At 61.0% G+C, this 57,671-nt stretch carries 44 protein-coding genes and 2 pseudogenes (2 of these 46 running past the window's edge); 9 read left to right on the forward strand and 37 right to left on the reverse strand.

What is annotated here, in order from left to right:
* The 6 genes from ASD52_RS25670 to ASD52_RS25695 all read right to left on the reverse strand — a co-directional run.
* Window positions 1-823: the 5' portion of a polyamine ABC transporter substrate-binding protein gene (locus tag ASD52_RS25670; RefSeq protein ID WP_063963258.1), read on the reverse strand. The gene continues 284 nt to the left of window position 1, outside the view; the window shows 823 of its 1,107 coding nt (coding positions 1-823); its start codon is at window positions 821-823; the stop codon falls past the left edge of the window.
* Window positions 824-1,211: 388 nt separating this feature from the next.
* On the reverse strand, window positions 1,212-2,198 hold the full coding sequence (locus tag ASD52_RS25675) for a carbohydrate kinase family protein (RefSeq protein WP_057217106.1): 987 nt from the start codon (window positions 2,196-2,198) through the stop codon (window positions 1,212-1,214).
* 10 nt (window positions 2,199-2,208) lie between these two features.
* Window positions 2,209-3,411, reverse strand: coding sequence for an aminotransferase class I/II-fold pyridoxal phosphate-dependent enzyme (locus tag ASD52_RS25680; RefSeq protein WP_025430136.1), 1,203 nt, complete (start codon window positions 3,409-3,411; stop codon window positions 2,209-2,211).
* A 47-nt stretch (window positions 3,412-3,458) separates the two neighbouring features.
* Window positions 3,459-4,295, reverse strand: coding sequence for a carbohydrate ABC transporter permease (locus ASD52_RS25685; protein ID WP_025430137.1), 837 nt, complete (start codon window positions 4,293-4,295; stop codon window positions 3,459-3,461).
* A gap of 3 nt (window positions 4,296-4,298) precedes the next feature.
* Window positions 4,299-5,201: a sugar ABC transporter permease gene (locus tag ASD52_RS25690; protein WP_057225810.1), complete on the reverse strand. Its 903-nt coding sequence runs from the start codon at window positions 5,199-5,201 to the stop codon at window positions 4,299-4,301.
* 73 nt (window positions 5,202-5,274) lie between these two features.
* Window positions 5,275-6,528 (reverse strand): extracellular solute-binding protein, encoded by a 1,254-nt coding sequence (locus tag ASD52_RS25695; protein ID WP_156613036.1) that lies wholly within the window; start codon window positions 6,526-6,528, stop codon window positions 5,275-5,277.
* Between the two features lie 148 nt (window positions 6,529-6,676).
* On the opposite strand from ASD52_RS25695, the gene ASD52_RS25700 reads away from it, so the two are divergent.
* The 3 genes from ASD52_RS25700 (at window position 6,677) to ASD52_RS25710 (ending at window position 8,971) form a co-directional block, all read left to right on the forward strand.
* Entirely contained in the window at window positions 6,677-7,534 is an 858-nt protein-coding gene (locus ASD52_RS25700) for a MurR/RpiR family transcriptional regulator (protein ID WP_082523560.1), read from the forward strand.
* 19 nt (window positions 7,535-7,553) lie between these two features.
* Window positions 7,554-8,231 carry a phosphoribosylanthranilate isomerase gene (locus tag ASD52_RS25705; protein WP_057225812.1) on the forward strand — a complete coding sequence of 226 codons (678 nt, stop codon included), beginning with the start codon at window positions 7,554-7,556 and terminating at the stop codon, window positions 8,229-8,231.
* A gap of 506 nt (window positions 8,232-8,737) precedes the next feature.
* Complete coding sequence (locus ASD52_RS25710; protein WP_057217099.1) at window positions 8,738-8,971, forward strand: BrnA antitoxin family protein; 234 nt, start codon at window positions 8,738-8,740, stop codon at window positions 8,969-8,971.
* 192 nt (window positions 8,972-9,163) lie between these two features.
* Here the strand turns inward: ASD52_RS25710 and ASD52_RS25715 are convergent, their stop codons facing one another.
* From ASD52_RS25715 to ASD52_RS25745, 7 genes are all read right to left on the reverse strand, one after another.
* Window positions 9,164-10,330 carry an AI-2E family transporter gene (locus ASD52_RS25715; RefSeq protein ID WP_025430142.1) on the reverse strand — a complete coding sequence of 389 codons (1,167 nt, stop codon included), beginning with the start codon at window positions 10,328-10,330 and terminating at the stop codon, window positions 9,164-9,166.
* A gap of 73 nt (window positions 10,331-10,403) precedes the next feature.
* The gene (locus ASD52_RS25720; protein WP_025430143.1) at window positions 10,404-10,874 is read right to left on the reverse strand and encodes a hypothetical protein; all 471 of its coding nucleotides are present in this window, start codon (window positions 10,872-10,874) and stop codon (window positions 10,404-10,406) included.
* A gap of 99 nt (window positions 10,875-10,973) precedes the next feature.
* On the reverse strand, window positions 10,974-11,813 hold the full coding sequence (gene ppk2 / locus ASD52_RS25725; protein ID WP_057217097.1) for a polyphosphate kinase 2: 840 nt from the start codon (window positions 11,811-11,813) through the stop codon (window positions 10,974-10,976).
* Between the two features lie 671 nt (window positions 11,814-12,484).
* Window positions 12,485-12,895 carry a type II toxin-antitoxin system VapC family toxin gene (locus ASD52_RS25730; protein WP_057217095.1) on the reverse strand — a complete coding sequence of 137 codons (411 nt, stop codon included), beginning with the start codon at window positions 12,893-12,895 and terminating at the stop codon, window positions 12,485-12,487.
* Window positions 12,892-13,125 (reverse strand): AbrB/MazE/SpoVT family DNA-binding domain-containing protein, encoded by a 234-nt coding sequence (locus ASD52_RS25735; protein ID WP_057217093.1) that lies wholly within the window; start codon window positions 13,123-13,125, stop codon window positions 12,892-12,894. The genes ASD52_RS25730 and ASD52_RS25735 overlap by 4 nt, the downstream gene beginning before the upstream one ends.
* A gap of 291 nt (window positions 13,126-13,416) precedes the next feature.
* Window positions 13,417-15,867, reverse strand: coding sequence for an FAD-dependent oxidoreductase (locus ASD52_RS25740; RefSeq protein ID WP_057225814.1), 2,451 nt, complete (start codon window positions 15,865-15,867; stop codon window positions 13,417-13,419).
* Between the two features lie 83 nt (window positions 15,868-15,950).
* The gene (locus ASD52_RS25745) at window positions 15,951-16,733 is read right to left on the reverse strand and encodes a DeoR/GlpR family DNA-binding transcription regulator (RefSeq protein WP_057207335.1); all 783 of its coding nucleotides are present in this window, start codon (window positions 16,731-16,733) and stop codon (window positions 15,951-15,953) included.
* A 213-nt stretch (window positions 16,734-16,946) separates the two neighbouring features.
* Between ASD52_RS25745 and ASD52_RS25750 the strand changes: the two genes are divergently transcribed.
* Window positions 16,947-17,996 (forward strand): GlxA family transcriptional regulator, encoded by a 1,050-nt coding sequence (locus ASD52_RS25750; RefSeq protein WP_057217089.1) that lies wholly within the window; start codon window positions 16,947-16,949, stop codon window positions 17,994-17,996.
* Between the two features lie 78 nt (window positions 17,997-18,074).
* Here ASD52_RS25750 and ASD52_RS25755 read toward each other — a convergent pair whose 3' ends face one another.
* The 3 genes from ASD52_RS25755 to ASD52_RS25765 form a co-directional block, all read right to left on the reverse strand.
* Entirely contained in the window at window positions 18,075-20,081 is a 2,007-nt protein-coding gene (locus tag ASD52_RS25755; protein WP_057217087.1) for a putative 2-aminoethylphosphonate ABC transporter permease subunit, read from the reverse strand.
* A gap of 2 nt (window positions 20,082-20,083) precedes the next feature.
* Complete coding sequence (locus ASD52_RS25760; RefSeq protein ID WP_057226316.1) at window positions 20,084-21,259, reverse strand: putative 2-aminoethylphosphonate ABC transporter ATP-binding protein; 1,176 nt, start codon at window positions 21,257-21,259, stop codon at window positions 20,084-20,086.
* A gap of 168 nt (window positions 21,260-21,427) precedes the next feature.
* Entirely contained in the window at window positions 21,428-22,429 is a 1,002-nt protein-coding gene (locus ASD52_RS25765) for a putative 2-aminoethylphosphonate ABC transporter substrate-binding protein (protein WP_225906241.1), read from the reverse strand.
* Between the two features lie 19 nt (window positions 22,430-22,448).
* Between ASD52_RS25765 and ASD52_RS25770 the strand changes: the two genes are divergently transcribed.
* A complete protein-coding gene (locus ASD52_RS25770; protein WP_057225816.1) occupies window positions 22,449-22,784 on the forward strand; it encodes a hypothetical protein in 336 nt (111 codons plus the stop codon).
* Here ASD52_RS25770 and phnY read toward each other — a convergent pair whose 3' ends face one another.
* From phnY to ASD52_RS25790, 4 genes are all read right to left on the reverse strand, one after another.
* Window positions 22,785-24,239 carry a phosphonoacetaldehyde dehydrogenase gene (phnY, locus tag ASD52_RS25775; protein WP_057220022.1) on the reverse strand — a complete coding sequence of 485 codons (1,455 nt, stop codon included), beginning with the start codon at window positions 24,237-24,239 and terminating at the stop codon, window positions 22,785-22,787.
* Window positions 24,240-24,249: 10 nt separating this feature from the next.
* Window positions 24,250-25,518: a phosphonoacetate hydrolase gene (gene phnA / locus ASD52_RS25780; RefSeq protein ID WP_057226318.1), complete on the reverse strand. Its 1,269-nt coding sequence runs from the start codon at window positions 25,516-25,518 to the stop codon at window positions 24,250-24,252.
* A 21-nt stretch (window positions 25,519-25,539) separates the two neighbouring features.
* Window positions 25,540-26,742: a 2-aminoethylphosphonate--pyruvate transaminase gene (locus ASD52_RS25785; RefSeq protein WP_057217082.1), complete on the reverse strand. Its 1,203-nt coding sequence runs from the start codon at window positions 26,740-26,742 to the stop codon at window positions 25,540-25,542.
* Between the two features lie 101 nt (window positions 26,743-26,843).
* On the reverse strand, window positions 26,844-28,502 hold the full coding sequence (locus ASD52_RS25790) for a Na/Pi cotransporter family protein (protein WP_057225818.1): 1,659 nt from the start codon (window positions 28,500-28,502) through the stop codon (window positions 26,844-26,846).
* A 112-nt stretch (window positions 28,503-28,614) separates the two neighbouring features.
* On the opposite strand from ASD52_RS25790, the gene ASD52_RS25795 reads away from it, so the two are divergent.
* A complete protein-coding gene (locus ASD52_RS25795) occupies window positions 28,615-29,538 on the forward strand; it encodes a LysR substrate-binding domain-containing protein (protein ID WP_025430158.1) in 924 nt (307 codons plus the stop codon).
* Between the two features lie 200 nt (window positions 29,539-29,738).
* Here ASD52_RS25795 and ASD52_RS25800 read toward each other — a convergent pair whose 3' ends face one another.
* The 8 genes from ASD52_RS25800 to ASD52_RS25835 form a co-directional block, all read right to left on the reverse strand.
* Window positions 29,739-29,951 carry a hypothetical protein gene (locus tag ASD52_RS25800; protein ID WP_025430159.1) on the reverse strand — a complete coding sequence of 71 codons (213 nt, stop codon included), beginning with the start codon at window positions 29,949-29,951 and terminating at the stop codon, window positions 29,739-29,741.
* Entirely contained in the window at window positions 29,948-31,096 is a 1,149-nt protein-coding gene (locus ASD52_RS25805; RefSeq protein WP_309141657.1) for a DUF2092 domain-containing protein, read from the reverse strand. The genes ASD52_RS25800 and ASD52_RS25805 overlap by 4 nt, the downstream gene beginning before the upstream one ends.
* A gap of 311 nt (window positions 31,097-31,407) precedes the next feature.
* On the reverse strand, window positions 31,408-33,012 hold the full coding sequence (locus ASD52_RS25810) for a bifunctional aspartate transaminase/aspartate 4-decarboxylase (RefSeq protein ID WP_025430161.1): 1,605 nt from the start codon (window positions 33,010-33,012) through the stop codon (window positions 31,408-31,410).
* A gap of 115 nt (window positions 33,013-33,127) precedes the next feature.
* Entirely contained in the window at window positions 33,128-34,309 is a 1,182-nt protein-coding gene (locus ASD52_RS25815) for a porin (protein ID WP_025430162.1), read from the reverse strand.
* Between the two features lie 133 nt (window positions 34,310-34,442).
* Window positions 34,443-36,134: an aspartate-alanine antiporter gene (aspT, locus tag ASD52_RS25820; protein ID WP_025430163.1), complete on the reverse strand. Its 1,692-nt coding sequence runs from the start codon at window positions 36,132-36,134 to the stop codon at window positions 34,443-34,445.
* Between the two features lie 225 nt (window positions 36,135-36,359).
* Window positions 36,360-39,086, reverse strand: a complete 2,727-nt coding sequence (locus ASD52_RS25825; RefSeq protein WP_025430164.1) for a decarboxylase — start codon at window positions 39,084-39,086, stop codon at window positions 36,360-36,362.
* 240 nt (window positions 39,087-39,326) lie between these two features.
* Complete coding sequence (aspT, locus tag ASD52_RS25830) at window positions 39,327-41,018, reverse strand: aspartate-alanine antiporter (protein WP_025430165.1); 1,692 nt, start codon at window positions 41,016-41,018, stop codon at window positions 39,327-39,329.
* Window positions 41,019-41,341: 323 nt separating this feature from the next.
* A complete protein-coding gene (locus ASD52_RS25835; protein ID WP_025430166.1) occupies window positions 41,342-43,036 on the reverse strand; it encodes a SulP family inorganic anion transporter in 1,695 nt (564 codons plus the stop codon).
* A 471-nt stretch (window positions 43,037-43,507) separates the two neighbouring features.
* Between ASD52_RS25835 and ASD52_RS39615 the strand changes: the two genes are divergently transcribed.
* Entirely contained in the window at window positions 43,508-43,645 is a 138-nt protein-coding gene (locus ASD52_RS39615; RefSeq protein ID WP_156408444.1) for a hypothetical protein, read from the forward strand.
* Window positions 43,646-43,656: 11 nt separating this feature from the next.
* On the opposite strand, the gene ASD52_RS25840 is transcribed toward ASD52_RS39615, so the two are convergent.
* Window positions 43,657-44,691, reverse strand: a complete 1,035-nt coding sequence (locus ASD52_RS25840; RefSeq protein ID WP_309141656.1) for a YihY/virulence factor BrkB family protein — start codon at window positions 44,689-44,691, stop codon at window positions 43,657-43,659.
* A gap of 241 nt (window positions 44,692-44,932) precedes the next feature.
* Between ASD52_RS25840 and ASD52_RS25845 the strand changes: the two genes are divergently transcribed.
* The gene (locus tag ASD52_RS25845) at window positions 44,933-45,337 is read left to right on the forward strand and encodes a GFA family protein (RefSeq protein ID WP_025430168.1); all 405 of its coding nucleotides are present in this window, start codon (window positions 44,933-44,935) and stop codon (window positions 45,335-45,337) included.
* A gap of 45 nt (window positions 45,338-45,382) precedes the next feature.
* Window positions 45,383-46,225: an ammonia-dependent NAD(+) synthetase gene (gene nadE / locus ASD52_RS25850; protein ID WP_239637611.1), complete on the forward strand. Its 843-nt coding sequence runs from the start codon at window positions 45,383-45,385 to the stop codon at window positions 46,223-46,225.
* A 208-nt stretch (window positions 46,226-46,433) separates the two neighbouring features.
* Here the strand turns inward: nadE and cysG are convergent.
* From cysG to ASD52_RS25890, 8 genes and pseudogenes are all read right to left on the reverse strand, one after another.
* Window positions 46,434-47,567, reverse strand: a pseudogene (gene cysG / locus ASD52_RS25855) (siroheme synthase CysG); the annotation flags it as partial.
* Window positions 47,539-50,196 carry a nitrate reductase gene (locus tag ASD52_RS25860; RefSeq protein WP_057225820.1) on the reverse strand — a complete coding sequence of 886 codons (2,658 nt, stop codon included), beginning with the start codon at window positions 50,194-50,196 and terminating at the stop codon, window positions 47,539-47,541. The gene ASD52_RS25860 and the pseudogene cysG, both read right to left, overlap by 29 nt.
* A gap of 2 nt (window positions 50,197-50,198) precedes the next feature.
* Entirely contained in the window at window positions 50,199-50,534 is a 336-nt protein-coding gene (nirD, locus tag ASD52_RS25865; protein ID WP_057225822.1) for a nitrite reductase small subunit NirD, read from the reverse strand.
* A 4-nt stretch (window positions 50,535-50,538) separates the two neighbouring features.
* Window positions 50,539-53,001: a nitrite reductase large subunit NirB gene (gene nirB, locus ASD52_RS25870; protein WP_057225824.1), complete on the reverse strand. Its 2,463-nt coding sequence runs from the start codon at window positions 52,999-53,001 to the stop codon at window positions 50,539-50,541.
* 6 nt (window positions 53,002-53,007) lie between these two features.
* On the reverse strand, window positions 53,008-53,808 hold the full coding sequence (locus tag ASD52_RS25875) for an ABC transporter ATP-binding protein (RefSeq protein WP_057225826.1): 801 nt from the start codon (window positions 53,806-53,808) through the stop codon (window positions 53,008-53,010).
* A gap of 14 nt (window positions 53,809-53,822) precedes the next feature.
* Window positions 53,823-54,716, reverse strand: a complete 894-nt coding sequence (ntrB, locus tag ASD52_RS25880) for a nitrate ABC transporter permease (protein ID WP_057207243.1) — start codon at window positions 54,714-54,716, stop codon at window positions 53,823-53,825.
* Window positions 54,717-54,775: 59 nt separating this feature from the next.
* On the reverse strand, window positions 54,776-56,068 hold the full coding sequence (locus ASD52_RS25885) for a CmpA/NrtA family ABC transporter substrate-binding protein (RefSeq protein ID WP_057225828.1): 1,293 nt from the start codon (window positions 56,066-56,068) through the stop codon (window positions 54,776-54,778).
* Window positions 56,069-56,422: 354 nt separating this feature from the next.
* Window positions 56,423-57,671 (reverse strand): annotated as a pseudogene (locus tag ASD52_RS25890) (CmpA/NrtA family ABC transporter substrate-binding protein) (it continues 33 nt past the right edge of the window).

Here is a 57,671-nt window from a genome sequence, read left to right on the forward strand (position 1 = left end):
AGGAGATGATCGTGCCTTCCTTCGGGATTGAATAATTGACCGCGATGCCGTTGTTGGCTTCCTCGGCGCGCGCTGCAGCAATGCCCGCGTCACCGCTCCACATCATCGCCAGGCACAGCTGGCCGGATGCCATGTCCGCCACCAGTTGGCCGCTCTGCATGTGCCGGATGTAGGGGCGCAACGTCAGGAGCAGGTCCTTGGCCCTGTCAAGATCTTCCTGTTTTGTCGAATAAGGATCGAGCCCGAGATAGTTCAGAGCGATTGGAACCACCTCGTTCGGCGCATCGACGATGCCAATGCCGCAGTCCTGAAACTCTTTCGCCAGTTCCGGCTTGAAGAACATATCGAGGCTGTTTGTCGGGGCGTCGCCGACCCGCTCCTCAACGAGCTTCGGATTGTAGGCAATCCCTGTCGTCAGCCACATGTACGGGACGAGGTACTGATTGCCCGGGTCGTGTTCGGCAACGAGCTTCAGGAGATCCTTGTCCAGATTCTTATAGTTTTTGAGACTGGAAGCATCGATCGGCTTCAGTGCACCCGATTGGATGAGCCGCTCGCCGACAGTCGCGCTTGGAAAGGCAACATCGAAACCGCTTCCCCCTGCCAGCAAGCGTGTCTCCAGGACCTCCAGCGAATCGAAGAAATCGACACGCGCGTCCACGCCGCTACGCTTTGCGAAGTTAGAAACTGTGTCTTCGGCAAAATAGTCGGAGAAGTTATAGATAAACAGCTTCTCATCGGCCCTCGCTCCCCCCTGCCCATAGAGCAAGGCGATCGAAGCGATGGCAACCGAGTGCATCAGCGAACGGCACGAACCAGACATGTTCCCTCCCAAGGCAGAATGGCCTTCGTTTCGGGAAAAACTGCGGGGCCAGGCGCAATGGGTCAACACTCCCTTTGGCTAGGCTGGGCGGCTGTTCGATGCCGCTGCACATGATCTTCAGCTTTAAAAGCCCATGTTTCCAAGGGCTCAGCACGACTATGTCGCGCCGGATCCTGATGCTGTGTAGAGGAACGCAGGGAGTGATTTCAGCCGAAGCACAGATTGCCTGCGGCTCCGATTTGAGCGCGTTGCCGGCGACATTGCGCCAGCGGCGTCATTGGCCGAAGCCGCCAGAAAAGGTGACGGGCAAGGGCGCCTCGTCGAGCGAACAGAGACATACGCCTGCCAGCCCGTTTCGGTGTGAATCCTGCAGGACTTGGGCCGAGAGTTACTGTCGTCCCAATTGTTCGTCGGAGCCCGCTATGCCAGGTCTGTTGCCGTTACTGACGGAGATCAGCTTCATGACTTCCTCCAGCGCGGGCATCGACAACCCTGCTCCCTGCCGGGTCACCGCAACGGCGCCGAACGCATTTGCAAGCCGGCAGCATTCGGATCCAGGCAATCCCGACACGCGCCCGATTATATGTCCTGCCGCGAAGGCATCACCTGCCCCTGTCGTGTCGACCGTAGCGACGGAAAACCACGGCGCGCTTTCAGCCCCGGAGTTTTGGTAGAGAGACGAACCCGTGACATCATGCTTGAGCGCGATCCTTCGCACGCCCTGACGCAACAGGGACTTGATCGCCTCTTCAACAGGAATTTCGGAGCCTTCTCCCGCAAGCGGTGCAAGATCGGCCCTGCCGAGCATGATGGTATCGAGCTTCGGCAGCAGATTGCGCACATGCGGCGCGACCGACAACGCAACACCGGCCGGAATATCCAATGTCACCGGGATCCCGTGCCGCTGCGCAAGCTCGATCGCTCTATAAGCTGCGTCGGATTGCGGGTTTTGCAACAAGGCGTAGCCGGAGAGATGAAAGAGCGCTGCATCCTCGAACGGGGCGTCGACGATCGATGCCGGGGACAGGTGTGCGTTGGCCCCGCGATAGGCAAACATCGTTCGCTCACCGCTCTTGCCGACGGTCACGATGTTCGTTTGCGTGGGCTCAGACGGGTCCCGGCCGATCCACGCCGTCGAAACACCGATGTCCTCGAGCCACGACAGCGCCTGCTCTCCCAAGGCATCTTGCCCCACGCGCCCGATCAGCCGGCAGTCGTGGCCGGCGCGTGACAGCGCGATAGCGGTATTCGTGGCTGAGCCGCCCAGCATGTGCCGCTGGGCCGTTGCGATCGCCTCTCCTCCCTCGAGCGGATACTCGGGGATATCAAGCACGAGGTCGATATTGATATCGCCAAGGAGGACGATCGCTGCCATTGCGCAAACCCTAGAGATCGAGATGCATTTGTTCTATCGCCTGATCTACGTCGGCGATGATGTCGTCAACATGCTCGATACCGACCGAGAAGCGCACCAGGCCATCGACAACGCCCATCGCCTCCCGCTCCTGGCTGGGAATATCGAGAAAGGCCATGGTCGCCGGCATCTGCGTCGTGGTGCGCAGTCCGCCGAGGCTTGCCGCGAACGAACCGAGCTTCAGCCGCTTCAAGAGCCGTACGCCCGAAGCCTCGTCTTCGACGCAGAAGGAGAGCATGGCGCCACCGCCGCGCAACTGCTCGCTCGCCGAGGCATGGTTCGGATGCGAGGGCAGCCCCGGATAGAAGACACGTTTGACCTTGGGATGCGCTTCAAGATGTTTTGCAAGGGCAAGCGCATTGGCGCACTGCTTTTCCAGGCGCAACGCAAGCGTCTGTGCCCCGCGCAGCAACAGCCAGGCATTGAACGGCGACAGCGGCGCGCCAAGCTTGTTGAGCGTATTCCAGCGGACGTCCTCCAGCCAATCCGCAGGCAGGATGTCGGACTTCAGCGTGATCACCCCGCCGACCGCGTCGTTGTGGCCGCCGATGAATTTGGTGGCGCTTTCGACCACGACGTCGACGCCGAATTCGTGAGGCCGGCAAACGGCCGGAGACGCGAAGGTGTTGTCGCAAATGACCACGATGCCGCGCGAATGGGCGAGCTCCACCAGCGCTTTGAGCGGCGGCACCTTCATGGTTGGATTGGCGATCGCCTCGACATAGAGAACTTTGGTCTCATCGGTAAACGCGTTTTCGACCGCTCGGACATCGGTGCAATCGACAAGGCTCACTTTCAGCCCGAAATCGCCAGCGCGGTGATCGAAGAATTCGTGCGTGCTCGAATAGGTGGTGAGATCGGCAACGATGTGGTCGCCCGCTTTCAGGATGCCGAACAGCGCATGCGAGATCGCGGCCATTCCGGAAGCGGTCGCCAGGCATGCCGTGCCGCCTGTTAGCTGGGCGATATGTTCCTCGAACTTGTATTCGGTCGGGTTGCCGCAGCGCGAATAGATGTTCACTTCCTTGCGCGCACCGGCGACGATCTGGTCGTAGATGTCGCCGCCATACTGGAAATTCGCCGACATGTAGATCGGATAGCTGATCGACTGGGAATGCTCTTCGGGCGTGTAGAAGACTGCCCGGCTGGCAAAATCGAGCTCTTTAGGCGACATGAAACTTCTCCTGCATTGGACCCGGACTTGAGCCGGGTCATTAACGGCTATTCCTTGACGGCACCGCCGAGCAAAGCGGCGGTGATCTGGCGTTCGAAAAAGATGAAGAGAACCAGCGGCGCGATGGCGGCGATCAGGATGGCCGCCAGCATCACCGGATAATTGGTGATGTGCTCGCCGACGAAATCCGTGAGGCCCACGGGCAACGTCTTGCGCGCCGGATTGTTGATGAAGACGACCGGAAACAGGAAATCGTTCCAGACCCAGATCATGTTGACGATCGCCGCGGTGAACATCGCCGGGCGCGCGATCGGCAGCGCGACGCGGGCGAAGATGGACCACTCGGAAGCACCATCCATGCGCGCCGCATCGAAGAGTTCGCGCGGCAGCGTGTTGAAAAAGGCCTGCATGATGAAGATCGTGACCGGTACGTTGAAGGCGGCAGTCGGCAGCACGACACCCATATGCGTATCGAGCAGTCCGGCGCCACGAAGCATCACCACCAAGGGCACGAGCGCGACATAGGCGGGGATCGCCATGGCCGCCGTCAGGCTGAGTTCGACGGCAGGCATCCAGCGTGGCCGATAGACTGCCAGCGCGTAACCGGCGAGGGTTGACACCGCCACGGTGAGAACCGTCGCGCCGGCCATGATCAGCAGCGAGTTGACAGCGTAGCCGCCAAGCGCGCCGCCGCTCCAGGCGCCGACATAGGCGTCAAGCGAGAAGCTCGTGGGCAAAGACCAGACCGAGCGCATGAACTCCTTGTTGGTCTTGAAGGTGCTGTAGATCATCCAGATGAACGGGAAGACAACCAGAAGCACATGCAGCGTCAGGAGAACGAGGACCACCGTATTGGTGACTGTCCAGCGGCGAACGGCAGCCATGGCTCAAGTTCTCCCGCCGACGCCGGCTCTTTTCAGATACCGGAAGACGAGCCACGCGCCGACCGCCGTCAGCAGCATCTGCGTGAAGCCGATGGTTGCCGCATAGCCCATCTCGAAACTGCCGAAGCCCATCTTGTAGAGGTAGGTGGAGACCACCTCGCTTGCGTGGTTCGGGCCGCCATTGGTGAGCACAAAGACGAGCGAGAAGGTCTTGAGCGAACCGATGATCGCCAGCAGGGAATTGGCGCGAACCGCGTCGCCGACCATGGGGATGGTGATCGAGAAGAACTTGGTGAAATGGCCGGCCCCATCGATCTCGGCGGCCTCGTAGACGCTTTCGGGCACACTCCTGACCGCCGCCACGAATAGCAGGACATAAAGGCCGAGATAGGTGAAGCTCATCACCACCACTACGGCTGAGAAAGCCGTGCCGGATTCGCCGAGCCAACCGCGCTTCAGGCCATCCAGCCCAAGCGCACCGAATGCCGCGTTCACCAGACCGAAATAGGGATTGTACATGAAGCGCCAGAGCAGCCCGATGCAGATCTCGCTGACCATCACCGGCACGAGATAAAAGAACAGGAATATTCGGCTGAACGCAGGCACGATGCGCACCAGGCAATAGGCGATGCAGAGCGCAAGAAACACCTGAAAGACCATGGCCGAAAGCGCGACGAGAAGGTTGCGGCCAAGCGCCCGCCAGAAGATCGGGTCGCCGGCAAGACGGACGAAATTGCCCGCTCCCTGAAATACCGGCGCAGACGCTCCGTCCCAACTGAAGAGCGAGAGCCAACCGGCATAGACGACGGGATAGGCGACGAAGGCTGCAATGAGCAGGAATGCAGGCGACAGAAACAGGAGCGCCGCTCTGTTGTGGCTGTTGGCAAAGCCCTTGTTGATACTCATCGTTCTTGGGCTCCATGGAGGGCTCGCGCGGCGAGCGGCTTGCCGCGCAAGCTGGTCATGTTGCTGGCGCCAACTACTTGTCGGTCCGCAGCGCATCCTCGAGGCGCTTGGCCGCATCGGCCGGCGGCACCGAGCCGTCAAGCACACCCTGGAGCGACGTGTAGTAGATGTTGGTCGCAGCCGGCGGCATGGCGGCGTCATAGAAGGGATCGAGGTGGCCTGCCTTCGCCATCAGCTTGCCGCTGATATCGAACAGGACAGGTCCTGCGGCTGCCTCGGTCGTTGCGTCCTTCACCGTCACCATCGTCTTTCGAAGCTCGACATACTTCGTCATGACCTGGCTCGACGTCAGGAACTTGAGCAAGGTCACGGCATCGGCCTTGTTTTCCGCCTTCTGCGAAATGCCGAAGGTGGCGGCGACGCCGGCCAGGACGTCGGACTGGTCACCAGCCCCGTCCTTGACTGTCGGGAATGCGAAATAGCCGAGTTCGAAGCCTTCGGGCGCATCGGCGGACGCGCCGATCTGCCAGGTCCCGTTCAGCATCATGGCTGCCTGGCCGTTGAGGAAGAGCATGTTGGCTTCCTGGTCGCCCATGCCGTTGAAGCCGATCGGGAAATAGCCTTTGCTCGAAAGCGCGGCAACATGTTCCAGCGCCTTGGTCGCCTCGTCGCCGAGCGCGGCCTTGGCATCCTTGTTGACGAAGGCGGAAACGACGCCGGATCCCTTGAGACGCATCTCGAGATACTGGAACCAGAACGTCGCCGGCCAGGCATCCTTGTTGCCAAGCGCAAACGGGACAATGCCCGCGCCCTTGATCGTCTCGGCCAATGCCAGAAGCTCATCGTAGCTCGACGGCACCGTCCAGCCGTTTTCCGCAAAAAGCGCCTTGTCGTACCAGAAGACGACGGAGTCGACATCGACGGGAACGGCGTAGGCGTGACCATCCTTGCTTGTCTGCGCGAGGGCGCTTTCGAGGAAACTGTCGCCCCAGCCGTCCTTGGCAAGGTCTGCGTCGAGCGCGTACATCTGCCCGCCATTGACGAAGGCATTCAGAAAGCCGCCGGGCAGCGTGTAGAATACGTCAGGCGGGTTGCCCGACGCCATGGCCGTGTTGAGCTTGGTCTTATAGGCCGACTGTTCGGCCGCAACGACATCCAGCTTGATGTCGGGATGCGCCTTGGCGAATTCGTCCAGGGCGAAATTGATGAAGTCGACCTTGTCCTGTTGGCCCGCATAGGCGTGCCAGAAGGACAGCTCACCGGCCGCGGCCGGAAGGGCGGTCAGCACCATGGCCGCACCAGCAATCAACAAACGCTTCAGTCCCATGACATCCTCCCAGAAGTCCAGCAGCGCATCTTCTCGCGTTGATGTAGTGATGCCACATCATATAAGTCGTGTCTATAGTGACACCACAACATGACTATGCTAGCCTCTTCGCCAAGGCGCACCGCCAACCCGAAAAAAGGCCCCGTCAATGGTCAATGATTTGCGAGGCAACAGCAGCATTCCGGCCAGCATCCGGCTGCGAAGTGTGTTGCCGAAATTGTCAGATTCCGAACGGCGCGTGGCGCTTTGGATGCTCGACAACAGCGACAGCGCAATCCGCCAGTCGATGTCGGCAATCGCCCAGGCGACGGATGTCAGTGATACGACCGTGCTGCGCATGTGCCGCACCGCGGGCTTTGAGGGATTCACCGATCTCAAGCTGGCGATGGCTCAGGAGCCGCGCATCGTTCAAGCCGAAATGTCGTCCGAGCCGCAGACAAGCGACCTGCAGGCCGCAAGCCGATTGTTTCGCGCAATTGGCCAGGCCCTGACCGATACGCTCGGTGTTCTCGATGAAAAGACCCTGGCTGCGGCGATCGATCTGATGGCCGGTGCCAAGCACATTTTGGTCGGCGGCGTGGGCGGGTCCGGCATCGTCGCGCAGGCATTTTATCAACGCTGTATCCGGCTGGGACTGCGATGCGATGCGCCAGTCGATTCCCAACTGCAGATCATGCATGCGGCGCTGACTGGGCCGGGCGATCTCGCCGTCGCCATTTCCTATTCCGGCATTACAAGCGATCCGGTTCTCGTGCTGCAGGAAGCCAAGGCGCGCGGCGCCTCAACGCTCTGCATCACCGGAAATAGCAGCTCGCCGCTAGCGCGACTCGCCGATGTCGTGCTCGTCAGCGTCTCGCATGAGCAGGGCAGCGAGCCGATGGCAGCGCAGATCGCGCAGATGACATTGGTCGATGCGCTCTATGCCGTTTTTGCCGCACGCAATGCCGAGCGGGTTCAACTCACCGAGGAGCGCATGGTCAAGGCGATCCTCCCGAAATCAATCTAGCCAAAACACGAGCAGGGCATTGAAAACACAAATCTATACCATGCAGACAGTTGCCGAGGCCCTGGCTGCGGCGAAAGTCGGCGTCGACTATCTCGGCCTCACGCCTTCGAACCGGGGCTTGCCCGGCGAGATCAGCTTCGCCACTGCGCGCGAGATCGCCGATGCCCTTAAGGGCAAGGCACAACGGGTGGCGCTGTCGGTGGAGAGTGATCTCGAGGCGATCGCCGAGATGGTGGACGCGGTGCAGCCTGATGTGCTGCATCTGTGTGGCGACATCGAGCTCGTGACCCCTGAGCACGTCAAGACGTTGCGCAGGAAGCTGCTGGCAAAATACCCCGACCTGAAGATCCTCCAGGCCATACCGATGACCGGGCCGGAGGCGCTTGATCACGCAGCGCGCTTCGAGCCGTTTGCGGACATCTTCATCCTGGATTCCGTCGCTGCCCATATCGGCGGCATTGGCGCTGCCGGCGTCACCCATGACTGGTCGCTCAGCCGCGAGATCGTAAACCGCAGCAAACGGCCGGTGATCCTGGCGGGCGGCCTCAAGCCGGAGAACGTCGCAGCTGCGATCGAGGCTGTCCGGCCCTGGGCGGTGGACTCACTCACCCATACGAATCGCGCTCTTCCCGAAGGTGGCTTTCGCAAGGACATCGACAAGATTGCGACCTTCGTGGCTGCCGCGAAGCACGCCTGAAATGATACTTTCATCTCGATCTTCCGGTATGGCTTGACGAACCCGAGCACCTCGGCCGCCAGGCAGTTCGGGAGAGACGAGACTTGTCCTACTGCATGTTTCCTTAAATCGTCTTTGATTTAAGGATAAAAACATGCAGCAATTCAAAGTGCTACAGCGACCTTTGCGCGTCTAATAAGACGGGCGGCGCTGTAGCTTTCGCCGGCGTGGTCGTCTTGCAGGTCCACCAGCGCCCGCCGATCCGCCGCTGTCACCGCGCAATAGGGTGACCGGCACCCGATTGTATTGACGAACCTTGTGGGGGAACGCCCTGGCCGGCCGCTGCAATTTCGAACGCTTGGCACGCCGCTGCAGCAAGACCATCGAAACGGACAGAATACGGCGGGTCGCGCGCATATGGGTCTGTTTCAGTGGCGTGCCGGTCTGCCGCCTGTTACTGAAGCAATGTATCGCTTAGTTGAACGAGCGGGACGACAGGACCCCATCGGCCACGAAAGGAAGCGACCATGGCGACGACACCACGAAGACCATCCAATCCAAAAGATGCCGCCGAGGCGCTGTTCAGGCCGGCGAAGAAGGTGGCAGCTCCCGCCGTCGAAAGACCTGCGATCCCGAACACCAAGGAACTCGTATCGCTGAAGATCGACAGCGATGTGCTCGCCCATTTCCAGGCGGACGGGCCCGGCTGGCAGGATCGTATCAACGATACCTTGCGCGCCGCCATGAAACCGTCAGATTGATCGTCGGCGCTGAACGCGGCGTAATTTAGCGCGCCTTGAGCGTCATCGAACCGCAGATCTCTCACTCATCGCTGCGCGCTATTGCTGCCCCCCCGGCGCCTTTGGGAAGGCATCGCCCGTCCGCGAAGGCGCTTCGGGTAGCCGGACGCCCAAATAGCGAGGGGAGCGCGACGGCGCCAACGGCATCATAGGCTAGCCTTGAATACCGGTGTCAGAAACGACTCCGCCGCTTTGCCGGGCCGGGCGCTGATCTGGCTGCGCAGCTATCCTGTCTGAACGGATCCAGACGGCAAGAAGGTCATAAAAGACGCTGAGCACAATCGGGCCCAGAAACAGGCCGATCAATCCATAGGCAAGCGTACCGCCGAGCACCCCGACCAGGATGACGAGCATTGGTGTGGAAAGGCCACGAGCGACCAGAATGGGCTTCATAATGTTGTCGATCAACGCGATCGGAACGAGGAGAAGCGTCATGAGCAAGGCTGACTGGAACTCCATTGTCATCCATCCCCACACGATCAGGGGCAGGAAAACAGGAAACGGCCCGATTTGCACGATACACAGGATCATCACGACAAACGCGATCAACCCGGCTGCGGGCACCGCGAAGAGCTTCAGAACCAACGCGCACAATATCGTCTGAATGAAGGCCACGCCGATGACGCCTCTTGCGACGTTTCGGATCGTGGCGGTTGCAAGACGTACGAACCCTTGCCCTCGCTCTCCGGCGATCCTGTGCGCAAACACATTCAAGAACTCGGAGATCTTCAAGCCAGGGCGAAACAGAAAGCCGGTGACAATCACCGACGCAATGAAACCTACAAATCCCAACCCGATGCTGGCAAGAACGCCGATGGCCTTGCTGCCGGCTTGCAGCAGTGCCGGTTGGAACCGGTTAAGGGCGGCCGCCAGATTGTTTGAAGCAAGACTCCAGGCATTGTAGATCCGCTCTCCGATGATGGGCCAGTTCCGAACGGCCTCTGGCGGCGCCGGCATGATTGCCTCGCTACCCTTGAGCTTTTCGTACACCACTTGCGCGCCGTCGAGCGAACCGAAGATGAGAGCCGACAATGGGCCGATAATGAGGGAAAGGTTCACCAGCGTAATGAGCACGGCCGCGAGCTTTCCGCGACCACCAAGCATTTTTTCAAGCCTGCGATAAAGCGGATACTGCGCGACCGCCAGGATAGCGGCCCATATGCCGATAATGGCAAAGGGTACCACTAGCGTCAGCGACCAATAGGCAAACAGCCCAACGATACCGAACCGGACGAGGTCCGTGATCCGTGTTTCGATTGAGGCCGTCGCCACCGGAGCAGGCGCTAAGCTATTGCTTTTACCAAGTCGATCGTCATCCATGACAGCGCCCTCGCCCCCTCGTAGGACGAACATATGGCAAGGCAGTTAGATCCTGCCCTGCCACCATTTCGAGCTAAGCTATTGGCGCTTCCCAGTTCAGGAAGAAGCCGATATCCCCGGGTATCCCTCCAGGGAACGTGACCACCATTGCCTTCAGCTTGTAGCCTTGAGGTTGCGCGGCAGCTTTAAATCGATCGTACAGTTCCTTGGCCTTGCCCTGCAGCGTCTCGGGCCATTGCGGATCGGCATTGTTGATTGCCCTGCCGTTGTCGGTGCAGAAATCGGAGGGAAACGTGTAGACGAGCGCCTCCATCTTTCCATCTGCAACTGCCCGCATGACCACCTTGCGGATGATTGCCCGCTCCGCTTCGCCGACGTGATCCTTGAAGAATTCATCGGCGAACTTCGCGCGTTCCTCACGCTCCCGATCCCTGATCTTGTCGTCGCGTTCCATTGCGGCGAGCTGTTTTTCGAGCAAGTTCTTGCGCAGATCGGCCGCGGTCGGAATGGCGGCGGGCTGTCCTGTATCTTTTTCCGCACTCATCGCTTTATCTCCAACAGATTGTTCGCTCATCGAGTGGTTCAGGCATCGAACGGGGAATGCAGGCGTCCCAGCACCATCGCTCCGTCGTTGCCTGCATTTCTAGTGACCGGCGGATCCCTGGATATCCGGCACCACATTACGCGGGCTCGTGTCTTCAATAAAGCCCGACGGCCGCTTCTGACGCTTACCGAGCTCGGGTTCTTCGAACTTCACGCGCTCGTAGGGTATCGATTTGAGGATGTGCGAGATGCAGTTGATGCGCGCGCGCTTTTTATTGTCCGAGGGAACAATCCACCAAGGCGCGAGTTGGCTATCCGTCATCCGGATCATCTCGTCATAGGCACGCGTATAATCCCACCAGCGGCGATAGGATTCCAGATCCATTGGGCTCAGTTTCCATTGCCTCAACGGGTCATCGATACGGCGGCGGAAGCGACGCTCTTGCTCATCCTCGCTCACTGTCAGGAAATACTTCAGCAAAGTGACGCCATTCTCGACGATCGCCGCTTCAAACCGCGGCAGCGCCTCGAGAAAGTGTCGCGCCTTCTTTTCCGTACAGAACCCCATGACGCGCTCGACCCCCGGCCTGTTGTACCAGCTGCGGTCGAAGATCACGACTTCCCCGGCGGCAGGCAGATGAGCAATGTAGCGCTGCATGTACATCTGGGACTTCTCCCGGTCCGTGGGTGCAGGCAGGGCGACCACACGGAAGACCCGTGGGCTCACCCACTGGGTTATGCGCTTGATGACGCCCCCCTTGCCGGCGGCATCCCGTCCCTCGAAGATGATGACGATACGTGCTCCTGACTTTTGCACCCAGGACTGCAGATACGACAACTCGACCTGCAACTTTACGAGGCGCTTTTCGTAACGACGCGCCTCTTTCTTCGTTTTTTTTTCACTTTGTGCCTCAATGGGCCTATCGGTTATGTCGTCCATTTCTTTGTCCTCACGTTTCTCCACCCTTCGATTTATTGCCTTGTCGAAAGCACGTCGTTTGCCCGGCTGGACAGGCGCACACGAAGGGATCAGTTCGCGCGCCAATGGAACGCGTCCTGCCCGAAAGCCTTCTTGGCGACCGAATAAGACTTGCTGCGCTCGCCCTTGCCTGTGCGGGTTTCCTCAACGACACGAGTTGAGGGTTCCGCACCCGGTCCGGGGCATCGAATTCGGGACTTGATTGGATACGGGTAAGCTGTGTTTCTAATTCAGCGTCCGTCGGCGTTGTCGCGCAAGCCGCCTCCGAGCCGCCTTCAATGCCAAAATCCATGTTCTTCCTCCCAAAGTCATAAGGAGGGCGCACGAGCCAACACCGCCGGTATGCTCGCCGCGTGTTTGCGCTCGTGCCGCACAACGTCAGGCTACATTATTATCTATGCATATGCGAATGTTTTGCCCGGACCATAATGCCTATCATTAACGATCCACGTCGCTCCAAGCCGGAACACTTTGGCGGCACCTTTGACCGGAAGTTATTACCGTGTCGGACATGGTGATGCGGGAGCCTCTGTGCCAACACGGACCATTCAGAGCGCACCCACGGCATCCAGTTCCAATAATCGCGACGGCTTGCCCGGCGCCCCCATTTTGAAGCGGAGCGCGCCGCGTCTCTACGTCGGCAAATGCGGCGCGATCAACGTCAAAGTGGGGAAATAGGTCCGATAGCGGCCGACATCACGCGTCAGCAACGGCAAGCCGCTGACGGCCGCGTGCGCGCCGATGAAAAAGTCGGGGAGCACGCCGGTCCTCGTCCCACCCGCCTTGCGATATCGGGTAAAGACCTTGCTAGCCAGAAAGAGAGCTTCGCGAGGCACCGATGTCAGTTCCAAGCCGGCCTGGTCGACGAACGCTTCGACATCCTCGATACGGTCGTAGCGAACGGAAAGCTCGGCATAGGCGATGTCGTTGATCCACAGTTTCCCACGAAGACTTGCGTTTTCGAGCTGGGTTATGGACCAATCAGCCCATGTCGGATCGTCGGTGACAACGTCGAGAAGAACATTCGTGTCGACAAGTATCACGGTTCGCCACGCGTAAGTGCCATGATCGCGTCGGTATCCAGCCCTTTACCGGCGTGCCCTCGCAGCTTCGAGAAGCGGCTGGGCTGCTGCTTCTTGGCCGCATGTACGAGCACGACGCTTCCATCCGGGGCGCGCTGGAAATCAACCTTGCTTCCAGGCACGATACCCAAGAGGTCGCGCACTGCCTTCGGGATCGTAACCTGCCCCTTGGCTGTAACTGTCGTGGTCATTGTCGGTACCGTTGTAAGGAATGGTTTCATCAAGGTATTACTTCGCAGCCCGGCTTTCAAGAGGAGCGGCCGCACAGTGTCTGGTTGCGACACACCCCTCAGGCTAAAGGTCGGCCGACGCAATGGGACACAATCTCAGCCCGGTGAGGTGCGTGGATTATCCAGACGCCGAGGCGGTGGCGGGTATAACCGTTCAAGTCGATACGCATTCCGGAGTGCAGCAGCACTGTGCACGGTTTTCAAACAAAATCGCTCGCGGATGATCGGGAAACCGCTCACCCGCGAATATCCTTACGCCTTGACGCGCAAACCCTTTGGATCATAGGCCGGGGACAGATGCGCGGTCACGGAGAACCGGTCACCAGCAAGCTCGACTTCGAATCTCCCGCCCTCCAGGAATTCCTTGTTGACGCCAGAGGAATGTTCGATCAGGCCAAGGGCGACGGAGCGGCCGAGCGTGTGGCCGTAGGCCGCCGAACGGACTTCGCCGACGGGCTTGCCATCGCGAAGAACCAGCTCACCGCCCCATAACATCGGCGACGGATCATCGACGGTGAACTGCACGATGCGCCGCGTGGGCACCCCCTTCTCCTTTGCGGCGATCAACGCGTCACGGCCGAGAAAGCCGTCCGGCTTGTCGAGCGAGAGCGCGAAAGCAAGGCCCGCCTCGTAAGGGTTGACATCCGGCGTCAGCTCGCGGCTCCAGGCGCGATAGCCCTTTTCCAACCGGAGCGCCTCGAGCGCATAGTAGCCGCAATCGCTCAACCCGAAATCACGCCCGACCTCGTGCAGCGCCTCATAGACGCCGACGGCGAACTCCGTCGGCACAATCAGTTCCCAGCCGAGTTCACCGACATAGGTCATGCGGTTGGCATAGGCCGTGGCATAGCCGATATCGATCTCCCGGATCGTCGCGAAGGGAAAGGCGGCATTGGAGAGATCGGCTGATGTCAACCGGGACAGGATATCCCGCGCGCGCGGACCCATGAGCGCCAGAACCGCGTAGGCAGAGGTGACGTCAGTCAGCGTCACATGCGCTTCGGCCGGCAGGTTCTTGCGGATCCAGTCGGCGTCGTGCACCGGCTGCGCCGAACCGGTGATGAGGAGGAAGCGGTCCGCCGCCAGCCGCAGCACGGTCAGGTCGCTTTCATAGCCGCCGCGCACATTAAGGAGCCCGGTATAGACGGAACGACCGATCGCAACGTCGATATCGGCGGCGCAGATGCGGTTGAGTGCTGCTGCAGCATCGCGCCCCTGGACAAGAAGCTTGGCGAAGGAGGTCTGGTCGAAGATGCCGGCCGCCTCGCGCGTTGCTTTCATCTCGCGCTTGACCGCCTCGTGCCAGTTCTGCCGGCCGAAGGCATAGTCCGTGACCGGCTTTTCGCCCTCGGCCGCAAACCAGTTGGCACGCTCCCAGCCCATTTTCGAGCCGAAGCAGGCGCCCTTTGCCGCAAGCCGATCATAGAGGGCTGAGCGGCGGAAAGGTCGCGCCGTGTCCAGCTCGCGATTGGGCCAGGGCATGGCATAGTGCAGCCCGAGCGTCTCCTTGACGCGGTCATGCAGCCAGCGCGGATTGTTGTTGAAGTTTGCAAAGCGACGGATGTCGACCGGCCAGAGGTCCATGGTCGGCGCGCCGTTGACGATCCATTCCGCCAGCGCACGCCCGGCGCCACCGGCGCTCGCAATGCCCATCGAGTTGAAGCCCGCGCCGACGTAGAAGTTCTTCAGTTCCGGCGCCTCGCCGAGCATGAAGTTGTTGTCGGGCGTGAAGCTTTCAGGACCGTTATAGAACTTCTTCACCTCTGATGTCGCCAGTTGCGGCACCCGTTGCAGGGCGCTTTGCATCAGGATTTCGAACTGGTCCCAGTCGTCAGGAAGCAAGGCGAATTCGAAATCATCCGGAATGCCCGCCATGCCCCACGGTTTTGCTTCCGGCTCGAAACCGCCCATGACCAGGCCACCCACCTCTTCCTTGAAGTAGATGTAGCCATCGGGGTCGCGCATGACCGGCAGATCCGGGTGAACGCCTTCAATCCTGCCGGTTACAATGTACATGTGTTCGGCCGAATGCAGCGGCACCGACACGCCGCACATCAGCCCGACCTTGCGCGCCCACTGGCCGGCGCAATTGACGACGATCTCGGCGGCGATCGTCCCTTGATCCGTTTCCACACCGGTAACCGCGCCATCGGCAGTGACAATGCCGGTGACGCGCACACGCTCGATGATGCGCGCGTCCCGATTGCGCGCGCCCTTCGCGAGCGACTGCGTCAGATCGGTCGGATTGGCCTTGCCGTCACCCGGCAGCCAGACGGCGCCCACCAGGTCGTCGATGGCCATCACCGGCCAGAGATCCTGGGCCTCTTTCGGCGAAATCACCTCGATGGCGACGCCCTGCGCGCGGGCTGACGCGGCCGTGCGCTTCAGCACCGTCATACGGTCGGCCGATCGAGCGACGGAAACGGAGCCGCAATTCTTCCAGCCGGTGGCGAGCCCGGTTTCAGCCTCCAGCTCGCTATAGAGCTGCGTCGAATATTTGATCAGGCTGGTCATGTTCGCATGGCTGCGCAGCTGGCCGACAAGGCCGGCTGCGTGCCAGGTGGTGCCGCCGCTCAATTGCCCTTGCTCCAAGAGCACGACGTCCGTCCAGCCGAGCTTGGTGAGGTGATAGGCGACCGAACAGCCGATAATGCCGCCGCCGATGATGACGACCTGTGCCTGCGTTGGAAAATTCTGAGCCATGAAACAGCCTCCCGAAGCCATGGAAGGCCACACCATAACAACGGAAGAGCAAATAACAAGACAATAAGTTACAAAATATTACATTACGTCGCGACAATCAGGCCTGGACCTCGGCGCTCCAGCGCTTCGCAGATCGCCTGCGGCGGTCGCGCATCGACGATTACCCCGGCTGCCAATTCGAAGCGCGGAATGCGCAGCGGCGTCAGCCGGCCGAACTTCGAGCTATCGAGAATGAAGTAGGCCTTCGCTGCCATCGCGATCATGCGCGAGCGCTGCTCGGCACCATTGCGGGTAAAGTCAGTCACCTCACCGTCCGGCGACAATCCGCCGCCGCCGAGGAAAGCCACATCCACCCGGAAATGGCTGATCGCCTCAAGTGCATCGATGCCGACAGCCGCCTCCTCTGCCGGATCGATCTCACCACCAAGCATATGCACCCGCACCAGCGGCTGGCGACACATCTGCAGCGCTATCGAAAGGGAAGTCGTACAAATCGTTAGGTTTTTTCGCTCTGACAGGGCATGGGCCACCGCAAGCGTCGTCGTGCCGGAATCGAGAAACACGACCATGCCGTCGCGCACGAGACCCGCTGCAGCCCTGCCAATCGATGCCTTCGCCGCAGCATTCTCACCACGCCTCTCCGTGAAGGCGGCCTCGGTCGGCTCGAACAGCGTCGCGCCGCCGTGAACGAGATCAAGTTGGCCTCGCTCCGCCAGGTGTTTCAAGTCACGACGGATCGTCTGGCGCGACACATCGAAAAAATCGGCAAGCTCGGTGATGCTGACCGTGCCATCGGCGGCTAGACGGCGGAGGATTTCGCCATGACGGCGGGGAGCAAGGGCACGAGCGCTTTGAGTATCTGACATGCGGATATCTGCGATCATTTTTGGTGTTTTGACAAGACGCGTCGCAAAACGCGTCACCGCAACCCAACTTCGCCTTCATTCTCCCGGTCTGAAGCGCATCAAACCACGGGCCCGCGCATAATCACGCATGAAAGATGTCTATTTATGTTGCATAATGTGACTCTTCTTTGCATCTTGATCTCAAGCACTCATTGACGCAAAGGGAGGCAGGCAGTGCAACAGGCATGCACACAAGGCCGTCGATTTACCTTCTACCTGCTCGACGGCTTCACGCAGCACGCATTCACCTCCGCGCTTGAAGCGCTTCGCCTCGCCAATGATGTCCTGGGCAGGCCTCACTATTGTTGGCGTACCGTGACACGCGACGGCCAGCCTGCGCTGTCAAGCTGCGGCATGCGCTTGATGGCCGACGCAGCGCTCACCTCTGAGCGGGACGGGCTGCAACAACCTGAGCGTCCCCACATGATCGTAGTCTGCGGCGGCCGCGCCATTCCCCCTGCCGACGGAAAGGCCGAAGGCTGGCTGCGGCTGTCCCGGCGGGGAAGCATTGCCATCGCTGGACTCGCAGGCGGCCTCTACAGCCTGGCACGGGCCGGCGTGCTCGATGGGCGTCGCTGCGCCGTGCATTGGGAGCACTTTCCGGACTTCTCCGAACGGTTCTTCACGACGAAAGCCCGCCAGACGGCCTTCGAGATCGACAGCGACCTCTATACCTGCGCCGGCGGCAATGCCCCGTTCGACATGTTCCTGCGCATTGTCGAAGATGATCTCGGACGGGACGTAGCAAATCGCGTTTGCGAGCTGGCTCTATCGGAACGGGTCCGCAGCGCCGGAGAGCGCCAGCGGCTGCCGCTTCAGACCCGCGTCGGCATCGATAACCGTCTGCTGATCGACATCATCGAGCAGATGGAGGCGAACCTCGCCGATCCATTGAAACTTGCCCACATAACTCCCACGACTGGATTGTCGCGCCGTCAGATAGAACGCCTGTTTCGGCGCGAGATGGGGCGCTCCCCCAAGCGCTACTATCTCCAGCTGCGGCTGGAGCGCGCGCACCTGCTTCTCGTCAATTCATCGCTTCCCGTCTTCGAGATCGCCGTGGCATGCGGATTTTCCTCGGCCTCGCATTTCTCCCGGACCTACAGGGAGACCTACGGCTGTACGCCGCAGCGCACGCGCCTGGCAGAACTGGCGCACCGCCGGCCTTCGCGATCGACCTCAGGAGAGCCTGGTCGTGTGCTGCCCGACATGAAGGTCGCCTAGGCGACCGGCGGGGCCTCAGCCCATTGCCAAGGGAGAAGCCCGGCAGCCGAACGCCACCCTGTCCCGACACCGTAAGGCCTACCGCCACGCCTGCGTGCGCGCGAGTAGCCCGCGTGTGACCCCCGCATGGATGAGCTTGGCGACGACATTGGTGTAGAAGATCATCATGCCCATGGCCGCAGCCGGCGCGATGTCGCCGGCATCATCCATGTTGAGCACGGCGACCGACGCAAGCTTGGTGTCGGTTGAATAGAGAAAGACCACGGCGGAAACCGTCGTCATGGCGTTGACGAAGAGATAGATGCCGATGTTGAGGATCGCCGGCAGGCAGACCGGCAAAGTGACCCGGAAGAACAGCCGGTGGAAGGGCTGCTTGAGCGACGCCCCGACGGATTCGAATTCCGGATCCATCTGCTTTAGCGCGGTCAGCGCCGTCAGGTGCGCCACAGTGTAGAAGTGCGTCACCGTGCAGACGACGAGGATCGTCATCGTGCCGTAAATGGAGCTGAGTGGATTGGCCGGGTTGTTGAAGAAGAAGATATAGGCCAGGCCCAGCACCATGCCCGGCACGGCCATCGGCATCATGGCGAGGAAATGAAAGACGCCCCTACCGAAGCGGAACCCGTCGGCCTTCTCGACCATGTAGGCGCCGGCAAAGACGATCACCGAGCCGAAGAATGCCGTCAGCAAGGCGAGCTTGATCGAATTGGCATAGGCCGCCCAACCGCCGCCATCCATCAGGTCGAAGGCGAAATTCTTCGTCGTCAACGTCAAGTCGTAGGGCCAGAACTTCACCAGTGCCGCGATCTGACACATGGCGATCATGCCGAGAATGTACAGGCTGACGAGGCACGAGAAGGCAAAGCAGAAGCCGTCCATGCGGACATTGCGCTTCGGCGCATAGGGCACCGCCCGCGCCGACAGCAGCGCCACCTGGCGCTTCTGCATCCTGCGGTCGACGGCAAAAGCGAGCACCGCCGGCACCAGAAGAATGACCGAGACGACAGCACCCATCTCGAAATTCTGCTGGCCGATCACCTGCTTGTAGATATCGACTGCCAGCATGCCGTATTGCCCGCCGATCACCTTGGGCAGTCCGAAATCGGTGATGACCAAAGTGAAGACGACGAAGGCGGCCGACACGAGGCCATAACGCGCGCCCGGCACCGTCACGGTGGTGAAAGTACGCCATTTGCTGGCCCTGAGCGATGCCGCGGCCTCGTAGTGGCGCGCATCGGCAACGGACAAGGCGGTCAGAATGATGAGGAAGGCATGCGGCAGCGTGAAGAACACCGAGCCGATGACGATGCCGATCGGACCGTAGATGGAATAGCCCAGCAGCCAGTCCTTGAAGACGCCCTGATTGCCGAAGAGATAGACCAGCGCAATGCCGGGCAAAAGCGACGGCACGAGGATCGGTATGGTGAGGATGCCCCGGAACAGCCCCTTGAGCGGCATGCAGCTGCGCGTCAACGCATAGGCGAGCGCAAACGCGATCGAAACCGTCACCACCGTGCTGATCGACGCCATCAGAACCGAGTTGTAGATCGAACGGGCGAGCGCCGGCGTCGAGAAATAGGTCTTGAAGTTTTCGACGCCGATGGTGCTGGCCGGGCGCAACACAACCCGGCGGAAGGTGGCGGAATCATATTCGCGCCACTCGGTGCCCTTCTCCAGCGTGGAGCCGGCGAGAAACGCCGTATCGTCCGTCATCCCACGAATGCGGTAATGGACGGGGCTGCGAAAATTGAACTGCGGGAAGAATTTCGTAGCGGCCAGGCGGCCGTCCGAATTTGTGGCCAGGTCCTTCTCGGTGGCAACGCCGAGTTCCCGGTTGAGCGCATCCGCAGTGACTGCCGTCGCCCAATTCTTCCCCGTCTCGTCGCTCACCTGAAATTCGAAGGCGCTCAGATCGAAGCGGTAGGTTGACATCGACTTCGACAGCATGACGAAAAGCGGCGCGCCCAGTGCGACGATCAGGTAGAGCCCGATGACGGCCATGAAGCCGAGTTTGACGAGGTCGTCGCGCGAGGCCTGCTGGCGCAGTCTTTTGCCCGGTGGGGCGTAGTCGATCGTTATGCTCATTGTCAGATGCCCCTCGGATAGAGCAATAGGCGTTCCCGCGGTATCTCGACCTGGATGACCCCGCCCGTTTCGATCCGCAGCCGGCGCACCGCATTGACCGAGAAATCGGCGACGAGGGGCCGATCTCCGAGCCGCGGCGCGGTCAGCCGCGTCCGCCAGAACATGCCGAGGAACTCCATCTCGTGCACTTCGGCATCGATCAGATTCTGCGGCGTCGCCGGCCGATCGAGCGAATGGACCGCGTGTGCGTCGGCGCCGTGCGGGATGATATCGACAGGGCGGACCACCGCCGTGGTCGGATCCCCGACGGCAAAGCCATCCGTTGGACAACAGAAGGCGGAATTCCCGATCTCGACCTGACCATCCGGCAGGACCTTTGCCTGGAACTGGTTGGTCTCGCCGATGAAGTCGGCAACGAACAGGGTCTTGGGATGACGATAGATTTCGGTCGGCGATCCGACCTGTTCGATGACGCCGTGGTTCATCACGACGATCCGGTCGGCCATGGCGAGCGCTTCTTCCTGATCGTGCGTCACCATGATGGTCGTGACACCGAGCTTCCTTTGCAGCGACTTGATCTCATGGCGCAGATGAACGCGCACCTTGGCGTCGAGGGCAGACAGCGGTTCGTCGAGCAGAAGCAGCCCAGGGGATATGGCGATGGCGCGGGCAAGAGCGATGCGCTGCTGCTGTCCGCCGGAAAGATGGGCGGGATATTTCTTAGCTTGCGCCGAAAGCCCAACCGTTTCAAGCAGTTCGGCAACACGTGCCGCGACGTCCGCCTTCGAGCGGCCGGTGTTTTCCAGGCCGAAGGCAATGTTCTGCTCGATGGTGAGGTTGGGAAAGAGCGCATAGGACTGGAAGACGATGCCGTAGTCGCGCTTCGACGCGGGCAGAACCGAAATGTCGCGGCCATCCTGCCGAATGACGCCGCGTGTCTGCAGATCGAGGCCGGCGATCGCCCGCAAAAGGGTCGTCTTGCCGCAGCCCGACGGGCCGAGGAAACAGACGAATTCACCCTTGCCGATATCGAGCGAGATGTCGCGCAGCGCCGTGAAATCGCCATAGCTCTTCCAGAGATCGCGGATTTCGAGACAGGGGGATGACGGTGTGGTCTCCTGGTCAGAGGCGCGGGGAATGCTCGTGGGTGTCGGTTCAATCGACATGGCATGTCTCATCTGCAAGCTCCGCTGGCTGTCAGGGATTTCTGCAGCGCCGCGCGTCATAAGGGACGCACTAAGGTCACTGTAGCACTTTGAATTGCTGCATGTTTTCATCCTTAAATCGAATGCGACCCAAGGAGAGAATGCGACAGGCGGAGCGCGCATGCGCTCCGCCTGGGCCGATCAGCTCTTCGGTTCCGACTTTGCGTCGTAGCGCTTCTGCCATTCCTTCAGAATGGAGGCGCGATTGTTCGCGGCCCACTCGAAGTCGTTGTCGATCATCTTTGAAGCGATGTCGGTGGGCAGATGCTCGACCGGCTTGGCGACACCCGGATAGGCGACCACGGCATAGCCGGCATTGTACATTTCGTTGGCTTCCTTGGTGACCGACCAGTCGACGAGGGTCTTGGCGGCTTCAAGGTTTGCCGTGCCGGCAATGATCGCCGTCGCCTCGGCTTCCCAGCCCGAGCCCTCGCTCGGGAAGATGATGTCGATCGGCGCGCCGGCGCTCTTGGCCTTGGCGCCGGGGAACTCGAAGGAAACGCCGATGACAGCCTCGCCAGCACCGGCCATCTTGCAGGGCTTCGAGCCGGAATGCGTGTAGGCCGAGATATTCTCATGAAGCTTGTCCATGAAGGACCAGGCCTTCTCCTCACCCCACATCTGCATCCAGCCGGAGACGTCGAGGAAGCCGGTGCCCGACGAGCTCGGGTTCGGCATGACGATGTGGCCCTTGTACTCAGGCTTCGTCAGGTCATCCCAGCTTGCAGGGGCCTTCAGCCCGAGCTTTGCGCCCTCGACCGTGTTGTAGCAGAGGGCCGCAACATAGGCGTCCATTCCCACCCAGCTCGGCGGTGTGTCACCGTCGACGAACTTCTTGTCGAGCGCCTCGACGCCCTTGGGCTGATACGCCTCCAGCATGCCCTCAGTCTTCAGGAGAAGCAGCGATGTGGCAGCAAGTCCCCAGACGACGTCCGCCTGCGGGTTGTCCTTTTCGGCGAGCAGTTTTGCCGTCATGACGCCGGTTGAATCCCGGACCCAGTTGATTGTGATATCGGGATGCGCCTTCTCGAAGGTTGCCTTGTAGCGATCAAGGTCGACAGCTTCGACAGCGGTGTAAACGGTGAGCTCGGTCTGGGCGGAAGCAATGACGGGAAGAGCCACGGACATGGCGCCGGCAAGCATAAAAAACACGTGTCTGTTCATGCTGAAAATCTCCTCTGGAGGCCTGGAAAAATCCGGGAAGCATGGCGGGCAATCTGTCGCTGCCCTTGTCTTGCACGCTTCAGGAGCCATTCTGCGTGGGTGCATTCAATTAGTAAAATTTATTATTCTTATCATTAGCAAAGTAAAATCTATAGGTCTTCTGCCGTCTCACTGGCATCTGCTGCCGATTGATGAAGAAGCGAACGCCTGCATCAGCGAGCGGCAGATGCAGACAATGCGGCTCGCAACAGGCCCCAAGAAAAAGGGAGCTGTCGGTCGACAACTCCCAGAAATGGTGGTCAGGCAGGGGACACCCGGATCACCAGGGCCCTGATCACCAGGGCAGGGAAAACGTCTTGACGTTGGTGAAGCTCTTCATCGCTTCGATCACACCTTCTTTGTAGCCATTGCCGGAATCCTTGATGCCGCCGAAAGGAGACATCTCGATGCGATAACCGGGCACTTCCCAGATGTTCACCGTACCGACCCTGAGACCGGCGATGTATTTCTGCATGCGGCGGAAGTCGTTGGTGCAGACGCCCGACGACAGGCCGAAGGCGGTCGAGTTGGACAGCGCAATCAGGGCATCGTCATCATCGGGTGCCCGCACGATCGGGATGATCGGCGCGAAGGTTTCCTCCATCACGAGTTCGCTCGAATGCGGCACGCGATCGACCACGATCGGCGGCAGCAGGGCGCCGCGGCGGCCGGGATCGTAGAGGATCTCCGCTCCCTCTTCGGCAGCCTTGTGCACGCGACGCTCGAAGGTTTCGGCGGCTCGGGCATGGACGACCGTGCCCAGTTCCGTTGCCCGATCCATCGGGTCACCGAAGCGCAGCTTCTTGGCCCGTTCCAGAACGAGCGGCACGAAGCGGTCGGCCACGCTTTCCTGGCACAGAATACGTTTGACGGCCGTGCAGCGCTGGCCCGAGTTCTTCGTCGCGCCGGCGACCGCCAGGTCCGCCGCCTTTGCCAGGTCGTCATCCGACAGATCATTGAGGATGATCAGCGGGTCGTTGCCGCCGAGTTCGAGGATCTGGCGCTTGTAGTGGGCGTTCGCCGCGATCAGCTTTCCGACTGGCACGCTGCCGGTAAAGGTGATGAGGTCGAAGTTTGGGTTGGTCATCATTTCCATCCCGATATCCGCCGGCCAGCCGGTCACCACCGACAGCATTTCCGGCGGCAATCCGGCCTCATAGAGAATGTCGGCGAAAATGAGCGCCGTCATCGGCGTCAGCTCCGTCGGCTTCAGCACCACGCAGTTGTTGGTGGCAATGGCCGGCGCAACCTTGTGCGCCACCATGTTGAGCGGGTGGTTGAAGGGGGTGATCGCCGAGATGGCGGTCAGCGGCTCGCGCATCGTGAAGATCTTGCGCGCCTTGCCGTGCGGGGTGAGATCGCAGGAGAAGATCTCGCCGTCATCGCGAATGCACATCTGACCCGACAGCGTCAAAACGTCGAAGGCGCGGCCGACCTCGTAGAGCGAGTCCTGCTTCGATATGCCGAGCTCCAGCGTAATGACATCGGAGATCTCCTCCTTGCGGGCGACCAGCATTTCGGCCGCCTTTAGCAAGATGCGCTGGCGCTCGTAGCGTGTCAGCTTCGGCTGGTAGGCCGCCGCGATCTCGAAGGCCCTGCGAGCATGTTCGGCGTTGCCGGCTGGAACGGTGCCGATGACGGCATCGTTCCAGGGATAATGCACCTCGATCAGCCCTTCGGCATCGACGTGTCTGCCGGCGATACGCATCGGCTCATGGCGAATGGCGAATGTCGTTTCCACCTTGGTCATCGTCCGCTCCCTAGTTTGCCGGCTGCGCCGCCGCGACGAGCGCATAGTAGAAGGCGTCGAAGTTGCGCAGCGTGGCCGCGGAAACAAGTTCGGGCAACTTGCGGTTCGAGATGAAGGGCACCTCCTGCTCGGTGAGGCCGCCATGCGAGCGTAGCGGTTCGTTCAGCGCAGCAAGATCGTGGCGATGCTCGCTGGTGCCAAGCGTCTTGTTCTCCGACGAGATGATGACGATATCGCCGATGCGGTCATCCGGCAGTTCGAAACGAATGCAGGCTTCGGGCCGCGAAAGCACGAGGTCGATGCCGTCGATCGCTGCCAGCCGCTCGATGATCTCTTCCTTGTCGGCGCGTTCCGGCAGGTAGGCGGTCGCAAACGAACCAAGCGCACCATGGTGCACGACGTAGGGATCCGTGATCGGCAGGATGACGCGGGCAGCGTCCTTTCCGAGCCACTCGTCGAGTACGTCCTGCACGTAGATGACATCGGGAGAACCATCGGCCTTGTGCTTCGGCTTCATGCCGTGATCGGCCGTCACGATGATCGCCGCACCAAGCGCGTCGAGTTGGGTCAGGTACTTGTCGAACATCTCGTAGAAGGCGTTCGCCGCCGGGACGCCCGGCGCATATTTGTGCTGCACGTAGTCCGTGGTCGTCAGGTACATGACGTCCGGAGCGAATTCCTGCAGCAGTTTCACACCGGCTGCAAAGACGAATTCCGAAAGTTCCGCCGAATAGACCTCCGGCACCGGGCGCCCAAGCCAGGCCGAGGCATTATCGATGCCGTGTTCCGCCTTGGTCGACGTGTCGGACTTTTCGGACGAGAAGCAGACCGCCCTGCCCTCGTCGAACTTGAGGCCGTGACCGAGAAGCGCACGGAGCTTGTCCTTGGCGGTGACGACCGCGACCTTCGCGCCGGCATCGTAGAAGGCCTTGAAGATGGTCGGCGCGCGCAGGAAGCGGGGATCGTTCATCATCACTTCGTTGCCGGTCTGCGGTTCGTAGAGGTAGTTGCCGCAGATGCCGTGAATGGCCGGCGGACGGCCGGTCGCAATGGAGAGGTTGTTGGGGTTGGTGAAGCTCGGGATGACGCTGAGCGCGGTGCGCTCCGTGCCCGTCTGGCGCATGCGGGCAAGTGTCGGCATCAACCCGGCGTTGATGGCCTCGTCGAGATAGGCCGGCTCGCAGCCATCGAGGCAGATGGCGATGGCTGGGACGTTTGGCCAGGGATAGCTGCGCCGGTTCGCGGTGACGGCGACGTTGATCTTGGACATCTGGTTCATCGGGAAAATCCTATCGTTCATTCAGGCGGCGAGACGGCTGCGTTCGGCAAGGGCGATCGCCGGAGGCGCAGCATTGGCGACCCCCATTTCGGTGAGGGATGCGCGCGCGGCCTCGACCACGCGGCGCATCACATGTTCATCCATGCGGCCGATGCAGCCGACGCGGAAGCTGTCGACGACCGTCAGCTTGCCGGGATAGATGATGAACCCCTTCTCCTTCATCAGGTCGTAGAAGCGATCAAAGGCGAAAGCCGGATCGGCAGGGCTGAAGAAGGTAACGATGATCGGCGACAGCCACCGGTCGGCAAGCAGGGTCTCGAAGCCTGCCTCGCGCATGCCGGCGACCATGACGTCGCGGTTGCGGGCATAACGCGCGCCGCGGGCGGAGACTCCGCCTTCCTCGCGATGCAGCCGAAGGGCCTCCAGGAATGCAGCGACGACATGCGTCGGCGGCGTGTAGCGCCACTGACCGGTCTTGTTCATGTAGTCCCATTGCGCGTGCACGTCGAGGCTGAGCGAGTGGCTGCGGCCCTTGGCGGCCTCCAGTTCGCTTTTGCGGGCGATGACGAAGCCGAAGCCAGGCACGCCTTCGATGCATTTGTTGGCTGAGGAAACGATCGCCTCGTAGCGGAAGTCGGCAACGCCGGCCGGTACGGCACCGAAGGCGCTCATCGAGTCGACCAGCAGCTTGCGGCCTCTGGCATAGACGACCTCGGAGATTTCCTTCAGCGGATTGAGGATGCCGGAGCTGGTTTCGCAGTGGACGACGACCACGTGGGTAATGGCCGGATCCGCGTCGAGCGCAGCGGCAACCTCGGGTCCGCGTGGCGGCATGTAATCGCCCTTGTCGATCGTCACGTGGTCGCGGCCGAGATAGGCGAGCGTCTGGGCGATGCGCTTGCCATAGGCGCCGTTCATCAGCACCAGCACCTTGCCGTCGCGGGGAACGAAGCTGCCCAGCATCGCCTCGACCGAGAACGAACCGCTGCCCTGCATCGGAACGCAATCGAACTCGCCCTTGGCATCGCCGGCAATATCGAGAAGCTGGCGACGCAGATCGGCAGTCATCGCACGGAAATCACCGTCCCATGATCCCCAGTCCCTAAGCATAGCCTCCTTGACTTCATAGGCCGTCGTCAGCGGACCGGGCGTCAGCAGATAGGGCTCGCCCAGTCTCGGCGTTTCCAGCGGTGCGATGGTTCTGTCAGAAGCGGTGTTTGGCATTGTCCGTCCTCACGTTGGCGTCTCCGGAACCGACAATGCGGTGGACGGATATATATGTAAAATCGTTCTTTTGTATGAATCTATAAGCTTTACTTATACATCTATGCCGCCGGAACGAGGCGGCTTTCGAGCAGATCCCCGGTCTCGCGAAGACGGGGATAGGCCATCGTCGTGACCAGTGAATTGAGCTCTTTCAGCGCACGCACGATCTCCAGATGCATGTCGCTGGATTGGATGCTGGCAGCAATTCCCTGCCTCAGCCGCTCAAGGTGGCTTTGACTGCTTTCCTGCACCAGCCGGCGCACGTGTTCCTTCTGGCGCACCATCTCGCGGGCAATCACCGGTTCGGGCGAGACCAGCAGATTGGCGGCAAGTTTCACGTTCGAAAACACTGCGTCATGCAGCGCCGTCAGTTCGTGCCAGCCGGCTTGCGAAAAGGCGCCCGCCCCTTCCAGCCGCTCCTCCGCCATGCGCAACAGGCTCTTCGACACCACGTCGCCGGCATATTCCAGATGAATGGCCGCCTCGGTGAGTTCGATGCCGCGCCGGGACTGCTCCTCCGTCAGCACACCTCTATTAACTGCGGCGATAAAGAGCTTGATCTCGCTATGTGCGCGATGGATGTCGCCGTCGATGCGGCGCAGCGCATCGACCGTCTCGGGCGTTGGCGACGCGATTACCCCCATGACCGGTTCGAGTAAACGCGTGATCAGGTTGCCCATATGGAGCACTTCGCGAGCGGCCGCCGCCAAAGCCTGCGCCGGCTTTTCGATCAGAGACCGGTCGAGCGCACTGACATGCGCTGCAAGACCGGCATCTTTTCCCCCAGCGTTGTCAGGCGTGAGAACGCGAACGATGCGCGCCATCAGACCACACGATATGAGACCCAGGAGCACCAGTGCAGCATTGAACAGCACGTGCAGATTGACGAGCTCGGCAGCGACCGTCGTGCCAGGCAGCCACGCAAAAGAGAGCTGCGCGGAAAACAGCGCAAAGACTGCGGCACTGAACAGCGCGCGAAAGACGAGATTGCCAAGCGGCAGCCGCCTGCCTTCCACCGGCAGGCCTCGGGTCAGCCACAGGGCGATCAGCCCACCACCAAGGTTGACGCCAAGGATCAGGGGAATGCCGACATCGAGCGGCAGCAGGCCCTTTGCGGCAAAGGTCAGGATCAAAAGGATGGCCGCGACGCTGGAATGCAGGCCCCAGGTGAAGACCGCAGCCACGATCATGACCGTGAGAGGGTCTTTGCTCAGCATGTCGATCGCTGCCGGCAGCAATGGGCTTTGACCAAGCGGAAGGGTCGCATGGCCGATCATCTGCAGCGACAGGAGCAACAGGCCGATCCCGAGAACCGCACGCCCGGCCTCGACCGGCTTGCGAGCGCACGCCTTGAGATGCAGGAGGCCGCCGGCGGCAATCAGCAATGGCGCCAGCCAGTGCAAATCAAAACTCAAGATCTTGACGACAAGGGCAGAGCCCAGGTCCGCGCCGAGAAGGACCGCCAGCCCGACTTCGAGGCTCAGAGCTCCGCTCACGGCAAAGCTGGCGGCGAGCATCGCAACCGCCGTCGAACTCTGCAGGGCAATTGCAATCAAACAGCCGTAGGCTGCCGCGCGAGGCCCGCCGCCAGCCCCTCCAACGGCACGGGTGACCACGTCGCCGCAGGCAGCTTCGACGCCCTTCTTGACGAGGCTGACGGCATAAAGCAGCAGGACTGTTGCGGCGGTAAGTTCAAGGGCGACAGCCGAAAGATTCATAGGCGCGCTCCGGAAAGGGTTAACTCCGGAAATTATCTTTTGCCCCTTTACATAAATCAAATCGTTCGTTCTGATGGTTCCATAGATAGAATTTATCTGTGGGGATGTTACCGTGCGCTATGTCCAGCTCCGTGCCTTTCACAATGTGGCCATCCACGGCGGCTTCTCGCGGGCAGCAGAGGCGCTCTTCCTGACGCAGCCCGCCGTCTCCGATCAGGTTCGCAAGTTGGAGGAGGAGTATGACGTCCTGCTCTTCAATCGAAACAAGAAGCAGGTGACGCTGACCCAGGCGGGCCAGCAGCTTCTCGAAGTCACCCGGCGCATGTTCGACGTCGAGCAACAGGCACTCGATCTTCTCTCGGAGTCGCGCGCATTAAGGGCTGGAAAGCTGCGGATCGTCGCGGATGCCGCACACCATCTGCTGCACATCCTGGCCGCCTTCCGGCGGGCCTACCCGACCGTGCAGGTTTCGATCGATGCGGGCAACACGGAAACCGTCATCACCAGCCTGCACGCCTATGAAGCGGATATCGGCGTTCTCGGCGAAGTCCCGCAGGCCGGCGACTTCGACGTTCTGAAGCTCAATTCGACGCCGATCGTCGCCTTCGCAAGCCGCGATTATCCTTTGGCGACATGTCAGAGCGCCACCTTCGCAGAGCTTGCAAAACATCCGCTCGTCATGCGCGAGCGAGGTTCCAAGACCCGCCAGAAGCTCGAGGCCATGGCCGCACAATGCGGCGTCACGCTGACGCCGCTGATCGAGGCCGAGGGCCGCGAGGCGGTTCGCGAGATCGTCGCTGCCGGCGGCGGCGTCGGTTTCGTCTCATCCGCCGAGTTCGGCCAGGACACGCGTCTCGTGCCGATCAAGATCGATGCCCCGGAAATGCTGATGGACGAAGCGCTCATCTGCCTGCGCGAACGCAGCAACGGGAAACTTGTCCATGCATTCTATGAAATAGCGCGCAAACTTACACAAAGTGCAGAAGACGTCACGGCAGGCGATGCCAAGCCGTCGGGCGCAGCAACTCGCGCCTGACCGGCGATAGACCGCAGTTTTAGGAGCAACGCCTTCGCAGCGGTTCACCACGCAATTGGAGGCATGCAGAAGACCCGCTCCAGCCTTGACGGCAAAAGTGTCGGAATGTGCTGGAGCCGAGATAGTGCGGGCCGAACAGCATCAACCGTCCGAATTCCTATCCGAAATCGGCCATGCCTGCCGAACGGCCACGCGCTCTTCTAGCAGTTATAAACGCCTGCGGCACAGCGCCGGGTCGTGCGCCGCGCGGCACCGGCCACACTGACCGGCGTCAACGGCCGGCCGACCACGGCAACGGCGTCAGAGGTAAAGGTGGGGATCGCGAGAACTGGCACATCCTTCGCCAGCTCGCCGATGCCAAACAGAACTGCCCAAACAAGGCAGATCATTGCTGCGCGCTTACGGAAGGTCATTTTTTATCTCCTACCTTGAAGTTCTCTGGCAATTCACCCAGGTTGTGCTGGAGGTCGTTCACATCGATCTTTTCGGCATTCGACGCATTCTTGAAGTCGAAATCACCCGGCGCAACGGCCGCCCCGGATTTCCAATCCCTGATCTGGATGCTGTATTCCGGCCCACCCTTCACCTGCCCGGAGGTTATGACCAGGCGGCAGGGATAGGGCTCTGCCCCGTGCGCGATCCAGATCTGGAAATCGACATCGTCTTTGCGGAAGGCGAGAGAATCGCACTCCACGCCATTGACGACGCCGCTTCCCAGATCCTTAGAATCATACACCCCTTGCATCAATTCGTCATATGCACCGGTCATCAACAGGTCGGCGGCCGGCAAAGGCAAGTTGTACTTGTCCTTCAGCTCGTCGATCAGATGATCGACTGTCCCGGGTATTTCGACCTGCGTGTATTTGTTGAGGTTCTTGCCCAGGAGTGTCAGCGTCTTTCCATCGAACAGCGCCTCGCTGTCGACAAAGCCGCCCGAACGGGTCGTGTGTACCTTGTCGGGCCGACTGAGGGTCACTGTCCCCGAGCTTGCCAGTCCGAGTTTCTGATCACTGTTGGTGACGACCTGGAAGGTGGAATCATAGCCGAACGACAGGGCATTCTGAGCCGCCAGGTAGTCGGTCATGGCCTTGAGCAGTTTCTTGGCTTCGGCCGAGTCGGTGACCCGGACGAGCTCGACGCGGCGGTTGAGAGCCCGGCCATCGGCCGTATCGTTGCTGGCAATCGGCTGGGCCTGTCCGACGCCTCCCGTCGTCAGCCTGGCGGCATCGATTCCGCGTTCGACGAGAGCCGCCTTGATGACCTCTGCACGCTCGGCGGAAAGGCGCAGGTTGGTCTCCTCATTACCGCTGGTATCGGTATGGCCGACAATTCTCAGGCCCCATTCAGGGAAGTTCTTGAGCGCCGCAGCGATGTCGTCAAGAAGTCCTTCCGCTCCAGGTCGCAATGTCGCTTCCGACATTGCGAAGCGCAGACCGTGAACGTCGTACTGTTCCCTGGTCTCTAGTGCCTGTTGCATCTCTTCCTTGCTGTATTGCTTGGAAGGCTCCTGCATGTTCTGGGCCAAGGTGGGGGCGGCCGCCAAAAGGGCGACCGTCACGAGCAGTCGTCTGATCAACCCGCGATGCCGCGATGTGATCCCGCCGGCTCTCTGTCCGATACCTTTGTGTTCCTTGTAGTCGAGCATCGTTGTGGATGTGCTTAGCATCGAATGACTCCTTCTCACTGACGTGTGAATTTGACTATCGCGCACTGCTTGCTGGTACGAACAACATCTACCTCTGACGGTAGATACCTCGTCGGACGTCTTGCGCCGCAGCGAGCCGAGGCCGTGACTCGCGCAGCGAGAGCGGTTCGCAGTAATTTGCGAACCGCTGTTGGAAAATCTGCCGGCATGCCGGAAGGGGAGTGTTACTTCCCTTTCAGCGCGTTGAACGTATCCACATAACCGCGCCCGACTGCACGGACCCCGCGGCCGATGTCGTCGTAGACATCGTCTGGAAGATTGGCGAAGGAGACGCGGACGCTCCAGTTCGGCGCATCGAAGCCGCCGCCATTGAGCAGCACGATCGAATGATCCTCCGCCAGCCGGTAGACCAGATCGAGCGGATGCACATTCGCTTTCAGCCAGGCCACCATCTCCTCGCCGACATATTTGCGCAGCCAGAACTCGAAATCGATCGTTCCATAGTAGCCGGCAAAGTTTGCATTCGGCTGCAGGTCGAGCGGCAGTCCCTCGAGCAGCATGTTCACCCGGTCGGTGCAGATCGCCATGCAGGCCTTCTGGTAAACCTTGTCCGTGTCCATCAGTTCGCTGATCGAGAACATGGTCATCATCACCTGTTGCGGTAACGAGAGCCCCGCGGTGTGATTGAGCGCGACGTCGCGGCTATCGGCAACGATGCGATCGATCATCTTGAGCTTGCGCGGTTCGAGCGTGATCGAGCGGTATCGATTGTCCAGCGCCTCCAGTTCCTTGGCCGGGAGCTTGGTCAAGAGATCGTCGAGAATGTTTTTCTCGTTGATGCCGATGACGCCGAGACGCCATCCCGTGCAGCCGAAATACTTCGAATAGGAATAGACGCAGATGGTGTTGTAGGGCAGCTCGCACATAAGCGAGCGGAAGTTCGGCACGAACGTCCCGTAGACGTCATCGGTCAGAAGGATGAGGTCCGGCCGCTTGGTATTGACCAGATCGACCAGCTTTTTCATCGTCTGCGGATCGATTGCCATCGACGTCGGATTGCCCGGATTGACGACGAAGAATGCCTTGATCTTCGGGTCCTCGAGCTTGCGGATCTCCTCGTCGGAATACTGGAAGCGGTGCTCCTGCGTCGCTCTGACATGGACGGCCTTGAACGCATAGTCCTCGAGTTCCGCAATCTCGATATAGGGGGTAAAAATCGGCGTGCCCATCGCGATCGTGTCGCCCTTCTTGAGGATGCGATTGGCGATCAGCGACTTGAAGATGTAGCACATCGCCGCCGTTCCCCCTTCAACGGCGTAGAGATCGAACTTGCCGATCGGCGCATTTGCGCCCATTGCCCACATCAGGTAGCGATGCGCGACTTGCTCGGCATGCACCAGCATCCGGTCCGGGACGGGATAGTTGTCGCCGATTATCGAGTCCGTCAGTTCGAAAACGAAGGCGTCGGCATCGAAACCGAACATCTTGACGCCGTGCTCGACCATCCTCGACAGGAAGTCGGCGCCCGGGTCCTCGGCATGTTTTGCCAGCCACGCGTCGAAGCGCGCCGCGATACCCTTCATCTGGGGCATGCCACCGAGGCCCGCCGCCGGGTTGTCCATGGTCCGCCGGCTTTCGGTCAGGGCGAACTGGCCGAAGAGGAAGAACCCCTCGCGCGGGGTCGTTGCGATCCAGTTTGGATTTCCACGGCCGGCATTGAGCAGAGCATTCGTCGATTTCTGTGCGCTGCGCTTGGCAAGCTTCATGAGGCCGTCCTTGATTTCGAACGGGCTCATCTTCTCGTATTCGCGATAGTCGATGTCTGCCATGAGTCATTCCTCCCTGTGAACTGCAAGGTCCGCCGAAGCGGCCAAGTCGAAACAATAGTGAACGAATGCACGATGATCGTGTGGCACGGCCGGCAGCACGCTGCCGACTGTTGCTTCAGAACTTTATTCTGGCGCCGCCCAGAACAGCGAAGCTATCCTGGAGGTCGGCGGTCTCTTGATCTAAGGAGTAGGTCCGGGCTCCAAGATAGAGTTCCGTCTGCAGATAGTCGAGATTCTGGACAATCTGTGCCCCGAAGGAATCGCTGTTGCTGCCCTTGCCCGCAATGTCCTTGCCGAAATAGGCGTCGACCGAAAACGCGGTTTTGCCGACGTCGAAAATATCAGTCTGATAGCCGACCTTCACGTAGCCATAGTGTCCATCGACCGTTTCCTTGTCGGAATAGGCCGCGGCAAGGGTGAGGCTGAGACCGGTATCGATATGCAAGACGGAAACGGACGCGTCGTAAATCGAGTTGCCGTCGCCTGGCCTCGAAAAGGCAACTGCGGCACCGACCTTGAAGGCATCATAGGTCTCATCGTATCGAACCGCCATGTCCCACACGGTAACGTCGGTTTCTTCGGGCACGACCTGTGTGCCGACCGAACTCGCAAAGCTGAATCCGCCATACGAAGGCGTGTCATATCGGGCGCGGAACTTGCGACCGAGACCATCATAGTTGGTGAACGCGTCCTTGACCTTGACCGTCGAAAGCGTCCCGTCATCGTTGCGGAAAAACGGTCCCCCGGCCATATCAGAAACAAGCGAATAGCCTACCACGCCCGTGCCGGACAGATCGACCTCGGCCGTCGAGTCCGACGCCATGCTGCCCTGGCCGAGCCAGAACTTGCCGTATTCCTTCGAGTCGAGGTAAATTTCCGCCTTGCGCAGCAGGTCAGTCCCCCAATCATAGTGGTCCTTGTTCAACTGGTTGACGTTGGTTGTCGAATAAGGGTTCCATTCCCATTCGAGATTGGCGCCGAACGACCAACCCTTTTCCATGAGGGTGTATGCGCGAAAGCCCGCCCGCGTGGACGAGTTGCCGTTGTCGACCGGAAAGTAGTTATCCGTTGCCCCGCCGTCATCGTAGACCAGCAGGCCCTTGTTGATCTGGCCGTAGAATTCAAAATAGGCATTGTCGTCGCCGACTCGCAGCTTGGGAATCCAGTGTTCCGGAGCCTTGCTGGCCTCCGTGGGCTGCACCGCCGGTTTTACCGCCTCCTGCGCCGACACAGGCTCTGCGGCCGCCAGTGCAGCGATGAGAAGTGCGGGCGGAACAATGTATAGTGTCTGTCGCATCAAAAGCACCTTTCAGATCATTGGCGATTCGCATCGTCGATTCGCATTCAGTATTCGTCTTTTTACTGTGAAAGTCTGTTGCGAATTCTAGCATGCAGCAGCGTCGCCGCTGATTGATTAAACCTGCCTATTTTCATCCCGCGACGATACCGACAATGACCGTTCCCCAAGTCGTGAGCAGGATATGGCCGATGGGGACCGCCGGCGTGTAGCCAAGGACGGCAACGGTGCTTCCCGACCTGTCCTGAACGGCCGCCATGCCGGCTGTCATGGTCTGCGCCCCTGCGAGCCCGCCCAGCAGCAATATCGGGTTCATGCCAAGCACGTAGCGCCCGAAGTACAGACCAACGATCAGCGGTATCATGGTAACGATCATACCGCCGAACAGAAGACCGATACCCGCTTCGGCGATGGCGGAGGCAAACACGGGTCCGGCATGAAGGCCGGTCATCGCGACAAAGGCGGCAAGACCAAGCGAGGTCATGAGCGACACGGCGGCATCCGGTATTCGGCCGAAGAGCGGGAAGCGCGTGCGCAGATGCCCCACCGTTAACCCAGCCAGGAGCGTGCCCACACTGGTGCTGAGCGAAATCCGCATGTCACCGATGGGAAAAGTGACGAGAACGCCGACAAGCCCACCAAGGAATATCGCAAAACCAAGGACCAGGAAGTCTGTCGCCGTCGTCGGCGCGACCACAACGCCAATGCGCTTGGCGGCGCTCGACACGACGGCTTCCGGCCCCACCAGGCGCAGGATATCACCACGCTCCACCGTAATCCCCGGCGCGATAGGAATATCCTGCCCCCCGCGCGTAATGGCGCGCAGGTAGAGGCTGCGTGTCCAGCTTTCCTTAGCGACATCCGCGATGCTTTTCCCCTTGAGATCAGGGCTTGTCAGCAGCACATCGGAAACCGATACCGGGACATCGAGCAGTTCACGGTCCTCGATCTCCTCGGCGCGCGGCCCAAGGACGCTGACCAGCGCCTCCCTCGTCCCGGATACAGCGACGATATCACCGGGGTTGATCACGACCTCCGGGGCCGCCTCGATGATTGCGCCCCTCCGACGCAGGCGCTGAATGAAGAGCCTGTGCTCTGGATACGTCGCCTCGGCGGCGGCTATTGACAGGCCAGCGACTGGCGCGGCGTCCACGATCTGGTAAGCGCGAATTTCGAACCTGTGCCAGGCGGAGGAGACACCGGCCACCTTGCGGGTAATTCCGTACTCCTTCTCCAGTTTCAGCGCCTCGGCAACGAGGTCGATGCCAAGCAGCCTGGGGCCGACGACACTGCAAAACAGAATGACGCCAACCGCGCCGAAGACGTAGCAAACAGCGTCAGCCACAGCGATATGCGCCACAAACCGCGCGCGATCCGCCTCGGGCAGCGGCAACGCATTGATCGCTTCGGTTGCCGTGCCCATAGCCGGGCTTTCGGTGAGGGAGCCGGACAGAAGCCCGGCTGCAAAGCCGGGATCGAGACCAAGGATTTTGGCGACCACGACAGACATGAGCAGCCCGGTCACACAGACGACGACCGCAAGGAGTACGGGCTTCATCCCGTCCCGCTTCAGGGCTTGCAGGAACTGCGGTCCGACCGAGTAGCCGATGCCGAAGAGGAACAAGAGAAAGAGCAGCGATTTCGCCATCCCGGCAATCGGCACATGGGCGAACTGCCCGATCAGGATGCCCGCAAACAGCGAGCCGGTAACGGGTCCGAGGCTGAAGCCACCGAACTTGAGACCGCCGATCAGATATCCAATGCTGATAGCAAGGAATACGGCAAGCTCGGGATATTTGATCAGGAATTGCTCGACCCAAACCATGTCCAGATTAGCTCCCCCCTCGCCCCGATCCGGGGCTACGACGCCTTCACTGCCGACCCCAAACGCTCATGCAAAAAGTTAAGCCATAAAAAAGCGACCACGACGCACCGGGTCGTAATCACCCAGCCAACCGCTGTAGCTGGCTGCCGCTCCGGTCGCCCGTGCGCGCTGGATCGCCACGAGAATGACCAAATCGAAACAATTGAGCGCCGATATATCCCGGCGCTACCGTGCTTTTGATTGACGCTTCGCCTTGGTGGCGACTGCGTCTGGCTTGACCAGCTTCAGTCCGCGCGCCTTCTCGTAGCCATGGATCTCCTTCACATCCAGTTTGCGCATGAAGTCGATCGTCTCCTGCGTCAGTACCTGACCCGGCACCATGATCGGAAATCCGGGCGGATAGGGAATGACGAAGTTGGCGGAGACCATTTCCGGCCCGTCCTTCAGGCGCCGATCGCATTCGGCACCGATGAGCGGCACATATTCGCACACAGACGCGTCATAGGCGTTGAAGAAGGCGGCTCGCATATCGCCCTCCGGCGTCGTTCGCCCTGCATCGCTGCGATACACTTCGTGGAAGTGGCTGAAATTGGGAAGGTCGGGCACATCGGTCATCAGCGACTTTACCCGTGCCGCGAAAGCCGCACGCTCGCCCTCCCCGCCGTCGGCCAGGCGCTTCTCGATGCCACGGCAGATCTCGACCAGAACACGGATTAGATGCGCAATATCGCTGCGGGTATTGTTGATGTTGGACTGTAGCAGCACACTGTTGCGCGACGTCTTGTTCAGCTGGATATCATATTCGTTCGCCAACAATCCCTTGAACTGCGTTCCATCAAAACCAGCCGTCCCGCACACCAGCGTCATGCGCGTGGGATCGAGGTAGAACTCGTCCTCGTTCATCGCCTTGACCGCTGTGGCCCAGGTCGAGCCGGGCGCCAGATAGTCCTTGAATCCTGATTGCCGGTACTCCGCCGGGATCATCTCATCGGCACCAAGAACACGGAAGTATTTCGAAATCAGCGGGTGCTCGTTGATCGCCCGGCGGATCTTGAGCGCGATCTCGATCGCGTTCATCACCAGTCCGTAACCGTCGAGTTCCATCTGCCTGCGTGCAATGTCGAGGCTGGCGATCAACTGCTGGTTCGGACTGGTCGAGGCATGGGTGAATACCGCCTCGTGGAACTGGGCCTCGACGTTGTGAAAATCGACATCCTTGACCAGCAACATTGAGCCCTGCCGGATCGCCGACATTGATTTGTGCGTCGAGTTGGTCTGGTAGACCCGAAGGCGGACAAGGCGCGGATCTGGGATCAGGCGAGCGGCGAGCAGTGCTTCATCGGAGGGATCCTTGCCGAGGTCGGCGCGCTGCTTTTCATAAGCGTCGACCGAGGCCGGATCGCGCAGCCAATCCTCGATATCGGCTGCCGCCCCCATGGCCGTGCGTGGACGCAGGAAGGGCGAAAACCGGGCAAACCCGGACCACGCCTCGTCCCAGAGGAAGATAAGGTCTGGCTTGATGGCTAGGCATTCCTCCATCACCCGCCTGACATTGTACATATGTCCGTCGAAAGTGCAGTTGGTGAGGTCAAGCAGCTTCAGCCGGTCGAGGCGCCCTTCCGCCCGCAAGGCCAGCAGCGCGCGCTTGATGGTGGCGAGCGGCACGGCGCCATACATCGAATACTCCGTCATCGGGAAAGCTTCGACGTAATAGGGCTGTGCGCCGGTCAGGACCATGCCGTAATGGTGCGACTTGTGGCAGTTGCGATCGACAACCGCGATGTCGCCGGGCGCCAGAAGCGCCTGCACCGCCATCTTGTTGGAGGTGGACGTGCCATTCGTCACGAAGAAGACGTGGTCAGCGCCGAAGGCGCGTGCGGCCAACTCCTGAGAGCGCTTGATCGTGCCGGTAGGCTCCAGGAGACTATCAAGGCCGCCTGTCGTCGCGCTACTTTCCGCCAGGAACAGGTTGAGCCCATAGAACTCGCCCATGTCGCGGATCCAGTCCGACTTGAAGACGGACTTGCCGCGGGCGATGGGCAGGGCATGAAATGTGCCGATAGGCCGCCGCGCATATTTCTTCAGATTGTCGAAGAAGGGCGTTTCGTAGCGCGCCTGCACGCCTTCAAGGATGGCGAGATGCATCTCCAGCGGTTCCTCGACCGCGTAGAACACACGCCGAACCGCATCTGCGGCCGGATCGCCGGCGATCTTTTCCACCTGACGGTCAGACAGCAGATAGACGTCGAGCTCCGGCCGGATCCGCTTCAACCCGCGCGCCAGACGCAGCGCCGACATGTCCGGTCCCTCGGCTTCTCCAAGCGGATCAAGCACGGAGCGGAGCACCGGCGCGTCGTGACGCGAGCGATAGGGAAAACCCTCGGCGAGCACGACGGCAATGATGGCCGGGTTCAATGCGGCCGCACAGAACGCATCCTCAAAGGATCCCACCAGAACAGGCTCGTAGATGAAGCCATCCTCGGGCCGGCGTAGCCTGCGGATCTCGGCTGCGAACGCCTCCCACCGCACGGCCGGCTGGCTGTTGACGAACAGAACTTCGAAGTATGGCCGGCGGCCGCCCGCTTCCCCGGTTCCGGGAGGCATGATATCGGGCACGTCTGTCACGGACATCTCGTCATGGACATCCCACTCGCTCGGGCGCCCGCGATAGGAATGGGAAAGAAGCCCGTTGGAGATGCGCCGCGCGAGTTTCGCCGCCCCGCCGGCATCGTTGGTGGCGATGCGCTCGGCCAGCGCCGAAAGCAATCGCCCACCCGGATAGGCGTGGTACTCCTCGGCCGGTGCCACTTCGGCGATCGCCGCCTCCAGCGCTGTCCGCTCACCCCGGTTAGCGGCCCAGGCATCGGCCAATGTCGTGATCTCGCGCCAATTATCGGCCCGTGCCGAATGGATGAGCAGAAACTGATCTACATGTGTGGTTTTGCTTGGCATAACGCGCTCCCAACTCTGTTCTGAATCGGCTGTCCACTGTCACCAGTCCGCGGCTCTCACTCAGTGGCAGCTACAATTCCGGTCGCAAAATGAGACTTATGCACTTCGAAAGACGATCCCTTACGGTCCGAAACAGGTCGCTAGAGCGTTTCCGATTTAAACGGAGTCGCAAACGCACTATCTCTTTGTCTTTACGCATTTCCTGACAGAAGACCGCTTCGCACTGTTCCTCGAAAAGCTCTAGGTCATCATCATCACAAGCACCATGCCCCAGATCGTCAGCAGGGTGTTGCCGACGGCATAGGTAACGGTATAGCCGAGCCCGGGGATCTGGCTCTTGGCGCGATCGTTGATCATGCCGAGGGAGGCAGTCGTCGTGCGCGCGCCGGAGCAGCACCCCAAGAGAATGGCGGGGTGGAACCGGAACACATATTTCCCGACATACATTGCCAGTACCAACGGCACGGTCGTTGCGAAAATGCCCCAAAGGAACAGGCTGAAACCAAGCTGCTGCAGGCCTGCAACAAAGCCTGGCCCTGACGATATGCCGACCACGGCGATGAAGACATTGAGGCCGACTGAATTCATGAACCAGACCGTCGATGTCGGTATGCGTCCGAACTTCGGCCGCACGGAGCGCAGCCAACCGAAGAAGAGCCCGGAGATCAACGCCCCCCCTGATGTGGACAGCGTAAATGGCACATCGCCGACCTTATAGACGAGTGCGCCGATCAAAGCGCCGATTGTAATCGCAGCGCCGATGAACGCGACGTCGGCAACGTCGCTCGGACGGTCGGCCACCCCGAGTGCCTTGGCGGCCGCGGCAGTATCTTGCGTCCGTCCGACGATCGTCAGAATGTCCCCGCGATGGATCTGGGTGTTCGGAAGGATCGGAATTTCCGTCGCCGTGGCACCACGCGCGATCCGGCGCAGGAACACGCCACGCGATGACGGCCATTGCGCCAATTCGGCCAGCGTCTTCCCGTTCGCTTCTTTGGTCGTGACAAGGACATCGACACCTTCCACAGGAACGGCCAGCAACTCGCGATCGTCGACTTCTTCTGCAGCATGACCGATCAGGCTCACCAGCACTTCGCGTCGGCCTGCCACGGCAACGACATCGCCCGCCTGGATGACCGTGTCCGCCGTTGCATCCTCGATCTTCGATCCTCGGCGGATACGCTCGATGAAAACCCGCTGCTCGGGGATCAAGGATTCGGCTTCACGTGCCGTCTTGCCGACGACCGGCCCTCCCTCCCGAACGCGATAGGCGCGCAACTCGTAGTGATGCCAAGCGGTTCCCGCCCCGCCAACTTCCTTCTTGCCGCCCTGTTCCGCCTCGTAGCGCTTGCATTCCGCCTCCAGATCGATACCCAGAAGCGCGGGGCCGATCAGGGCCAGCACAATAGCCGACCCCACCGTGCCGAAAATATAGGTGACGGCATAGGCGACCGGCATCGCGTCCAGCAGCCGCTTGGCTTCTTCCGGTGCCAGACCAAGACGATTGATTGCGTCCGTTCCCAAACCCATCGACGCGGAGATTGTCTGCGAACCGGCATAGAGCCCCAGCGCGGAACCGACATCATAACCGGCTATCTTGGCGGCAATAAAGGGCGCCCCGAGGCAAAAGACGCACACAACCACGGCGAACAATGCCTGCGGGATGCCATCCTTGGCAATGCCGCGCACGAATTGCGGCCCGACACCGTAGCCGATCGCGAACAGGAACATCAGAAAGAACGTAGCCTTGAGCGGTGGCGATATGGTGATCCCGATCTGCCCGATGATGACGGCAGCAACGAGCGTGGCGGTCACTGCACCAAGGCCCAGGCCCTTGTAGGTGAACGAACCGAAGTAGTATCCAAGCGCCAAAGAGAGAAATATTGCAATTTCGGGATAAGTGCGAAGCGTATTTACAAACCAGTCAATCATAGAGCTTCCCCTGTTACTCGGAAATCGGGAACCAAATCTGACTAAATCCTCATCGCTATTTCTGCGAGAATACACCCTTACACACTCGTTTCAAGGCGTTATTCAGAATAAAAATAGTATGATATCCGAAACTTTCAAATACGGCGCCAAACCAAGGAACACACAGTGTTTTGGTTCTTTTCTGGCCCTTGAACTGATTGATGCGTCATTACTTCCCGAGTTTGGTCGGAAGGCGCATCCACGCCTTGGAACTATGCTCCAGGAGGAGCGGCCGAAAACAAACACAGCGAAGCGCGAAAGCCGGATCCCGGTGCGCCGACACGTCAGGTCGTTGCCGCACCGGGCTGTGACGGCGCGACCGTGAGGCTGTCCTGGTGGTGGCGGATACCAGAGCGGGTATTGAAGAACATGCGGTCAGGGCCAAGCTGGTCGGCAAACCCCGATGCCCTGATATAGGCGAGCACATCCGGGTTGAGGCCTGCGAGCCAGAGTTCGATGCCCCCGCGCGCAAGGCTTCGCTCGCCATCAATGATCATCTGGAGTGCCGAGTATTCGATGTCGAAAACGCGACTAAGGTCCAGCATCAGAACGCGCGGCTTTTGTTCATTGGCCAGCGTACGAATACGGTCGCCGACCTGCTGGGCGTTCACGAAGAAGAGCCTCCCCTCCGGGCGCACGATCAGCATTCCCTCGAAGGTTTCGTCGTCTGGATGCTCGGCCGAAAGCGGCCGCAAGACGTCTGCGCCGCGTTTGCGGCCTACGACATGGACGCGCGGGTTTGCCGCCTGGCCCGAGAGACCGACGAGCGACAGAGTGATAGCGACCAGAATGCCCTGGAGCGTGCCGAACAAGAGCACGCCGAGGAAGGCGGCGAGTGCCCAGCGAAACTCCATCCGGCGAACCTTGCGTATCGAGACGAACTCGGTGGGTTTGATGAGACCGACGGAGTAGACGATGACGATGGCCGCGAGCACGGCCTGCGGCAAGAGGCCGAGCAACGGTGCAAGAACGAGCATCGTCGCCGCTGCCGCCGCTGCCGTGACCAGCGAGGCCTTTTGTGTGCGCCCACCGACGGCGCGCACCACCGCCGTCTGCGATGTGCCGCCGCCTGCCGGCATCGCGCCGAACAGCCCGCCGGCCAGATTGGCAGCGCCCGTCGCCATCAGTTCGCGGTTTGGCTGGATCGGAGGCTCACCCGCGACCGAGAAGGCTCGCCCGGCAGCAATCGTCTCGGTGAAGCTCATCAATGCGATGCCGCACGCCCCAGGGATGAGCTGCAGGACCAGGTCGATATTCGGCAGTACCAATGAAGGCAGAGCCTGCGGAATGTGCCCGACTGTGGCGACGCCTGCCGGTCCAAGGCCCGCCAACCACGAGATCGCTATCCCGGCCGCGACTATAGCGAGCGGAGCCGGAGAATGCGGCCAACGGCCTTCCATGACCAGCAGGAGCACCAGCGCCGTGGCACCGACTGCGAATGTAACGAGCGACGTCTCGGGCAAATGGTGGACGAGGCTCAGAATATCCCGGAAGAACCCCTCCTTGGTAAAATGCAGCCCGAACAGTTTTGGCACCTGGTCCAACACGATGACGAGGCCGATCCCGGCCTTGAAACCCGTGAGCACCGGCGACGAAATGAAATTTGCCACGAAACCCAAACGAAGCGCCGAAGCCGCGATCAAAAGCAGTCCCGTGAGCGCCGTCAGCGTTGCGGTCGCTGTGAGCAATCGTTCAGGGTTCCCATCCGGTACGACGAGCGCAAGCTGGCTCGCGGTCAGGATCGCGAGCGTGGTCGTCGAACTGACGCTGAGCACGCGCGAGGTGCCGAGCAGGGCATAGACGATCATCGGTACAAAGGCGGTGTAGAGCCCGACGCTGACAGGAAGGCCGGCAACGGTCGCATAGGCCATGGCCTTCGGCAGCACCACGGCAGCCGCCGTCAGGCCCGCGATCATGTCCGGGCGCAGGGTACCGGCCGATGAATGGGCGGATTGGTCGGCATGCGGTAACGGGACCATTATCTTGCCCTCTTATGGCTATGTGCCAGGTCAAAACGACCATCACTTGCCACGACAGCGCAGAATCATCCGCTCGCCACCCCGGAGATCCCCACGCGCAACAATCTGAACACGATCACGATCGCTCGCCAAGCCCTCTTAGATTTGACGAGGATAAATTTCGGGTTTCGCATTGTGAGCACCGGCGTGCAGGAGGCGGCAGCCAGTTTTGCTCGCCACAAACAATGCATGCTTCAGACGAGAACGTGCGCCTAAATGCAGAACCGTCGGTGCATCGAGGCAAGGCTCGACCAGGCCGGTAACGCGGGTATCCGCTGGCAAACATGAAGGGTATCCCGCGCTCCGTCAGGCGGTATGCCACGGGGGATGATTGTTTGCCGGCCAGGTTGATGTCCAGGATGGCGAAATCGAAGTCTTCATTGTCCGCGGCAGCCAAGGCGACTTCTACCGCATCGCCGGCCCAATGATCTGATGGCCAAGATCGCTGACCGTATCTTCAATGAGCGTGGCAACGAGTATTTCGTCCTCAACAATAAGTATCCGCGCGATTTAGACACCGCCCGCCGCCGGCTTGTAGGCGAACCGACAGATTGCACCGCGCCGCATTGATCTGGCGCTTACTAGTTGACGATCCTGCCAATGTTGTCGGCCATGTACGCTCCACGCGCTCCCATCGGCAGTGGAGCGCCAGTCGTAGTGTCTCGAGATGTCTGGTGCTCGAGTTCGGCATTGAGTTCGGCCCCGACGATCAGAATGCATACCGATAACCAGATCCACATCATAAACCCAACGAGACCGCCTAAAGCGCCGTAGGTTGCATTGTAGTCGGCGAACTTGTCGAGGTACCAGGAAAAGCACAGGGTCATGACTACCCAGGCCAAGGTGGAGAAGAGCGCGCCCCAGGTCAGCCACCTAAGCCTGGCGGGCTGCCGGCTGGGCCCGAAGCGGTATACGGCGGTCATCGCCAGCAACGATACGAGCATGAGGATGGGCCAGCGAACAAGCAACGCCAGCGTTTCCTTCCATGGCTCGAGCCAGACAAGTTGCAGGATCGCAGGCAGTAGCGCCATTACGCCTATCAGGAAGACTGCGGCGAGTATTGCGCAGAACGTAAACGCAAGCGCTATCAGGTTCAATTTGACGAAGCGACGCTTCTCGTTTTCCTCATAGGCCACATTCATTGCGTCAAACACAGCCAAAGTGCCGTTGTGCGTGCTCCAGACAGCGATCATGAGCCCAACGAGGAACGCTATCCCGAGGGTGGTGTCTCGCCGCTCGACAAGGGCATGGAGTTGCTCCGAGAAAACTTCGAACGTTCCGGGTGGAAGCATGCCTGCCAGGTCGCGGAGATGGTCGGAAATAACGGCCGGATCTGCCATCAACCCATAGAGCGATACGAGAGCAGCAAGCGCTGGAAACAAGGCGAGCAGCAAGTAGAAGGTCACTCCGGCCGCAACGAAAGCCACCCGATCTTCAGCAACCTCATGCACGACTCGCCAAAACACATCGCGCAAACCTCGCGCTGGCAATTGTTCCGGCACCGATGCATAGCGTCCGTGCTCATCCTCCACAATCGAATGCTGGTCATTGGACATCGATACTCCTCGCGCGCGTATCGCTGTCTGCCGGGATAAAAGGAAACTGACGGCGACCATCGCTACCGCAACTACGGCTATTGCCGCCGCAGGATCCGTTGTGATGCGTTTCGGTAACATCAGACGCTCCGATGATTTCAAGGCGTCAACGTTTGACCCTCCATTTGGATGCATTGGGCTTGGCAAATACTACCGGCTTTGGCTCCCTTCATTTTCGAGGCCCAGCAATGGCAATCTGGATCCCGGTGAGTCATTGATGATCGAACCAGCCCCCGCCTGTGGAGGAACCGGAGCCACAACCATGACGAAGAGATCAGGTAGCTGCCTCTGCGGGCAGGTCAAATACGAGGTGAAAGGCGAACCCATCCGAGTTGGTATCTGTCACTGCGCCAATTGCCGTCGGGAGAGCGGATCGGCATTCACATTCTACGCCATTTGGGCCAGAGACGATTTCGCCGCTAGCGGGGAGACGACGCTTGCCCATAACGGACAGCGTTTCTGCACACGCTGCAGCTCCCACATGTTTGCCTATGACGAAGATGAAGCCGAGGTCCAGCTTGGCACCTTGAACGATGCACCGACCAAACTGGTTCCGACCTATGAATTGTGGGTGAAGAGACGTGAGCCCTGGCTTGCCCCAGTGCCGGGCGCCGAGCAACATTGGGAAGACCGCCACACAAGACGAACAGGCGATGACAGCGCTTGACGCGGACGCGTCGAATGGGAGGCAGATTTGACCGGAAATTGGTCAGTGGATGAGCAATTCGAGATCATTCGGGCACTCGGCGTGCCAGGTGCGTTCGATGCAGAGAGGGAAGCAAGAGAGCGGATTGCTTTTTTGGCCGGCTATTTGCGACAGGCAAATGCCCGGGCCTATGTATTGGGTATAAGCGGTGGGGTCGATTCCCTGACTGCCGGCTTGCTTGCACAGGCCGCCGTCCGGGCGTTGCGCGAGGACGGCTATCTCGCGCAGTTCATCGCCGTTCGGCTGCCCTATGGGACACAGGCTGACGAAGCGGCCGCTCGCGAATGTCTGGCGGTGATCAACCCCGATCTTGGCCTGGAAGCAAATGTCAAAACGGCTGCCGACGCTTTGTTCACTGAGGTTCGAAAATCCGCTGGCGATCTTTTTGGCACGGCGCGCGACGACTTCCACCTCGGCAATGTGAAGGCGCGTCAGCGGATGATCTACCAGTACGCGATCGCCGGTGCCGCAAACGGGCTGGTGATTGGAACGGACCATGCCGCCGAGGCCCTGATGGGCTTCTTCACCAAGCACGGAGACGGCGCCGCAGATGTCGTCCCTCTCAGTGGGCTGAACAAGAGACGGGTACGCGCCATCGCCACTTACATGGGCGCACCGTCCGATCTCGTCTCCAAGGTCCCCACAGCCGATCTGGAGACAGACGCCCCGCTGAAGCCCGATGAAGAGGTCTATGGAATTGGCTATGACGCGATCGATGACTTCCTCGAAGGAAAGACCATAAGCAAGTCGGCCGCCGAGCGAATTCTTGCTGCGTATCGGGGGAGCGGACATAAACGTGCGCTGCCGATCGGCCCTGCTTTCGTCGCGGATCCCGCAGCGGCGCCTTGATCAGAGTTCATGGTGGCGCTTCGCCCAGGGCGAATGACAGAGATGCTGCAGCGGCCGGTCCCAGAGGAAGTGACGACGCTACTGGCGGTTTGCTGCCTATAGAACCACAGCGCGAAATGCGCATCTAAGATGCGTCCCTCAACTGTCGCCTTGCGATCGTTGTCAATAAAGGCGGTCTGCGTCGTCACGCCCAACGGGAGATGGGATCGCTATGATCCCGGTCTCCAACCGGGACGCACACGCGTGCCGCCATGGCGCTCGCCGCCGCGATGCCCGGGACGACATCGACCGCAATGCCCCTTTCTTCCAACCGGGCGATCTCCTCGCGGCTACGGCCGACAATCGCCGGGTCACCGGATTGCAGCCGGACAACCCGTTTGCCGGCGCGTGCCCAGGATACCATCATGTCGTTGAGGTCTTCGTGGCTGCAGTTCGCGCGCCCACCACGTTTGCCCACCAGCAGACGCTTGGCTTCGCGACGGGCAAGCTCCAGCACCTCATCGGAAACGAGACCGTCGAAAAGGATGACATCGGCCGCTTGCAGGGCACGCACCGCCTTCAGCGTCAGGTGCTCCGCGTCGCCCGGCCCGGCGCCGACGAGCGTGACGCGGCCGGTGTCGGTCCGGTTCGCCGCGAGGCGATCCATCTCCGCCACCAGCCGCATCTCGACACCCTCCTCCGGTGTCTCCTGAAAGGCACGATCGACAAAACGCTCCCAAAAGGCGCGGCGTGCCGCGCCGGGCTTGAGGCGCGCATTGACCTTGTCGCGGATCGCCTGTGCCAGCGACGCCCAATCCTTCAGGACCGGCGGCAGCAAGGTCTCGATGCGCCGGCGGATCGCTTGGGCAAGAATGGGCGCGGCGCCGTCAGTCGATATGGCGACAATGACCGGCGAGCGATTGACGATGGAGCCGAACTGAAACTGGCAATAGACCGGTTTGTCGATAATGTTGACCGGCACGCCAGCCGCATTGGCCGCCTCGAAGAAGGACCGCGCGTCCTCATCGCCCTCGCAGTCGGCAATCGCAAGCGCCGCACCAGCGAACGCTTCCTTTGTCCAGGCCTCGCGGTGATGGGTGAACCTGCCGCCTGGGTGAGAGGAACCGGCCTCGAAAAGGCGGGCGCAGGCCTCTCCGATTTCCTCAGGCGGTGCATAGACATGCACCTCGGCACCGCAGGCCGCCAACAGTTCCGCCTTCCAGGCGCAGGCGTCGGAGCCGCCGGCCACAACGACACGGCGGCCTTCGAGCGCAAAGAACACGGGCAGCTTCGCTAAAGGCATCATGCGCGGCGGGTCCACGCGCAGGCGCCTTTCATTCCGCGGCAGCAGCAAGGCATCCATCGACGATCCCCCTGATCTCGGCGCGGCACGAGCCGCAATTGGTTCCGGCATTCAGCGTCTGGCCGATAGCTTCGACCGAGCGGCAGCCGCCACGGACGGCAGCAACGATCTGGTTGATCCCGACATTGAAACAGGAGCAGACGGTTGCTCCCGGATCGGGCTTATCCGCACCCGGTCGGCCGGCCACGAGCGCAAAGCGAAGTCGCAGATCGGCATGCGAGGCGCCGAGCTGCTCGACCACCCAACTGCGGGCAACGGCGACGGGTTCTGGCGCGAGATAAAGCGCCAGCAACAGCTTGGCGCCATCGAAGAAGGCGAGCCGGCGATGGCCGGACGGCCCGTCGGCATAGCCGATCGGCTCGATATCCACCGGGATATCGAAGATGCGTCGGCACCACGCGACCCAATCATCAGGCTCGGTCTGCGATGCCAGTTCGAGCCGCCACCCGGCCCTTGCCTTGGCCAGCGCCCAATAGGCGCAATCAAGCCCTTCCGGCCTTGCGGCACTGACTGCAAATCCATAGGTGGAGGCTGCGAAACGGCGGGCGGAAACGGCAACGTTCTTGGAGGCGGGCTGGCCCGAAACAGGATCGGTGATCGGCGGCACCAAGGCATCGATGCGCGCCTTAGCCGCGAACTGGTCGTTCCAATGCATGGGCACGAAGAGATTGCCGCGCGCCTGGCGGTCGGTGATCAGTGCTCGGACGACCGCCGCACCAAAGGGGCTTTCCAGCACCACGAGATCAGCCGGCGAAAGATCAAGCTCCATCGCATCGCGGGGGTGGATCTCGACGAAGGGTTCGCCGATATGAGCGGAGAGCCGCGCGCTCTTTCCCGTCCGGGTCATCGTGTGCCAGTGGTCGCGAACGCGGCCGGTATTGAGGGTGAAGGGGAAGGCATCGCTCACGCGCTTGGCAATCTGGCTTGTGGTCGCGATGAAGCGCGCGCGACCATCTGGATGGTAGAATCCGCCATCGGCGAAGAAGCGCGTCACAGTACTTGCCTTACCGCGCGGCTGCGGCCATTGGAACGGCGTGAGTGCATCATAGCCGGCACCATCGATTTCGGCATAGGCGCCGACATCGAAATCGCGCCGGCCATCGTTCTCGAAACCGGAAAGGCCGGCATGTTCGGCAAAGATTTCGGATGCCGATGCGTAGGCAAAGGCGCCGGCAAAACCCATGCGGCTGCCGACTTCGGCAAGTTGCCACCAGTCCGCCCGGGCTTCACCAGGAGCCGTCAGGAAACTGCGCTGGCGGGAGATGCGGCGCTCGGAGTTCGTAACGGTGCCATCCTTCTCGCCCCAGCCAAGCGAAGGTAACAGCACATGCGCATGACGGGTCGTATCTGTTTGCCTGATGACATCGGAGACCACGACGAAGGGACAGGCCCTGAGCGCGGCCTCGATCGCATCGGCATCCGGCATCGACACGACCGGATTGGTCGCCATGATCCAGATCGCCTTGATGCGCCCGTCGGCGACCGCGCGAAACATGTCGACGGCCTTGAGGCCCGGTCTTGCGGCGATGGCCGGCGCGCCCCAGAAACGTCTGACCTGATCGCGGTCTCCCGCCTTCTCGATGTCCATGTGGGCGGCCAGCATATTGGCAAGACCACCGACCTCGCGGCCGCCCATGGCGTTGGGTTGGCCCGTCAGGGAGAACGGCCCCATGCCGGGTCGACCAATCCGGCCGGTCGCCAGGTGACAGTTGATGATGGCATTGACCTTGTCGGAGCCGGAGACCGATTGGTTGACCCCCTGGCTGTAGCAGGTGACGACCTTTTCGCTGCTCTCGAAAAGTCGGAAGAAGGTGGCGAGTTCCTGTTCGTCGAGCCCAGTTAGTCGCGCCAGTGTGGCTTGATCGAAGGCGCTTGCCGCGGCGAGGGCCTCGGCAAATCCGCTGGTGTGTGCCGAGATGTAGCCCTGGTTTACGGCCGGGCTGGAGGCCAGGTACGCAAGGAGACCATTGAAGAGCGCGACGTCGCCATCCGGCCGGACCGCCAGATGCATGTCGGCGATATCGGCCGTCATGGTGCGGCGCGGGTCGATGACGACGACGCGCATCTGTGGGCGCGCCGCCTTGGCAGCAACGAGGCGCTGGTAGAGTACCGGATGGCACCAGGCGAGGTTGGAGCCCGTCAGCACCACGAGATCGGCAAGCTCCAGATCCTCGTAGCAACCGGGAACGGTGTCCGATCCGAAGGCGCGGCGATGACCCGCCACCGATGAGGACATGCAGAGGCGCGAGTTGGTGTCGATATTCCCCGAACCGATGAACCCCTTCATCAGTTTGTTGGCGACATAGTAGTCCTCGGTCAGCAACTGACCGGAGACATAGAAGGCGACAGAATCCGGCCCGTGCTCTGCAATTGCCTGCGAAAAGCGATCGGCGACGAGGTCGAGCGCCTTATCCCACTCCGCGGCCTGTCCACCGATCTCGGGATAGAGCAGCCGCCCGTCGAGATCGAGCGTCTCGGCAAGCGCCGCCCCCTTGGAGCAAAGCCGGCCGAAGTTGGCCGGATGATCCGGGTCGCCTTTCACACCGATGCCGCCGTCATCGCCAACCGTCGCGACCACGCCGCAGCCGACACCGCAATAGGGACAGGTGGTTTTGACTTCGGTTGCCATGACTACTCCGCCGCGATCATCAGGCTTTCGAGTGCGATGAACAGCGCACCGCCATCGTTGCGCACTGGGATGGTGCGCACGGCGCCCTCGTCTGCACCCAGCGCCTTGCCGGTTTCGAGCGAGATCACCCAGTTGTGCAGCGGGCAAGTGACGGCCGTCCCGTGGACGATGCCCTGCGACAGCGGCCCGCCCTTGTGCGGGCAATGGTCTTCGATGGCGAAAACCTCGTTTTCGGCGGTGCGGAAGACGGCGATCTTGCCCTCGGGCGTCCGCACGCAGCGTGCGCCGCGAAGCGGGATGTCGGAGATTTCACCTATTGAGATCCAGTTCATGTCCATCCCCTCACTCCGCCGCTTCTGAAAATCCGACCGTCGCCATCGGCCGGAACTCGTGCTTGTCCTTGCCGGAGACACGCTCCGACCAGGGGTCGACCTGGGCGAATTTCTGGCTGAAGACGAAGCGGTCGAAGAGCGCCTTGCGCCGTTCGGCATCGTCCATGATCTGCCGGCGGATTTCTTCAAGACCGATGCGCTTGGCCCACTTGTAGATGCGCTCGAGATAACGGGCCTGCTCGCGATACATCTGCGTCAGCGCCACGATATGTTCGAGGGCGTCGTCCGCGGTCCTCACCAGACCAAGAACCTCGGTGCCCTTGATGTCGAGCCCGGCTGCACCGGCGAAGTGGATCTCGAAGCCGCTGTCGACGCAGATGACACCGATATCCTTGCAGGTGGCTTCTGCGCAGTTTCTCGGACAGCCGGAGACGGCCAATTTCAGCTTGGCCGGCGTCCAGGACCCCCACATGAATTTTTCGATGCGGATGCCGAGGCCGGTGGAATCCTGGGTGCCGAAGCGGCACCAGTCGGAACCAACGCAGGTCTTCACCGTGCGCAGGCCCTTGGCATAAGCCTGGCCCGACACGAAGCCGGCCTTGCCGAGATCGGCCCAGACGGCCGGCAGGTCTTCCTTCTCGATGCCGAGCAGGTCGATACGCTGACCACCGGTGACCTTGACCATCGGGATCTCGAACTTGTCGACGACGTCGGCAATCGCGCGCAATTCCCCGGAATTCGTGACGCCGCCCCACATGCGCGGAACGACGGAGTAGGTGCCGTCCTTCTGGATATTGGCGTGCACACGCTCGTTGATGAAGCGCGACTGGTAGTCGTCGGCATATTCGTCCGGCCAGTCGCAGACGAGGTAGTAGTTGAGCGCCGGGCGGCATTTGGCGCAGCCGCAGGATGTCTTCCACTCCAGTTCCTGCATCACGGCGGGAATGGTCTTCAGGCCCTTGGCCTTGATCAGGCGGCGGACATCGTCGTGGCCAAGCTCGGTGCAGGTGCACATCGGCTGGACGACGGCGGGATTGTAGGTTTCGCCAAGCGTCAGCGACATCACCTGCTCAACGAGCCCGGTGCAGGAACCGCAGGAAGCGGACGCCTTCGTATGCGCCCTGACATCGTCGAGCGACGTCAGTCCCTTGCCCTGGATCGTCGCCACGATCTTGCCCTTGCACACGCCGTTGCAGCCGCAGATTTCTGCATCATCCGGCAAGGCTGCAACGGCCGCCATAGGGTCCAGCGGGGACCCTCCCTGATAGGCCTGGCCGAAAATGAGCGTTTCGCGCATTTCCGAGATATCGGTGGCTTTCTTCTTCAGATCGTTGAACCAGGCGCCATCGGCGGTTTCGCCATAAAGCACTGTGCCGATGATGCGGTTGTCCTTCAGCACCAGCCGCTTGTAGACGCCGCCGGCTGCATCGCGCAGCACGATCTCCTCGCGATCGTCGCCTTCGGCAAAGTCTCCGAGGGAGAACAGGTTGATCCCGGTGACTTTGAGCTTCGTCGGCGTGTCGGAATGCACGAAGGCGGGCGAGCGATCGCCCGCCAGATGCGACGCGGCGATGCGCGCCATTTCGTAGAGTGGTGCCACGAGGCCGTAGACCATGCCGCCGACCTCGGCGCATTCGCCGAGCGCCAGGATGTCGCCATCGGAGGTCTGCATGCCGTCGTCGACGACGATGCCGCGATTGACCGCTAGGCCGGCTTCCTTGGCTATGCCCGCGTTCGGCCGGATGCCGACAGCCATGACGACGAGTGTCGCGGGAATGATCGTGCCGTTGTCGAGCTCGATGCCCTCGACCTTGCCATCGCCGATGATTGCCTTGGTATTGGCCTTGCAGATGACCTTGATGCCGCGCTCCTCGACGGCTTTCTGCAAGAGATAACCAGCCGCCGGATCGAGTTGGCGCTCCATCAGAGTCGGCATCACGTGCAGTACGGTCACATCCATACCGCGCGAGGCAAGTCCGGCGGCCGCTTCAAGCCCGAGCAGGCCACCGCCAATGACGACAGCCTTTTCTCGCGACTGCGCGGCAAGCAACATTGCCTGCACGTCATCGAGGTCGCGGTAGGTAATAACGCCGGGCAGATCCTTGCCGGGAACCGGGATGATGAAGGGCACGGAGCCTGTCGCGATGACAAGCTTGTCGTAGCTTTCGGTCACACCGTGATCAGAGGTCACAGTCTTCTTCGCGCGGTCGATCGCCACGACCTTGTGGCCTTTGTAGAGTGTGATCCCGTGCTTGATGTACCAACCATCGCCGTGGATGATGATCTGCTCGTAGTCTTTTTCGCCGGAAAGGACCGGCGAAAGCATGATGCGGTCGTAGTTGACGCGCGGTTCGGCGTTGAAGATCGTGACCTGATATTGCCCCGGCGCCTGTTCGAACAAGTGCTCCAGCATGCGTCCGGGCGCCATGCCATTGCCGATGATGACGAGTTTCTCGGGCGTTTGATGAGCCATGGGAAATCACTCCGCAGCTTCGACGAAACGGTGGCGCTCGTAGAGAAACTTGAGCACCGCTTCGCGGCATTTGAGGTAGGTTCGGTCGGCCGCAAGCTCGATGCGCCGGCGCGGGCGGGCAAGCGGCACATCGAGGATTTCACCGATGCGCGCCGAAGGTCCATTGGTCATCATGACGATGCGGTCGGAAAGCAGCACCGCCTCGTCGACATCATGGGTGATCATCAGCACCGTATTGCCGAGCTCGGCGTGGATCTGCATCACCTGGTCCTGCAGATGGGCGCGGGTCAGGGCGTCGAGCGCGCCGAACGGCTCGTCGAGCAGAAGAACCTTCGGTTCCATGGCCAGCGCCCGGGCGATGCCGACGCGCTGCTTCATGCCGCCGGAAATCTCGGACGGACGCTTGTCGGCGGCATGCGCCATCTGCACCAGCTCGAGATTGCGCATGGTCCATTCGTGACGTTCGGCCTTGCCCTTGGTCGCGCGGAAGACCTTGTCGACGCCGAGGCGGACGTTTTCGTAAACCGTCAACCAGGGCAGCAGGGAATGGTTCTGGAAGACGACGGCGCGGTCCGGTCCCGGCTCGTCGGCAACGCGGCCATCGAGGAGCACGACGCCGGTGGTCGCCTGCGTCAGGCCGGCGACGATATTGAGCAGCGTCGACTTTCCGCAGCCGGAATGGCCGATGATCGAGATGAATTCGCCCTTGTCGACGGAAAGCGAAACCTGCTTCAGAACGTCCGTCCTGACGCCGCCGCGTTCGAAGCTCTTGTCGATAAGCTCAAGCGAGAGATAGCTCTTGGTCATGGTCTTTGCCTTTCTCACGCAGTTGCCGTGCCGCGGGTGACGACGCGACCGATGAGGGCGATGAGACGATCGAGGAGGAAGCCGACGATGCCGACGTAGATGAGCGCAACGATGATGTCGCTGATCAGCGACGAGTTCCACGCATCCCAGATGAAGAAACCGATGCCGACGCCGCCGATCAGCATCTCGGCGGCAACGATCGCCAACCAGGAAAGACCGATGCCGATGCGAAGGCCAGTGAAGATGTAAGGGGCAGCAGCCGGCAGCATGATCTTGCCGAAATACTCGAAGGCATTGAGCCGCAGCACCTTGGCAACGTTCTGGTAGTCCTGCGGAATGTTGCGGATGCCGACGGCGGTGTTGATGATGATCGGCCAGATCGCGGTGATGAAGATCACGAAGATCGCCGAGGGGGTGCCGTCCTGGAAGGCGGCGAGCGACAGCGGCAGCCAGGCGAGCGGCGGCACGGTGCGCAGCACCTGGAAGATCGGATCGAGCCCGCGCATGGCAAGGGCGCTCTGGCCGACGAGTGCGCCGAGCGCGATACCGACGACAGCGGCGAGCGCATAACCGATCGCAACGCGCTGAAGGCTGGCCGAAATATGCCAGAACAGGCCTTGATCGACGCCCTGTCCGACATAGAACGGATGCGCGATCAGCTCCCAGCTTTCCTCCAGAACACGTGTCGGCGCCGGCAGGCTCGAGTCGGGCGCAGAACAGATCACCTGCCAGGCGACGAGGATAAAGCTCAGGGTCACCACCAGCGGGACGAGGTTGGTCAAGGCTGTGGCGAGTGCTGCCGGCAACCGGCGGCTGCCGCCGGGCTTCGTCGCACGGGTAAAGGCGATGACCCGGGCCACGGGCCGCTGAGCAGCCTCCTGCGGAAGCTTGAGATTGGTGACGGACATACCGTTCTCCTAAAGGTTCAAGTCGAGCGGCGGCGGGCGAGCCCGCCGCCAAAAAGGGCTCAGGCGACGCGCGAAATGCTCAGGCTCTTCAGGTAAGCCTGCGGGTCCGCCGGATCGAACACCTTGCCGTCGAAGAATTTCTCGATGCCGCGCGAGGTCGAGGTCGGGATGTCGGAGACGCCGAGCTCCTTTGCCGCATCGCGCCAGATATCCTCGCGGTTGACCTTGGCAACGAGCGCCTTGATGTCGGTGTCGGGAGCAAACTTGCCCCAGCGGATGTTCTCCGTCAGGAACCAGCTGTCATGGCTCTGGAAGGGATAGGAGGCGTGGTCGCGCCAGAACTTCATGAAGTGCGGGCTGTCCTCGACGAGCTTGCCGTTGCCGTAGTCGTATTCGCCCTTCAGCCGGTCGACGATGTCCTTCGGCGGCACGTTGAACCAGCTGCGTTTGCCGACGATCTTCGCCAGCTCTTCCTTGTTGGCCATGTCGTCGCACCATTGCGCCGCTTCCTGGATGGCCATGGTGAGCGCCCTTGCGGCGCGCGGGTTCTTCTCCACCCAGTCAGCCCGCATGGCGAAGGATTTTTCCGGATGCTCGTTCCAGATTTCGGCGGTGTTGACGGCGGTGTAGCCGATCTTCTGGTTGACGAGCTGCTCGTTCCAGGGCTCGCCGACGCAGAAACAGTCCATGGTGCCGACCTTCATGTTGGCGACCATCTGCGGCGGCGGCACGACGATGGTCTCGACATCGGAATCCGGATCGATACCGCCAGCGGCAAGCCAATAGCGCAGCCACAGGTCATGCGTGCCGCCGGGGAAGGTCATCGCCACCTTGGCGGCAGCGCCTTCAGCCTTCTTCTTGGCAAAGGCTTGCTTCAGCGCCGATGCATCGAGGCCGACCTTGAGATCGGCATAGGCGCCACCGACCGAGATTGCCTGCGCGTCGAGATTGAGGCGCGCGAGGATCGCCATCGGCAGCGGCTGGTTGTTCTGCGTCACCTTGCCGGTCGAGATCAGGTAGGGCATCGGCGTCAGGATATGGGCGCCATCGATGCCGGCGCCGGCTGAGCCAAGCACGAGGTTGTCGCGTGTGGTGCCCCAGGAGGCCTGCTTGACCACGTCGACTTCGGTCATGCCGTATTTGTCGAACAAGCCCTTTTCCTTGGCGACGATCAGCGGCGCGGAGTCTGTCAGAGCAATGAAACCGAGAACCGCCTTGGTAGTCTCGGGACCGGTCGACTGTGCAAAGGCGCCGGTCGGGAAGGCCGTCTTGACGGCACCGAGTAGAGCGGCCGTCGCTGTGGTTTTCAGCAGGCCGCGGCGGGTCAGTCCGCCAGTCGAAAACTTGATCATGCGCAGGTTCCTCTGCTGCTGCCGGGCAAAACCGGACATAAAAAAACGCCGCTTGGAGATTGCGTCCGGGATCAGGAGGAATCCTCGGGAAACAAAAACCGTGCGACGTCAGTGTCTCTGGCAAACGCGATCTGGCGTTTGAACTCGCTTCAATCGCCGTTGACCGAAGCAATTTCTTAAAAGCAAGAGCCGTGCCAGTTCGACAAACTAGGAACTAATAGCTTGATATCGAATGATAAAAATACGAACGAGCGTAATTGCCCAGCAAAACAGCTATTGTAGAATCTGCTGAATTATTGTGCGCTGCACACAGCCGGCTCGGCCGCTCTGCCCAAACAAGCAGCGGCCGAACCATCAGTTGTCAGCGCCAGATGCGGTCGCGCAGCCCTCTGCACGCACAGGAAACGCCTCGACATAGGCCTCAATCGCGGCAGGATCGAAAACATGGCCGTCCATGAAGCGATCCTCAGCGGATGCGCCCTCGATCCTGATATCGGCTTCCGCCGGTGCCGCATCGGCCCCGAGCGCAAGGGCGATAGGCCGAAGCTGCCGCCGTCGTCGCTTCCGGGCCCAAGTCGGCCTGTCCCCAGCGCGCCATCTGGCTGTAGATCCACAGTGCGTGGCTCGGGCGGGGATAGTTGGCGAAGTTGCGGTGGAAGACGAAATAGTCGTCGATGACCCGACGCTGTCCTTGAGCGTCGATGGTGAACTCACCGGAAAGCACGCGGCGGATGATTTCGACCGGGGCGCCGACATAGCGCTGGTCGGCGAGCGCTTCGGACAAGGCATCGCGATTTTGCGGATCGTCGCACCAACGGGCGGCAGCATCCAGCGCCACGATCAACCGCGAAACCGTTTCTGGATTGGCTTCGGCCCACTCGGGGCGCATGCCGATGACCTTTTCGGGCGCCGACGGCCAGATATCCTGCTTGGCGGCGACAATACGTCCGACGCCGCGCTCGGATGCAACCATGTTCCAGGGCGCGCCGACGCAGAAACCATCGATCGCGCCGGCTTCGAGCGCGTCTGTTGTCATCGGCGGCGGCACGACCACAAGCTTGACGTCACGATCCGGATCAACGCCGCCGGCAGCCAGCCAGTAGCGGAATTCGTAATTGTGCGAGGAGAACGGATAGGTGACGCCCAAGGTCGGCGGCGCATCGCCATTCGCTTTCATGCGCCCAAGTACGGCGGCGAACGCTTGCGCATAGGCAAGCGCGTTCTCGGCGCCTTCAAGCCCCCCCTCCTCCACCATGCGGGCAAAGAGCCGATTGGACAGCGTGATGGCATTACCGCCACGCCCGAGCGAGAAGGGCGTGATCGTCGGCGAAGGATTGGAGCCAAGTCCAAGCATGGCCGCAACCGGCATGGGGGAAAGCATGTGGGCAATATCGAACTGGCGGAACGCCAAACGGTCGCGGACATTGGCCCAGGAGACATCCTTGACCAGATCGAGTGTCAGACCTTCGCTGCGGGCAAAACCGAACTCGCAAGCGGCGATCAGGACCGATGCATCGACGAGCGGGATGAAGCCGGCACGAAGCGTGCGGGCGCCCTCGCTGCGCATCTTTTGCGGCGCCGGCAAACCGTGACCGGACGAGGT

This window comes from Ensifer sp. Root142 (assembly GCF_001426785.1).
Classification (GTDB): domain Bacteria; phylum Pseudomonadota; class Alphaproteobacteria; order Rhizobiales; family Rhizobiaceae; genus Ensifer; species Ensifer canadensis.

Bases quoted from the DNA above. Each gene is read 5' to 3' on its own strand.
- ASD52_RS25675 (WP_057217106.1), bottom strand. From the start codon at position 2,198: ATGGCAGCGATCGTCCTCCTTGGCGATATCAATATCGACCTCGTGCTT.
- ASD52_RS25680 (WP_025430136.1), bottom strand. From the start codon at position 3,411: ATGTCGCCTAAAGAGCTCGATTTTGCCAGCCGGGCAGTCTTCTACACG.
- ASD52_RS25685 (WP_025430137.1), bottom strand. From the start codon at position 4,295: ATGGCTGCCGTTCGCCGCTGGACAGTCACCAATACGGTGGTCCTCGTT.
- ASD52_RS25690 (WP_057225810.1), bottom strand. From the start codon at position 5,201: ATGAGTATCAACAAGGGCTTTGCCAACAGCCACAACAGAGCGGCGCTC.
- ASD52_RS25695 (WP_156613036.1), bottom strand. From the start codon at position 6,528: ATGGGACTGAAGCGTTTGTTGATTGCTGGTGCGGCCATGGTGCTGACC.
- ASD52_RS25700 (WP_082523560.1), top strand. From the start codon at position 6,677: ATGGTCAATGATTTGCGAGGCAACAGCAGCATTCCGGCCAGCATCCGG.
- ASD52_RS25710 (WP_057217099.1), top strand. From the start codon at position 8,738: ATGGCGACGACACCACGAAGACCATCCAATCCAAAAGATGCCGCCGAG.
- ASD52_RS25715 (WP_025430142.1), bottom strand. From the start codon at position 10,330: ATGGATGACGATCGACTTGGTAAAAGCAATAGCTTAGCGCCTGCTCCG.
- ASD52_RS25720 (WP_025430143.1), bottom strand. From the start codon at position 10,874: ATGAGTGCGGAAAAAGATACAGGACAGCCCGCCGCCATTCCGACCGCG.
- ppk2 (WP_057217097.1), bottom strand. From the start codon at position 11,813: ATGGACGACATAACCGATAGGCCCATTGAGGCACAAAGTGAAAAAAAA.
- ASD52_RS25735 (WP_057217093.1), bottom strand. From the start codon at position 13,125: ATGACCACGACAGTTACAGCCAAGGGGCAGGTTACGATCCCGAAGGCA.
- ASD52_RS25740 (WP_057225814.1), bottom strand. From the start codon at position 15,867: ATGGCTCAGAATTTTCCAACGCAGGCACAGGTCGTCATCATCGGCGGC.
- ASD52_RS25745 (WP_057207335.1), bottom strand. From the start codon at position 16,733: ATGTCAGATACTCAAAGCGCTCGTGCCCTTGCTCCCCGCCGTCATGGC.
- ASD52_RS25755 (WP_057217087.1), bottom strand. From the start codon at position 20,081: ATGAGCATAACGATCGACTACGCCCCACCGGGCAAAAGACTGCGCCAG.
- ASD52_RS25760 (WP_057226316.1), bottom strand. From the start codon at position 21,259: ATGAGACATGCCATGTCGATTGAACCGACACCCACGAGCATTCCCCGC.
- ASD52_RS25765 (WP_225906241.1), bottom strand. From the start codon at position 22,429: ATGCTTGCCGGCGCCATGTCCGTGGCTCTTCCCGTCATTGCTTCCGCC.
- ASD52_RS25770 (WP_057225816.1), top strand. From the start codon at position 22,449: ATGCTGAAAATCTCCTCTGGAGGCCTGGAAAAATCCGGGAAGCATGGC.
- phnY (WP_057220022.1), bottom strand. From the start codon at position 24,239: ATGACCAAGGTGGAAACGACATTCGCCATTCGCCATGAGCCGATGCGT.
- phnA (WP_057226318.1), bottom strand. From the start codon at position 25,518: ATGAACCAGATGTCCAAGATCAACGTCGCCGTCACCGCGAACCGGCGC.
- ASD52_RS25785 (WP_057217082.1), bottom strand. From the start codon at position 26,742: ATGCCAAACACCGCTTCTGACAGAACCATCGCACCGCTGGAAACGCCG.
- ASD52_RS25790 (WP_057225818.1), bottom strand. From the start codon at position 28,502: ATGAATCTTTCGGCTGTCGCCCTTGAACTTACCGCCGCAACAGTCCTG.
- ASD52_RS25800 (WP_025430159.1), bottom strand. From the start codon at position 29,951: ATGACCTTCCGTAAGCGCGCAGCAATGATCTGCCTTGTTTGGGCAGTT.
- ASD52_RS25810 (WP_025430161.1), bottom strand. From the start codon at position 33,012: ATGGCAGACATCGACTATCGCGAATACGAGAAGATGAGCCCGTTCGAA.
- ASD52_RS25815 (WP_025430162.1), bottom strand. From the start codon at position 34,309: ATGCGACAGACACTATACATTGTTCCGCCCGCACTTCTCATCGCTGCA.
- aspT (WP_025430163.1), bottom strand. From the start codon at position 36,134: ATGGTTTGGGTCGAGCAATTCCTGATCAAATATCCCGAGCTTGCCGTA.
- ASD52_RS25825 (WP_025430164.1), bottom strand. From the start codon at position 39,086: ATGCCAAGCAAAACCACACATGTAGATCAGTTTCTGCTCATCCATTCG.
- aspT (WP_025430165.1), bottom strand. From the start codon at position 41,018: ATGATTGACTGGTTTGTAAATACGCTTCGCACTTATCCCGAAATTGCA.
- ASD52_RS25835 (WP_025430166.1), bottom strand. From the start codon at position 43,036: ATGGTCCCGTTACCGCATGCCGACCAATCCGCCCATTCATCGGCCGGT.
- ASD52_RS39615 (WP_156408444.1), top strand. From the start codon at position 43,508: ATGGCCAAGATCGCTGACCGTATCTTCAATGAGCGTGGCAACGAGTAT.
- ASD52_RS25840 (WP_309141656.1), bottom strand. From the start codon at position 44,691: ATGGTCGCCGTCAGTTTCCTTTTATCCCGGCAGACAGCGATACGCGCG.
- ASD52_RS25845 (WP_025430168.1), top strand. From the start codon at position 44,933: ATGACGAAGAGATCAGGTAGCTGCCTCTGCGGGCAGGTCAAATACGAG.
- ASD52_RS25860 (WP_057225820.1), bottom strand. From the start codon at position 50,196: ATGGCAACCGAAGTCAAAACCACCTGTCCCTATTGCGGTGTCGGCTGC.
- nirD (WP_057225822.1), bottom strand. From the start codon at position 50,534: ATGGACATGAACTGGATCTCAATAGGTGAAATCTCCGACATCCCGCTT.
- nirB (WP_057225824.1), bottom strand. From the start codon at position 53,001: ATGGCTCATCAAACGCCCGAGAAACTCGTCATCATCGGCAATGGCATG.
- ASD52_RS25875 (WP_057225826.1), bottom strand. From the start codon at position 53,808: ATGACCAAGAGCTATCTCTCGCTTGAGCTTATCGACAAGAGCTTCGAA.
- ntrB (WP_057207243.1), bottom strand. From the start codon at position 54,716: ATGTCCGTCACCAATCTCAAGCTTCCGCAGGAGGCTGCTCAGCGGCCC.
- ASD52_RS25885 (WP_057225828.1), bottom strand. From the start codon at position 56,068: ATGATCAAGTTTTCGACTGGCGGACTGACCCGCCGCGGCCTGCTGAAA.